The sequence below is a fragment of the Stenotrophomonas sp. Steno-Z4 genome (assembly GCF_056393145.1).
Genome location: NZ_JBWJPC010000006.1, coordinates 110,725 through 165,851, shown reverse-complemented (window position 1 = coordinate 165,851; position 55,127 = coordinate 110,725). Strand labels below are relative to the sequence as shown.

Here is a 55,127-nt window from a genome sequence, read left to right as displayed (position 1 = left end):
GCACAGAACACCACGCCACCGCGCGGCTCGCCCTGCACTTGTTCGGGGCCGACGATCTCGGCCAGCATCAGGCCCGGGGTGTGCCCGTCGCTGAAGCTGAAACGCACGCTTGCGCCCAGCGTGCGCGAATACGGTCCCTGCACGATCTCCAGCCGCCCGCTGTCGCGCAGCAGCTGCGGCAGTTCGGGAATGAAGCTGGCGCGGTCGCGCGGGTGCGGATCCAGCGCGCGTTCCCAGTGCTCGGCGCCGACCAGGAAGGTCGCGTTGGGGAACAGCAGCTCCGGCGCGCGGCCTTCGCTCCACGGCGCCAGCAGGCCACCGGCGTGGTCGAAATGCAGGTGGCTGAGGACCACCACGTCGATGTCCTCATGCTCGAAGCCGGCTTCGCGCAACGATTCGATCAGCACGTGGCTGGGTTCCTGCACGCCGTAACGGTCGCGCAGCTTCGGCTCGAAGAACGCGCCGATACCGGTTTCGAACAGCACGGTCCTGCCGGCCAACGGGCTGGCCAGCAGCGCACGGCAGGCCAGTTCGATCCGGTTGAGATCGTCCGGTGCCGCCCATTTTTCCCAGACCGCACGCGGCGCATTGCCGAACATCGCGCCGCCATCGAGCTTCTGTGAGTTACCGCGGATGGACCATAGTTTCATCGGTAAATTATCCGGCGGACTGCGTTAATAATTCGCTATCCGCCGGCATGAAAAACCCCGCCGTGGCGGGGTTTCTGGTTTACCGTGCCGCCGCAGGAGCGACCGCTCCCGAACCGACCGGGTTGCGCGGGTCGCTGCCCACGCTGAGCTGGTTGCTGCGGCGGTTCCACTCCACCGTCTGCAGGTTGCCCCACACATGGCTGGAGCCGCGCCCGCCTTCGGCGCTGTCGCCGGGCAGGTCGATCTTGTGGCCCATCGCCTGCAGCTGCTGGATGGTGCCCGCATCGAACGCACCGCTTTCAGCCTCGATCACGTCCGGCAGCCACTGGTGGTGGAAGCGCGGCAGTGCCGCAACCTGCTGGGCGTCGAGGCCATCGTCGTAGCCCAGCACGCCCAGCAGCACCATGGTGATGATGCGGCTGCCGCCCGGGGTGCCGAGCACCACGACCTTGTCGGCCGATTCCATGAAGGTCGGGGTCATCGAGCTGAGCATGCGCTTGCCCGGCTTGGGCGCGTTGGCCGCATAGCCCATCACGCCGAACGCGTTGGGCGTGCCCGGCTTGAGCGCGAAGTCGTCCATCTCGTTGTTGAGCAGCACGCCGGTGCCCGACGGAATCAGGCCCGAGCCGTACAGCAGGTTCACGGTCTGGGTGGCGCCCACGCGGTTGCCCTGCTGGTCGATGATCGAGAAGTGGGTGGTCTCGTCGTCTTCCAGCGGGGTCGGGTTGCCCGACAGCAGGTCGCTGGGGGTGGCCTTTTCCGGGTGGATGGTGGCGCGCAGGCCCTGGGCGTAGTCGCGGCTGGTCAGCACTTTCTGCGGAATCTGCACGAAGTCCGGATCGCCCAGGAAGAAGGTGCGGTCACGGAACGCGCGGCGCATCGATTCCACCACCAGGTGGGTGCGGTGGGCCGGATCCATCGCCTTCAGGTCCCAGCCTTCCAGGATCTGCAGCATCGAGGCCAGTGCGATGCCACCGGACGACGGCGGCGAGGCGGTGGTGATCTTCCAGTCGCGGTAATTGAACACGATCGGTTCGCGCTGCTTGACCCGGTAGCCGGCCAGCTCGTCGGCCGTCCACTTGCCACCGGCCTGCTTCACCCCGGCCAGCAGGAGCTTGCCGGTCTGGCCCTTGTAGAAGCCATCGAACCCGCCTGCGGCCAGGCGCTCCAGCGTCTGCGCCAGCTCCGGCTGCTTGAACACATCACCTTCGGCGATCGGCTTGCCATTGCGCAGGTACACCTCGCGCGTGCCGGGGTAGCGCTCCATCACTTCACGGCGCGAGGCATAGCCCTTGGCCATGCGCGCATATACCGGGAAACCCTCGCGGGCGATGCGGATCGCCGGGGCCAGCGACGCCTGCAGCGGCAGCTTGCCGTGCTTGGCCGACAGCTCCACCAGCGCCGCCGGCAGGCCGGGGATGCCGGCCGACCACGGGCCGTTCACCGACCGGTCGCGGTCCAGCTCGCCCTTGCTGTCCAGGAATGCTTCGGGGGTCGCGGCGGCCGGCGCGGTCTCGCGCGCATCCAGCATCACGTCCTTGCCGGTCTTCGCGTCGTGCAGCAGGAAGAAGCCACCGCCGCCCAGGCCGGAGCTGATCGGTTCGACCACTGCCAGGGTGGACGACACCGCTACTGCGGCGTCAAACGCGTTGCCGCCCTTGGCCAGGATCTCCATGCCCGCTTCGGTGGCCAGGTGATGCCCACTGGCGATGGCGGCGCCTTCAGGATGCGCGGCCAGCGTGGCCTGCGGCGCAGGCTCGGCGGCCCACAGGGCCGGTGTCCACAGCAGGAGCAGCAGCAACCAGCGACGGGAGGGGGTGTTCATTCGGGCGCAGACTCCACATAGAGTTCGGGATGATCGCGCTGGAGCCCATGCAGCTTGGCCAGCAGCGCTTCCTGGGTTTCGGGAATGTCCGGATCGGGATCGATGCATTCCACCGGGCAGACGACCACGCATTGCGGCTCGTCGAAATGCCCCACGCATTCGGTGCAGCGTGCAGGGTCGATCACGTAGATGGTTTCACCCATCGAGATGGCCTGGTTGGGACAGGCGGGCTCGCATACGTCACAGTTGACGCAGAGCTCATTGATTTTCAGCGACATGGCGTTACTCCACGCCAGTGCCGGCAGAGGAAAACCGGCCTGCGCAGCTGCGCGGGCCGGTCAACGGCGGCGTCCACGAAGGACGCCGCCCGGGCCGCGCACACGTGCGCGGCCGCCATGGCACGGCTTACTTGGCTTCGACGAAGATGTACTCGGCGCCGGTCGGCTGGACGATCGACTGGACGCGGGCGTTGTCGGCCGCCTGGCCGATGAACACCACGCGCACACCCTTCATCGAGTCGGCGGACACGTCCTTGAACACGGCCTGGATCATGTCGGCCATCTTGCCCGAGGCGGACGAACCGAAGGCCAGCATGTTGCCCGGCTGCACGCCACGGGCGACAGCAGCGGTAGCGCTCTCGACCTGGCGGTCGTACTTGGCCTGGAACTCCGGATCCGATTCCGGGGACAGGTAGTACAGGAACGGGCTGTTGGTGATGTTGCCCATGTTCTGCACGGCGACGGACTGCAGGTACTTCTTCCAGCCCGCATCGTCATCCTTGGCCGGGGCGACGAGCGCCTGCTGGGCATCGGCGACCGGTGCGGCTTCTTCCTTCTTGCAGGCGGTGAACGCCAGCGCGAACGACGCGATCAACATGGCACGCATGGTGTTGTTCATGGAGTCTCCCTCTTGGTGATGCTTGGTATGTGTGGGTCTTGGGGTTTACGTGGGGCCGGACTTCGCTTCGCGGACCTTGCGCAGCGCCTCGAGCACCGAGGCCGGCACGAAGCCGGACACGTCGCCGCCAAGACGGGCGATCTCGCGGACCAGCGAGGACGAAATGAAGCTGTGCTGCTCGGCCGGGGTCAGGAACAACGTCTCGACCTCCGGAATCAGGTGGCGGTTCATGCTGGCCATCTGGAATTCGTATTCAAAATCGGAGACCGCGCGCAGGCCGCGCAGCAGCACCCCGCCCTGCTCGGAGCGCACGAAATGTGCGAGCAGGGTGTCGAAACCGCGCACTTCCACGTTGCGGTGGTGGGCCAGCGCATCGCGCGCCAGCGACACCCGCAGCTCCAGCGGCAGCGACGGACCCTTGGACGGGCTCTGCGCCACGCCGACCACCAGCTTCTCGAACAACGGCGCGGCCCGGTTCACCAGGTCGATGTGACCGTTGGTGATCGGATCGAAGGTGCCCGGGTATACGGCGATGCGGCGGTTGGCTGCGGTCATGCGGAAGCTACGCGTTCTGATCTGGTGAAAGTGTAGCAGTGGCGCGCCTGTACAGGGCAAAGCGGACCTCGCGGGTGCCGCCCTCCCGGTGCAGCAGCCAGCCCGGCGGCAGGCGCAGGGTCTGCCCGGCCGGCGACTCCAGGTACAGCCAGGCATCGGCCGCCAGGTGCGGCCCCAGCCCGGCCAGCACGGACTCCCACAGCCCGTCGGCGAACGGCGGGTCGATGAAGGCGATGTCGGCCAGCCCCGATGGCCGCTGGCCCAGCCAGTGCAGCGCATCGCCCTGGACGACCTCGATCTGGCCCTGGGCGCCCAGTCTGGCCACCGATTCGCGCAGCTGGCGGGCCAGCGCGGCATCGCGCTCCACCAGCGTGGCCTGGGCCGCCCCGCGCGACACCGCTTCCAGTCCCAGCGCGCCGCTGCCGGCGAACAGGTCCAGCACCCGGGCCCCGCCCAAGCGCGGCATCAGCCAGTTGAACAGGGTTTCCCGGACCCGGTCGCTGCTGGGCCGCAGGCCCGGCGCGAGCGGCACCGGCAGCTTGGTATTGCGCCATTTGCCGCCAATGATGCGGACCTGGCCTACGGGGTGGGATGCGGGGGAACGTGAATTCATCCGCCAAGAATACCGTGACCCCATTGAAACGCTGCCATCTTGAAATCGGGACAATCCGTCCTTACCCCTTGTGCAGCCGCCGCGCCGGGCGCGGCACCGTCCAAGGAGCACTCCCCGATGACCGAGCAGACCCACAAAGAAACCCTGGGCTTCCAGACCGAAGTGAAGCAGCTGCTGCAGCTGATGATCCACTCGCTGTACTCCAACAAGGAAATCTTCCTTCGCGAGCTCATCTCCAACGCCGCCGATGCCTCGGACAAGCTGCGCTTCGAAGCGCTGACCCAGCCGGGCCTGCTCGAAAGCGATGGTGAACTGCGCATCCAGGTCAGCGTCGACCCGCAGGCGCATACCCTGACCATCGACGACAACGGCATCGGCATGAGCCGCGACGAGGCCATCGCCCACCTGGGCACCATCGCCAAGTCCGGCACCGGCGACTTCCTGCGCCAGCTGTCCGGCGACCAGAAGAAGGACTCGCAGCTGATCGGCCAGTTCGGCGTCGGCTTCTACAGCGCGTTCATCGTGGCCGACCAGGTCGACGTGTACTCGCGCCGCGCCGGCCTGCCGGCCAGCGAAGGCGTGCACTGGTCCTCGCGTGGCGAGGGCGAGTTCGACGTCGAAACCATCGACAAGCCCGAACGCGGCACCCGCATCGTGCTGCATCTGAAGGACGACCAGCAGGACTTCGCCGATGCCTGGCGCCTGCGCGGCATCATCAAGAAGTACTCCGACCACATCGGCCTGCCGATCCAGATGGCCAAGGAACACCACGGCGACGACGCCCCGGCCGAAGTCGAGTGGGAGACCGTCAACCGCGCCAGTGCGCTGTGGACCCGCCCGCGCACCGAGATCAGCGACGCCGAGTACCAGGAGTTCTACAAGCACGCCGCACACGACCACCAGGACCCGCTGGCATGGAGCCACAACAAGGTCGAAGGCAAGCTCGAATACACCTCGCTGCTGTACGTCCCCGGCCACGCGCCGTTCGACCTGTACCACCGCGACGCGCCCAAGGGCTTGAAGCTGTACGTGCAGCGCGTGTTCGTGATGGACCAGGCCGAGCAGTTCCTGCCGCTGTACCTGCGTTTCATCAAGGGCGTGGTCGATTCCAACGACCTGTCGCTCAATGTGTCGCGCGAAATCCTGCAGTCCGGCCCGGTCATCGATTCGATGAAGTCGGCACTGACCAAGCGCTCACTGGACATGCTGGAAAAGCTGGCCGCCGACAAGCCCGAGGTGTATGCCGGGTTCTGGAAACAGTTCGGCCAGGTGCTGAAGGAAGGCCCCGCCGAAGACTTCAACAACCGCGAGAAGATCGCCGGCCTGCTGCGCTTCGCCTCCACCCATGACGCCAGCGGCGAGCAGAACGTGTCGCTCGCCGATTACATCGGCCGCATGATCGAAGGCCAGGACAAGATCTACTTCCTGACCGGCGACAGCCACACCCAGGTCAAGGACAGCCCGCACCTGGAAGTGTTCCGCAAGAAGGGCATCGAAGTGCTGCTGCTCACCGACCGCATCGACGAGTGGCTGATGGGCTACCTGACCGAGTTCGACGGCAAGTCGTTCGTGGATGTGGCGCGTGGCGACCTCGACCTGGGCGCGCTGGAAACGGCCGAAGACAAGCAGGCGCAGGAAGCGGCCGCCAAGGACAAGCAGGGCCTGGTCGAGCGGATCAAGGGCGCGCTGGGCGATGACGTGGCCGATGTGCGCGTGTCGCACCGCCTGACCGATTCGCCGGCCATCCTCGCCATCGGCGAGCAGGACCTGGGCCTGCAGATGCGCCAGATCCTGGAGGCCAGCGGCCAGAAGGTGCCCGACAGCAAGCCGGTGTTCGAGTTCAACCCGGCCCACCCGCTGATCGGCAAGCTGGACCAGGAAGCCGATGCCGCCCGCTTCGGCGACCTGAGCCGGGTGCTGTTCGACCAGGCCGCGCTGGCTGCGGGCGATACGCTGAAGGACCCGGCGGCTTATGTGCGCCGGTTGAACAAGTTGTTGCTGGAATTGTCGGCTTAACGCGGCACGTGGCCGGCACCGCTTGGGCCGGCCAACGGCCGGCGCTACGAATTGCTGCGTGGCCTTTGGGATCGCGTTTAACCAACCCTGGGCTTCGGACGCGTCTGCCTGGGCCGGCCAACGGCCGGCGGTACGAATTGCTACGTTGCCTTTGGGGTCGCGTTTAACCAACCCTGGGCTTCGGTGCGTCTCGGTAGCGCCGGCCGTTGGCCGGCCCAGGCGGTCCGTCACCGCGCGACCCGTCCGCCACTCCACGCGGGCCTTACGGGCCCGGGTGGTAGCATATCCCCCTGATTTCAGCGCCGAATCCCATGCTCAGTTTCTTCCGTCGCAAAAAGCCCCAGGACGCTCCGCAGGACGCGCCCAAGACCCAGCACTACAGCGCTGAGGAACTGGCCGCCGCGTTCCCGTCCGCCGCCACCGAGGCCGAGCCGGTCGTGCCGGCTGCCGCGCCCGCCGTCGAGCCCACGCCCATCGCAGCACCGGTGGCGACGCCCGGCGTAGACGCAGCCGTTCCCGTGAGCGCGCCAGCGGCCCAGGTCGATGCGCCCCGCATCGAAGCCGTGCAGGCGGCACCCACCCCGCTCTATCCGCCCTCGCCGGTCGTGGTCGCCACCGATATCGTGCAGGAAGCGGTGCAGCCGCTGGCCGCCCCGACCGCCTTCGATGAAGCGGCACCCGCCGCGCCCGGCAAGACCGGCTGGCGCGACCGCCTGCGCAACAGCGTCATCGCACGCAGCTTCGGCGGCCTGTTCTCGCGCAACCCCAAGCTCGACGACGACCTGCTCGATGAGCTGGAAACCGCCCTGATCACCGCCGATGTCGGCGTGGGTGCCACCACCGCACTGGTGGAAGGCCTGCGCAAGCGCATGAAGGCGCGCGAATTCACCGACGCCAACGCCTTGTTGAAGGCGCTGCGCGCCGACCTGATCGCGATCCTGCAGCCGGTCTCCCGCCCGTTGGTGGTCGACCGCAGCGCAAAGCCGTTCGTGATCCTCACCGTCGGCGTCAACGGCGTCGGCAAGACCACCACCATCGGCAAGCTGGCCAAGCGCTTCAAGGACGATGGCCACAGCCTGATGCTGGCCGCCGGCGATACCTTCCGCGCCGCCGCCGTGGCGCAGCTGCAGGCCTGGGGCGAGCGCAACGGCGTGGCCGTGGTCGCCCAGGGCCAGAACGCGGATGCCGCCTCGGTGGCATTCGATGCGCTGCAGGCCGGCAAGGCACGCGGCACCGAGGTGCTGATCGCCGATACCGCCGGCCGCCTGCATACCCAGGGCGGGCTGATGAACGAGCTGGGCAAGATCCGCCGCGTGCTGGGCAAGATCGATGAAAGCGCGCCGCACGAGGTGCTGATGGTCATTGATGGCACCACCGGCCAGAACGCGCTCTCGCAGCTGCGCCAGTTCCATGCAGCGGTCAATGTGACCGGCCTGGTGGTGACCAAGCTGGATGGCACCGCCAAGGGCGGCGTGGTGTTCGCGCTGGCGCGCGAATTCGGCATTCCGATCCGCTTCGCCGGCATCGGCGAGCGCCCCGAAGACCTGCGCGTGTTTGATCCGGAAGCGTTCGTGGATGCGTTGCTGCCGGAAGCGCTGGGCGGTTGATGTTGCCCGCCATCGCCGACGCGTTCGTCGACCGGCTGCTGCCGTGGTTCGACGGCCATGGCCGGCATGACCTGCCCTGGCAGCATCCGCGCACGCCGTACCGGGTGTGGTTGTCGGAAATCATGCTGCAGCAGACCCAGGTCGCCACGGTCATTCCGTACTTCCTGAAGTTTCTTGCCGTGTTCCCCACCCTGCCCGACCTCGCCGCCGCCAGCAACGACGCGGTGATGGCGCAGTGGGCCGGCTTGGGCTACTACGCCCGCGCGCGCAACCTGCATGCCGCCGCGCAGCGCTGTGTCGAACTGCACGGCGGCGAGCTGCCGCGCGACGTCGATGCACTGCATGCACTGCCGGGCATCGGCCGCAGCACCGCCGGTGCGATCCTCAGCCAGGCCTGGAACGACCGCTTCGCGATCCTCGATGGCAACGTCAAGCGCGTGCTCACCCGCTACCACGGCATCGAAGGATTCCCCGGCCTGCCGGCGGTGGAAAAGGTGTTGTGGGCGCTGGCAGAGCTGCACATGGAGCATGTCCCTGGCGGACGCTTGGCCGATTACACGCAGGCGCAGATGGACCTGGGCGCCACGGTCTGCACCCGCAGCCGGCCGGCCTGCGTGATCTGCCCGCTGCAGGACGACTGCGTGGCGCGCCGCGAAGGCCGCAGCGACCAGCTGCCCACCCCGAAGCCCAGCAAGGTCCTGCCCGAACGCGAGGCGGTGGCGCTGCTGCTGCGCGATGCACAGGGCCGCGTGCTGCTGCAGAAGCGCCCGGACACCGGCATCTGGGCGCAGCTGTGGACACTGCCGCAGGCCGACAGCGGCACCGCGCTGCAGGACTGGTTCGATGCGCACGTGTTGGGCTCACTGGAAGATGCCGAAGAGCTGCCGGTGCTGCAGCACACCTTCAGCCACTATCGCCTGCACCTGCAGATCCTGTCGCGGCAGGTGGATGGCCTGCGCAATGACATTGCTGGCCTGCGCTGGGTCCCGGCGCAGGAGCTGCCCAGCCTGGGTCTGCCCGCGCCGATCCGCAAACTGCTGGAAAACGGAAGTAGCCGTAAACTACGCGCTGCAACGACTTTGAAGAGGATCGAGTAGCCCATGGCCCGCACCGTTTTCTGCCAGTACGAACAACGCGACACCGAAGGGCTGGATTTCGTGCCCTATCCCGGCGAGCTGGGCCAGCGCATCTTCAATGGCATCGGCAAGACCGCCTGGGCCGCGTGGCTGGCGCACCAGACGATGCTGATCAACGAGAACCGGTTGTCGCCGCGCGATCCGAAGCATCGCGCGTTCCTGGAAGAAGAGCTGGTGAAGTACCTCTTCAGCGGTGGCGCCGAGAAGCCGGCCGGGTTCGTCCCCGAGGCCTGACAGCAGCGAACGACCTATTCCGCCGGCGGCGTTTGCCCCGCTTCGCGCTCCTGCACCTGCGCCTGGCGCATTTCCTGCTCCGAGGAGCGCAGCGCCTTGACGTCCAGCGGGCGGATCGCGCCGATGAAGCACGGGACACTTGGGCCGTGGTTGGGATCGCGGACCAGCACCCGGTCGAAGCGCGATGACACCTGGCCGGTCTGGCTGGTCAGCCCGATCGCGGTAGCGTAACTGAGCCCGTAGCACGGGCCGCGCAGTTCAATGAGATAGGCCTCGCTGGGGCGGGTCCACACCGCCAGCGCGCTGTCGCCCAGTTCGGTCCAGCCATTGAGCGAGCCGAAGTAGCGCATCGACGGTTGCGGCGGGCCGGCGTGCGCGCGGTACAGCTCCAGGCGTTCGGCGCTGCTCAGGCGGCCGGTGGCACAACCGGCCAGCACCAGGCCCATTGCAACGATGGCGACAAGCGTTTTCATGGCACCTCCGCGGTGGGGAACAAGGCGATCATGCACCCGCTGCCGCCGGCCCGCAGGTTCGGGCGGGCGGCTGTTCAGCTGCCAGCTCAGACCTCGGCGTGGGCCAGGGCGTGCAGCCGGCCTTCGCGCAGTTCCAGCACGCGGTCCAGCTTGCGCGCCAGGCTGCGGTCGTGGGTCACCAGCACCAGGCTGGTGTGGTGGGCGCGGTTGAGGTCCAGCATCAGCTCGAACACGGTTGCGGCGGTCTTGTCGTCCAGGTTGCCGGTCGGTTCGTCGCCCAGCACGCAGGCCGGGCGGTTGACCAGCGCACGGGCGACGGCGGCCCGCTGGCGCTCGCCACCGGACAGCTCGCCCGGCTTGTGCTCCAGGCGGTGGCCCAGGCCCACCGATTCCAGCAGTGCCTTTGCGCGTGACCGGGCATCGGCCACCTCTTCACCACCCAGCAGCACCGGCATCATCACGTTTTCCAGCGCGGTGAATTCAGGCAGCAGGTGGTGGAACTGGTACACGAAGCCCAGCGCGCGGTTGCGCAGGCGGCCGCGCTGGCTGTCGGACAGCGACGACATCTGGTTGCCGGCCACGAACACTTCGCCGGCGGTCGGCGTGTCCAGCCCGCCCAGCAGGTGCAACAGCGTGCTCTTGCCGGCGCCGGAGGCACCGATGATGGCGACCGTCTCGCCGGCGGCCACGCTCAGGTCCAGGCCATTGAACACCGGGGTCTGCATGCGGCCTTCGGCGTAGGTCTTGGCCAGCCCCTGCGCACGGATCACTTCGTCGCCGCGGTTGATCGGCTCATTCATAGCGCAGGGCCTCCGCCGGCTGGGTGCGGGCAGCGCGCCACGCGGGGTACAGGGTGGCCAGGAAGCTCATGACCAGCGCAATGACCGTGATGATGACGATGTCCGGGGTCTGCATGTCGGTCGGCAGGCCGGTGATGTAATAAACGTCTTCGGGCAGCAGCTTGACGTTGAACAGGGTCTCGATCGCACCAAGGATGCGCTCCAGGTTCAAGGTCAGGGTGATGCCGCCGACCACGCCGAGCACGGTGCCGAAGATGCCGATCAGCGAGCCCTGCACCATGAAGACCTGCATCACCCCGCCCGGGGTCAGGCCCAGGGTGCGCAGGATCGCGATGTCGGCCTGCTTGTCGGTGACCAGCATCACCTGCGAGGAGACCAGGTTGAACGCGCCCATGGCGATGATCAGCGAGAGCAGGATGCCCATCACCACTTTTTCCATGCGCAGCGAGTGGTACAGGTTGGCGTTCTGCTGGGTCCAGTCGCTGACCCGGTAGCCGCCGCGGAGGTTGTGGGCCAGGTCCACGCCCACGTCCAGCGCCTTGTCCATGTCATGCAGCTTCAGGCGCACGCCGGTGACCCCGTCCATGCGCAGCACGCGCTCGAGGTCGGCCATGTTGGCGTAGGCCACGCCGCGGTCGATTTCGTTGTAGCCGGCCTCGAAGATACCGCTGACGGTGAAGCGCTTCAGCCGGGGCATCGCGCCCATCGGGGTGCCCTGCACTTCTGCCAGGGTCACCAGCACGGTGTCGCCGACATCCACGCCCAGCCAGATCGCCAGTTCCTGGCCGACCAGCAGGTTGTAGCTGCCTTCCTTCAGGCTGTCGAAGCTGCCCTTCTTGAGCTTGGTGTTGATCACCGACACTGCCGGCTCCAGCGCCGGGTCGATGCCCTGCACGATCGCACCCTGCACGCGGGCGCCGCTGAGCATGGCCTGGATCTCGATGTACGGCGCGGCACCGGCCACGCGCGGATCCTTGTGGGCCACTTCCACCGCATGCTGCCAGTCCGCCATGGGCGCGCCGTCGGCGGTGATCGTGGTATGCGCGGTCATCTGCAGCAGGCGGTCGCGGATTTCCTTCTGGAAACCGCTCATTACCGCCAGCGTGGTGATCAGCACGGTCACGCCCAGCGCGATGCCGAGGATCGAGGCCATGGAGATGAAGGAGATGAAGCCGTTGCGGCGCTTGGCCCGCAGGTAACGCAGGCCGATGGCTACTGGTATGGGTTTGAACATGCAGGTACGCCGGACAATTCAGCCTATGGTGCCATCACGGAGGTGAACGCGGAATGGGACGGGCCCGGATCGCCAGTCGCAGTTCACGTCGGCGCGGCGGCGGCAGGGTGTCGGGCCAGAACAGGCAGGCCTGCCGGCGGCCGTGCTGGCGCCAGCTGAGCTGCAGGAGCGGGCCGCGGTCATGCAGGGAGATCCCCTCCACCGGTTCGCCATCGACCTGGGCCGGGCTGTCGCCGGGCGGAATCACGAAGGCACGCGGCCGTCGGCGGGCATGGCGCCAACCCTGCCAGGCGGTCCCCGCCCCGGCCGCCAGGCCCAGCGGCCACTGCGCGGCGGACGGCAGCGCGCTGGCCGTGGCTACCCAAGGCATCAGCAGCGCAAACAGAACGTGCGCGGCAACCTGCCAGCGCGAGGGGCGCCACTCAAGCCGGAAGGGCGCGGATCCGGGCGATGAGGTCGGTGAGCTCGGCATCCGGGCATACCTCGTAACCCATGAACCAGCGCCACAACTTATCGTCTTCGCAGTCGAGAAGCCGCAGGAAAACCTCGCGCTCTTCAGTGGGTGCAGTGGCCCATTGACGGTCGAGATAGCGCTCGAAAAGCTGGTCGAGCTCGCGCATGCCGCGGCGGCAGCGCCAGCGGAGTTTCTTGAGGAGGGTGGCTTCGTCCATTTCGGTGATTCCAGACTGGAGCACGTCATCCGGGTGCGCGGCAGTACACGGGCGCGTGGCGACGCGCTGAAAACAAAGGCGCCCCCTATGTCAAGGGGGCGCGGCTTCGCCGTCATGCCTTGGCAGCCACGCAGGGCGTGGCGCTACGATCAGGCGCGGCGCGCCATCATGAGCTTCTTGATCTCGGCGATCGCCAGCGCCGGGTTCAGGCCCTTCGGGCAGGTCCGGGCGCAGTTCATGATGGTGTGGCAGCGGTACAGCTTGAACGGGTCTTCCAGGTCGTCCAGGCGCGCACCGGTGTCTTCGTCGCGCGAGTCGACGATCCAACGGTAGGCCTGCAGCAGGATCGCCGGGCCCAGGTAACGCTCGCCGTTCCACCAGTAGCTCGGGCAGCTGGTCGAGCAGCACGCGCACAGGATGCACTCGTACAGGCCGTCCAGCTTCTTGCGGTCTTCCGGCGACTGCAGGCGCTCACGGTCCGGCGGCGGCGGGGTCTGGGTGCGGATCCACGGCTTGATCGAGGCGTACTGCGCGTAGAAGTGGGTCAGGTCCGGTACCAGGTCCTTGATCACGCTCATGTGCGGCAGCGGGTAGATCGGCACTTCGGCCTTGCCGCAGTCGGCGATGGCGCGGGTGCAGGCCAGCGTGTTGGTGCCGTCGATGTTCATCGCGCACGAACCGCAGATGCCCTCGCGGCACGAACGGCGGAAGGTCAGGGTCGGGTCGATCTCGTTCTTGATCTTGATCAGCGCGTCCAGGACCATCGGGCCGCAGGCGTCCAGATCGATCTCGTACGTATCGGTCCGCGGGTTGCTGTCGTCGTCGGGACTCCAGCGGTAGATCTTGAAGGTACGGGTGTTCTTCGCACCGCTCTTGGCGGGGAAGTGCTTGCCCTTTCCGATCTTGGAATTCTTTGGGAGGGAAAACTCGGCCATGGCTGTTCTCGTTGGCTCAGGCGGCTCGCGCTGCAATGCAGGCGCGGCTGGCTCGGAAGGTGAGGAAGTCGATCCGCATGGCGCTTAGTAGACGCGCGGCTTGGGCGGGACCACGTCCACGTCCTTGCTCAGCGTGTACATGTGCACCGGGCGGTAATCGAAGCTGCACTTGCCGTTGTCGTCGACATTGACCAGCGTGTGCTTCTGCCAGTTGACGTCGTCGCGGTCCGGGAAGTCCTCGTGCGCGTGTGCGCCACGGCTTTCCTTGCGCTGTTCGGCCGAGTTGATCGTCGCCACCGCGTTGAGCAGCAGGTTGTTCAGCTCGTAGGTTTCGATCAGGTCCGAGTTCCACACCAGCGAACGGTCCGACACCTTGACGTCCTGGAAGGAGTCGAAGATCTCCGACATCTTGGCGCAGCCCTCTTCCAGCGTCTTGCTGGTACGGAACACCGCCGCGTCGTTCTGCATGGTGCGCTGCATGCGGTCGCGGATGACCGAGGTCGGAGTGTCGCCGTTGGCGTAACGCAGCTTGTCCAGCAGGCCCAGCGCCTTGTCGCACGCATCCGACGCCAGCGTCTTGTGCGGCTGGCCCGGCTTGATGGTGTCGGCGCAGCGGTTGGCCACCGCACGACCGAACACGACCAGGTCGAGCAGCGAGTTGGAGCCCAGGCGGTTGGCGCCGTGCACCGACACGCAGGCCGCTTCGCCGATGGCGTACAGGCCCGGCACCACGGCATCGGGGTCGTCGCCGACCTTGCGCACCACTTCACCGTGGTAGTTGGTCGGGATGCCACCCATGTTGTAGTGCACGGTCGGGATGACCGGGATCGGCTGCTTGTGCACGTCCACGCCGGCGAAGATCCGCGCGCTTTCGGCAATGCCGGGCAGCTTGTCGTCGATCACGCCCGGGCCGAGGTGGGTCAGGTCGAGCAGGATGTGGTCCTTGTGCTCGCCGACGCCGCGGCCTTCGCGGATTTCGATGGTCATCGAACGCGACACCACGTCGCGCGAGGCCAGGTCCTTGTAATGCGGTGCGTAGCGCTCCATGAAGCGCTCGCCGTTGCTGTTGCGCAGGATGCCGCCTTCGCCGCGCACGCCTTCGGTGATCAGGCAGCCCGCACCGTAGATGCCGGTGGGGTGGAACTGCACGAACTCCATGTCCTGCATCGGCAGGCCGGCACGCATGACCAGACCGCCGCCGTCGCCGGTGCAGGTGTGGGCCGAGGTGGCGCTGAAGTAGGCACGGCCGTAGCCGCCGGTGGCCAGCACCACGCCGTGGGCGCGGAACAGGTGCAGCGAGCCGTCGGCCATGTCCAGCGCGAGCACGCCGCGGCACACGCCTTCCTCATCGAAGATCAGGTCGAGCGCGAAGTACTCGATCATGAAGCGCGCGTTGTGCGCCAGCGACTGCTGGTACAGCGTGTGCAGCATGGCGTGGCCGGTACGGTCGGCGGCGGCGCAGGTGCGCTGCGCGGACGGGCCTTCGCCGTACTTGGTGGTCATGCCACCGAACGGGCGCTGGTAGATCTTGCCGTCTTCGGTGCGGCTGAACGGCACACCGTAGTGTTCCAGTTCGATGATGGCCGGAATCGCTTCGCGGCACATGTATTCGATCGCGTCCTGGTCGCCCAGCCAATCCGACCCCTTGATGGTGTCGAAGAAGTGGTAACGCCAGTCGTCTTCACCCATGTTGCCCAGCGCGGCGGAAATACCGCCCTGCGCGGCCACGGTGTGCGAACGGGTCGGGAAGACCTTGGTCAGGCAGACCGTCTGCAGGCCCTTGGCGGCCAGGCCGAACGTGGCACGCAGGCCGGCGCCGCCGGCGCCCACCACGACCATGTCGTATTTGTGTTCCGTAATCTTGTAAGCGGACATCTACTCTGGATTCCTGTCTTGGTGCCTGACTCAGGCAACGCCGAGCGCAATGCGGGCGACCGCAAAAACACTGACGATCGCGCCCAGCACGGCAATGAACTTCACCGTGGTCTGCAGCGCCAGGGCCAGCAACGAATTATGGATGTAGTCTTCCAGCACGACCTGCAGGCCCAGCTGGGCGTGCCAGAACATGGCCACCAGGAAGCCCACCAGCAGCACCGCGTTCCACGGCTTGGACACCGCGTCGGCGGCGGTCACGTAATCGGCGTTGACCAGGCTCAGCACGAAGATGAGGAACCAGATGGTCAGCGGGACCAGCGCGGTGGCGGTCAGGCGCTGCAGCACGAAGTGTTCGGTGCCGGTCTTGGCCGCGCCCAGGCCACGCACGTTCTTCAACGGGGTACGGAACTTGTTCATGCGGTCGCTCCCATGAAGACATAGGCCCAGACCAGCGCGGTGATCACCAGGCTGGCGATGACCGACATCCAGCTGCTGCGCACGAAGGCCGGAATGCTGAAGCCGATCGCGAAGTCCTGCACGATATGGCGGATGCCATTGCACAGGTGGTAGGCGAAGGACCAGGTCCAGGCGAACAGGAACAGCTTTCCGTACCAGCTGCCGGCGTGGCCGGTGAAGCAGTTCCAGGATTCAGGACCCATCATCAGGGCGAGCAGGCCGCCAGCGATGATCAGGGCTCCAACAGACAGAAAGATGCCGGTGGCTCGATGCAGGATCGAGGTGGCCATCTGAATCTGCCAGCGATACACCTGAAGGTGCGGGGAAAGGGGACGTTCTCTGGCGGCCATTCGCTGGGCTCGTTGTCTCGGCTGGGCGGCACAATTGCCGCGTTGGCTCAATGCTGATCAGAAATCGATGCAGCGTCCGTTTTTCTCCCAATCGCCATACCGCACCGGATCCAGTCCGCCGCGGCCACCGATCTCCACAGGCGCCACCGGCGTAACGGCGAGCGGCTGCTCCTCCGGTACCAGCGGGGCTTCAGGATCGATATCGGGAGTGGGGGTTGTTTGGCCTATCATGGGTGGTCTCGCAACGCACAAATTTTAGACCCCGTTCACGTGCCTGACAACCTGCCCTTCGATTTCAGTGGTTTTCCGCGCCTTTCCGGTCACGCGCTGCTCAGCCTGCGCGGTGTGGATGCGGCGGCGTTCGCCCATGCCCAGTTCGCCAGCGATGTCACCGCCCTGCCCGTCCGGCACTGGCAGTGGAGCGCCTGGCTGAGCGCCAAGGGCCGCACCCTTGCTGTGTTTCAGCTGTTGAAGCTGGACCAGGAGCACGTACTGCTGGTGCTGGCCGACGGCGACACCGATGCGATTGCGTCGCAGTTACAGCGCTTCGTGTTCCGCCGCAAGGTCAAGATCGAGGTGCGTACCGATCTTGAGGTGGCCGGCAGCTTCACCGCGCCGGAAGCGGCGTCTGGCGCGGCAGTTGCGCTGGAGGGTGACGCGCTGGAGCTGGATGTGGGCAGCGATGCCTTGCCGCGGACACTGAAGATCGCACCCGTGCCGGCGGATGCATCGCCGGCCGATGCCGCGTTTGAACTGGCCTGGCGCCAGTCCGACCTGCGCTACGGCGTGCCGCGCCTGGATGCCGACCAGCGCGAAACCTGGACCCCGCAGCAGCTGGGGCTGGACCGCCTGAACGGCTACAGCGTCAAGAAGGGCTGCTACCCGGGCCAGGAAATCGTGGCCCGCACCCATTTCCTGGGCAAGGCCAAGCGCGCCCTGCAGCTGCTGCGCGTGGCCGATGGCACCGCCAGTGGCGCGAAGGTCGAGCAGAACGGCGCCGCCGTTGGCACGGTGGCGAGCGTGGCCGGAGACCTGGCGCTGGCGGTACTGCCGCTGGAGATGGCCGAGGGGGCATTGAGCGTTGGCGGCGCCGAAGCCCACGGCGTTCCATTGCTGGACGGCCTCGCCCGTTGACGGGCGACACGACCAACGGTCGTGTCCTACCAACTTTCCGTCTCCCGGTAGGTCACGACCGTTGGTCGTGACCGGATCCATCACACGTCGTGGTTCAACCGCTCGCCGGAATCCGCATCGAAGAAATGCAGCCCCTGCGGCTGGATCGCCACGCGGATGGTGCCGCCCACCGCCGGCAATGCCTGCGGTGCCACGCGCATCACCAGCGCCTGGTCGCCATGGGTCATGTTGACGAAGATCTCGTTGCCCACCGGCTCGATGCCGTCGATGGTCGCTTCAAACGCGTTGGCATCGCCCGGCACGGCCGGCTGCAGATGCTCCGGCCGGACCCCGACCGCCAACGTCCGCCCGATCCAGGATGGGTCGATGGTCGCAGCGCCCAGCGGCGCGCGCAGCGTGCCTTCCTGCACTACTACCCCGCCATCCACGCGCTGGAGCGTGCCGCGCAGCACGTTCATCGCAGGGCTGCCGAGGAAGCCGGCCACGAACAGGTTGGCCGGGCGGTCGTACAGCGCCATCGGCGTGTCGATCTGCTGGATCACCCCGTCCTTGAGCACCACGATCCGCTGGCCCAGGGTCATCGCTTCCACCTGGTCGTGGGTCACGTAGATCATCGTGGTGCCCAGCTTGCGGTGCAGCTGCGCGATCTCGGTGCGCACGCTGTGGCGCAGCTTGGCATCCAGGTTCGAGAGCGGCTCATCGAGCAGGAACACCGCCGGTTCGCGCACCAGCGCACGCCCCAGCGCCACGCGCTGGCGTTGGCCGCCGGACATCGCCTTGGGCAGCTTGTCGAGCATCTCGGTCAGGCCCAGCGTCTGCGCAGCGTCGTTCACGCGCTTGGCGATGGTCGCCTTGTCGTGGCCGCGCAGCTTCAGGCCGAAGGCCAGGTTCTCGGCCACGGTCATGTGCGGGTACAGCGCATAGCTCTGGAACACCATGGCGATATCACGGTCCTTCGGCGCCACGTCGTTGACCACGCGGTCGCCGATGCTCAGCGTGCCACCGCTGATTTCCTCAAGGCCGGCGACCATGCGCAGCAGGGTCGACTTGCCACACCCCGACGGCCCCACCAGGACCATCAATTCCCCATCGGCCACTTCAAAGGTCGCGCCCTGGACGGCCACCTGGCCGTTGTCGTACACCTTGCGCACGCCCTGCAACTGCACTTTTGCCATATCACCCATTCCAGTCCGCCCGCTGCCGGGCTGTTGATGCGGAACTGCCTTCGGCCCTCCCGATGGCAGGTCGATGGCGTGGTGCCGCATGACGGCGACCACTGCAATCGAATACAGTCTGCTCATTCTGCCATGTAAACGTTTTCACGTGGCAGTATCCAATGGTCGGTCATGACCGCGTCGCCGTCAGGACGTGACATGCCCCATGATGGGCGGGCCCGCACCTGTTCATGTTGCGATTGCAGCAACCGGACACCGCGGCCAGCTTGACCCCCGAGAACATAGACGAGAAGCGATTGACAACGATGTCACCCGGATCTGAAACTCGAGCGATGCACGATACCCTCTTCCTGTTTGGCGCCACCGGCGACCTCGCCCAGCGCTACCTGTTCCCTTCGTTGCTGCGCCTGCTGGGTGACGGCCTGCTGCCGGAAGACTTCAAGGTCCGCGCACTGGCACTGTCCCCGCACGACACCGACGCGTTCCGCCAGATCCTGCGCCCGCGCCTGCAGCAGGCGATGCCGGCGGCCAGCCTGGATGACATCCAGTCGCTGCTGGACCGCATCGACTACCGTTCGGTGGACCTGCGCGATCCGCAGTCGGTGGCCGACTCGGTCAGCGACCTGGTCGACCGCAAGTGCGTGAGCTACCTGGCCATTCCGCCGGGCCTGTACATCTCCACCTGCGAGGGCCTGGCCCTGGGGGGCGCGCTGGCCGCGCCGGCGCGCCTGATGCTGGAAAAGCCGATCGGCAGCGACAGCGCCAGCGCCGAACAGATCCTGACCACCATCGGCCAGTGGATCGACGAAGACCGCGTGTTCCGCCTGGACCATTACCTGGGCAAGGCGGCGGTGCAGAACCTGATCGCCCTGCGCTTCGGCAACACGCTGCTTGAGGCGGTGTGGAACCGCAACTACATCGAATCGGTGCACATCCTGGTCGCCGAGAGCGAAGGCGTGGATGGCCGCGATGCCTACTACGCGCGTTCGGGCGCGCTGCGCGACATGGTCCAGAGCCACATCCTGCAGCTGTTGTGCCTGGTGGCGATGGAACCACCGGCGTCGCTGGAAGCCGACCGCATCCGCGATGAGAAGGTCAAGGTGCTGCGTGCGCTGCGACCGCTGGATGCCAAGCATGCCGCGCGCGACAGCGTGCGCGGCCGCTACACCGCCGGCACCATCAACGGCCAGCCCGCGCAGGCCTACCAGCCGCCGGAAGGCAGCGATGTGGAAACCTTCGCCGGGGTCACCGCGCATATCGACAACTGGCGCTGGTCCGGGGTGCCGTTCCACCTGGTCACCGGCAAGCGCCTGGCCGAGCGCACCACCCGCGTGGTGGTCAACCTCAAGCCGGTCACGCATTGGCTGTTCGAACGGCCCGACCGGGCAAACGCCACGCCCAATCGCATCACCTTCCAGCTGCAGCCGCAGGAAAACATCGAGCTGGGCCTGATGAGCAGCCTGGCGGGCCCGGAGTGGGGCGCGCTGGAACTGCACCCGCTGGAACTGGAACTGTCCGTGCCGACCGGCCTGCACCGCCGCATCGCCTACGAGCGCCTGTTCCTGGATGCCTTCAACGGCAACCATGCGCTGTTCGTGCGCGACGATGAAGTGCGTGCCGCCTGGGCCTGGATCGACAGCGTCAGCGATGCCTGGAAGGAAGCGCAGCTGCCGCTGCAGCCCTACCCGGCCGGCGAATGGGGTCCGGAACAGGCGTTCGGCTTCCTGCCGGCCGATGTGGATGCCGAGGCCAACCGCAAGGATCGCGCATGACGGTGTCGACCCAACCGGCGCTGGTGGCCGATATCGGGGGCACCAACGCCCGCTTCGCGCTGGCCGACACAAGCCTGGCCGCGCCGCTGCTGAAGGACAGCATCCGCGAATTCGTGGTCGCCGATTTCCCGTCGCTGGGCGATGCCGCACGGCATTACCTGGAGCAGATCGGCGCCGAAGCACGCCGCGGCGTATTCGCCGTGGCCGGCCGCGTCGATGGTGACGAGGCGCGCATCACCAACCACCCGTGGGTGATCTCGCGCATGCGCACCGCGCACATGCTCGGCTTCGATGGCCTGCACCTGATCAACGACTTCGCCGCGCAGGCGATGGCGATCTCGCTGCTGCAGCCGCAGGACGTGGTCCAGGTCGGCGGCGCGGCGTGGGTACCGGGCCAGCCCGGCCAGCCACGCAACTACGCGGTGATCGGCCCGGGCACCGGGCTGGGCGTGGGCGGGCTGATCCTGCGCCACGGCCGCTGCTACCCGCTGGAAACCGAAGGTGGCCACGTCAGCTTCCCGCCCGGCACGCCGGAGGAGATCCGCATCCTGGAGATCCTGTCCGAGCAGTTCGGCCGCGTCTCGAATGAACGCCTGATCTGCGGGCCGGGCCTGGTCAACATCCATCGCGCGGTCTGCGAGATGGCCGATGTCGACCCGGGCCAGCTGCAGCCGGTGGACGTCACCGCGCGCGCCCTGCATGGCGATCCGCAGGCGATGCGCACGGTGGACCTGTTCTGCGCGGTGTTCGGCGCCATTGCCGGCGACCTGGTGCTGATCCAGGGCGCGTGGGACGGCGTGTTCCTGACCGGCGGGCTGGTGCCGAAGATGCTCGATTCCCTTCAGCATTCCGGCTTCCGCCAGCGCTTCGAACACAAGGGCCGGTTCTCGTCGATCATGGCCCGGGTGCCGTCGCTGGCGGTGATGCACCCGCACGCGGGCCTGCTGGGCGCGGCCGCCTACGCAGCCGACCTCGAACGCGACCTGCCAGGAGGCGCCGCATGAACGCACTTGAAGATTCCAACCGCTTCACCCTGATCCGGCACACCGACGCCGATGCGTGGATCGAGACGATCGCAGCCGAAATGGCGCAGATCCTCAACCATGACATCGATGCTGCCGGCCGGGCCCGGATGCTGCTCTCCGGCGGCACCACGCCGGCACCGGTGTACCAGGCGCTGGCCGAACTGGAAGTGCAGTGGGACCGGGTCGAAGTCAGCCTGGTCGACGAGCGCTGGCTGTCGCCGCAGGACCGCGACAGCAATGCCTGGCTGGTTCGCCAGAGCCTGCTCAACCGCGCCGAGGGCGCACACTTCGATCCGCTGGTGCGGGTGGGCAAGCCGTTGCCGGAATGCGTCTACACCGCCAACCTGCAGGCGCAGCACACCGAGGCACCGTCGCTGGCGGTGTTCGGCATGGGCAATGACGGGCATACGGCATCGCTGTTCCCCGGCTCGAAGGACCTGGCCCGCGCGCTGGAAAGCACCCTGCCCTACGCCGCGCTGGATGCCACCGGCTGCCCGGGATCGAACCAGTGGCCGCTGCGCATCACGCTGACACCGCACGGCATGCGCCAGTGCCGCCAGCGGCTGCTGCTGCTGCGCGGCAAGCAGAAGCTGGAAGTGCTCAAGCAGGCGCTGGAAAGTAACAACGCAGCGCTGTATCCCATTCTCAACGCGATCGATCTCGATGGCCGCCCGACGCTGCGCATCCACTGGTGCGACTGATTCGATGCCGCTGTCATTCCGTTCGCCCTCTCATAGCCGGTAGCCAATGAGCCTGCACCCCAAACTCCATGCCATCACCGAGCGCATCGTCCAGCGCAGTGCCGCGTCGCGCGCTGCGTACCTGGCGGGCATCGACGCCGCGCTGCGCGACGGTCCGTTCCGTTCGCGCCTGAGCTGCGGCAACCTGGCCCACGGCTTTGCGGCCTGTGGCCCGACCGACAAGAGCCGCCTGCGCGGCGGGGTCACGCCGAACCTGGGCATCATCACTGCCTACAACGACATGCTGTCGGCGCACCAGCCGTTCGAGCATTACCCTGAAATCCTGCGCGAGACCGCGCGTTCGGTGGGCGCGACGGCGCAGGTCGCCGGCGGCGTGCCGGCGATGTGCGACGGGGTCACGCAGGGCCGTGGCGGCATGGAGCTGTCGCTGTTCTCGCGCGATGTGATCGCGCAGTCCACGGCGATCGGGTTGAGCCATGACATGTTCGACAGCACGGTCTACCTGGGCGTGTGCGACAAGATCGTGCCGGGCCTGCTGATCGGCGCGCTGGCGTTCGGTCACCTGCCGGCGATCTTCCTGCCAGCCGGGCCGATGACGCCGGGCATTCCGAACAAGCAGAAGGCCGAGGTGCGCGAGCGCTACGCGGCGGGCCTGGCCACGCGCGAGGAGCTGCTGGAAGCCGAAGCGGCGTCGTACCACGGGGTGGGCACGTGCACGTTCTACGGCACGGCCAATTCGAACCAGACGCTGCTGGAAGCGATGGGCGTGCAGCTGCCGGGCGCGTCGTTCGTGAATCCGGAAACGCCGCTGCGCGATGCGCTGACGCGGCATGCGGCGGTGCGTGCGCTGGAAATCTGTGCGCTGGGCGATGATTTCCGGCCGCTGGGCCGGTTGATCGATGAGCGCGCGATCGTCAATGCGGTAGTCACGCTGATGGCCACGGGCGGTTCGACCAACCACACGATCCACTGGATCGCGGTGGCGCGGGCGGCGGGCATCGTGCTGACGTGGGACGACATGGACCAGCTGTCGCAGCTGGTGCCGCTGCTGGCGCGGGTGTACCCGAACGGCGAGGCGGACGTGAACCGCTTCGCGGCGGCAGGCGGTACGGCGTTCGTGTTCCGTGAGCTGATGGACGCGGGGCTGATGCACGCGGACCTGGTGACGGTGGCCGAAGGTGGCATGCGCCAGTACACGCAGGATCCGGCGCTGCGCGACGGTGCGCTGACGTGGATCGAGGGCATTGCCGAGAGCGCGGACCGTGAGGTGGTGCGTGGGGTGGCCGAGCCGTTCGAGGCCCAGGGTGGGCTGCGGCTGCTGCGCGGCAACCTGGGCCGTTCGCTGATCAAGCTGTCGGCGGTGAAGCCGCAGTACCGGACGATCGAGGCGCCGGCGGTGGTGGTGGATGCGCCGCAGGTGCTGAACAAGCTGCATGCGGCGGGAATGTTGCCGCAGGATTTCGTGGCGGTGGTGCGTTATCAGGGCCCGCGTGCGAACGGGATGCCGGAGCTGCATTCGCTGGCGCCATTGCTGGGGCTGCTGCAGAACCAGGGCCGGCGTGTTGCGCTGGTGACGGATGGTCGCTTGTCGGGCGCGTCGGGCAAGTTCCCGGCGGCAATCCACATGACGCCGGAAGCCTCGCGCGGTGGTCCGCTGGGGCGGGTGCGCGAGGGCGACATCATCCGGCTGGATGGTGAGGCGGGCACGCTGGAGGTGCTGGTGGACGCGGCCGAATGGGCAGCGCGCGAGCAGGCACCGAACACGGCACCTGCGGCGAACGATCTGGGCCGCAACCTGTTCGCGATGAACCGCCGCCTGGTGGGTCCGGCCGACCAGGGCGCGATTTCGATTTCGTGCGGTCCGGCGGCTGACGACGGCGACATGTGGAATTACGACGCGGAGTATGACCTCGGGAATGACGCTGCTGCTGCGCTTGCGCCGCACGAGTCGAAGGACGCCTGACGGTTCTACTGCGAAGAGCGGCGGTTGAGTCTGCGTGGGTGAGGCAGCGGCGGGGGTCCCCTACGGGACACGCCGTGAACCCATCCATGGGGGCTCGTAGAAAACATCCATGTTTTCTACGGTCCCTACGGGGACCCCCGCCGCTGCCTCACGACACATTGCGGCGCCTTCTTATCCCAGGAATCAAACGGCGCACCGCTCCCTCGGTAGCGCCGACCGTTGGTCGGCCCACGGGGTCTACGACAACACACCGGCAATCGGCAGGCGTTGAATCCTGCCATCCAATGCTTCGAACAACCGAAAGGCTTCCCTATGAACATCGCAGATCATCAGAAACGCGCTGAATCCCTGTTGCTTGCCGCCGGCATCCTGCCGGTCGTTACCGTGCATACCCTCGACCAGGCACGTGCGGTCAGCGCGGCGTTGCTGGAAGGTGGGCTGCCGGCGATCGAGCTGACGCTGCGTACGCCGATCGCGATGGAAGCGCTGGGCATGCTCAAGCGCGAGCTGCCGGATGTGGTGGTGGGTGCGGGCACGGTGCTCACGGTTCAGCAGATGCAGCAGGCCATTGATGCGGGCGCGGATTTCCTGGTGACGCCGGGCACGCCGGCGTTCATGGCCGATGCGCTGGCGGAGGCGCCGTTGCCGGTGGTGCCGGGTGCGGCCTCGCCGACCGAACTGCTGGAGCTGTATCGTCGCGGGTTCCGGGTGTGCAAGCTGTTCCCGGCCTCGGCGGTCGGCGGGCTGGCGATGATCAAGGGCCTCGCCGGTCCGATTCCGGACCTGAAGCTGTGCCCGACCGGCGGCATCACGGAAACCACGGCGGCCGAGTACCTGGAACAGAATAACGTGGTCTGCATCGGCGGTTCGTGGATGGTGCCGGGCCCCTGGATCGAGAACGGCGAGTGGGACAAGGTGCGCGACAGCGCGGCGCAGGCGGCGAAGATCGTCGCCCGGGTCCGCTCGCGCTGAACGAAAAAAGCCCGGGAATTCCCGGGCTTTTTTTTGGAGCGCGAGGCGGGCTTACATCGGCCTTGACGGGTCTACCAAGCCGTATTGGCTGGCCATGCGCGCCAGCGCGATGTTGTCGTGGATGCCCATCTTCTCGAACAGGCGCGCCTTGTGGGTGTTGACGGTCTTGGCGCTCAGGCTCAGGCGCTTGGCGATGTCTTCCTGGCGCAGGCCCTGGGTCAGCAGCAACGCCACTTCCAGTTCGCGCGGGGACAGGCTGTCGAACGGCGACTGGCTGCCTTCGACGTTGGACAGGGCCAGGTTCTGGGCGATGCTGCTGCCGAGGTAACGCCGGCCGAGCGCGGCGTCGCGCACGGCGCGCAGCAGTTCCTGGGCGTCGCAGGCCTTGCCGATGTAGCCGGAGGCACCGGCTTCGAGCAGGCGTTTGGGCATCGGGCCGTCTTCCAGCACGGACACGATCACCACGCGGGTGCCGTGGTCGCCACGCACCACGCGTTCGGTGACTTCCATTCCACTTACCCCGGGCAGGTGCAGGTCGCACAGCACCACGTCGGGGCGCAGCTGGCGGATCGCGGGCAGCGCGTCTTCGCCGGATTCGGCTTCCCCCACCACTTCGATATCCGTCTCGTTGGACAGGATCATCTTCATGCCGGTTCGCACCAGCGCGTGGTCGTCCACCAGATACACTCGAATCGTCATCCCACCCACCTTCGTCCAAACGCTGCAAACCGGGGCCAGCCTAGCGACGGGGTCGGACGATAACAAGGAAGTATTTTCCCCATCAGCGCATTCTGATGCCCGCGTCACATCCGTGCCGGGCTACCCCTGCCCCATGCCTATCACCCCAGGCCATATCGGTTTATTGGACCTATGACGGTCCGCGGAAACCCCTGCCGCATCCGGCCCGCTCCCAGCAGGCCGGTCAGTGCCGGCGGCGCCAGGGATGGCGGCGGCGGAACATCACCAGGAAACACCCTACCACCCAAACCAGTGCGGCACACCATCCGGCCAGGATGTCGGACGGGTAATGCACGCCCAGGTAGATGCGTGACAGGCTGACCGAGCCGGCGAACAGCACGCCGAACACCAGCGCCGGCCAGCGCCAGCGGGTATTCCAGGCCAGCAGCACCAGCACGGCGGCGAGGGTCATCGAGCCCATGGCGTGGCCGCTGGGGAAGCTGTAGGTACTTTCCGGGGCGATCGACTCCCACAGGGTCGGCCGGTCGCGCTGGAAGAACTGCTTGCTGCCGATGTTGAGCAGGGCCGAGCCGGCGAAGCTGAGCGCGGCAAAGCTGGCTTCACGCCAGCGCCGGCGCAGCAGCAGCACGGCCACGATCAGGATGTCGGCCGGGATCACGCCCCACTGGTAGCCGATCCGGGAAATGAACACGAACGCGGCATCCAGGCTGGGCCGGGCCACGTCATGCATTTTCCACAACAGCGGGGCGTCGAAGTAGAACGCCTCCAGCTCGTGCACTTCGTCGGCCAGCGCCACGAACCCGGCCAGCGGCAGCAACACGCCGGCAAACAGCAGCACGAAGCGCCAGGCATTGCGCGCCATCCAGTGGCGGACGCCGGCGGCCGGCTCCGGCGCGGCCAGCACGGCGGGCTTATCCGACGCTTCGGACATACTTGCGTTCGACGTACTCGTCGATCAGCGCCACGAATTCCTGGGCGATGTTGTCACCGCGCAGGGTCACTGTCTTTTCGCCGTCGACGAACACGGGTGCGGCCGGGGTTTCACCGGTGCCGGGCAGCGAGATGCCTATGTTGGCATGGCGCGATTCGCCCGGCCCGTTGACGATGCAGCCCATCACGGCCAGGGTCATGTTTTCCGCGCCGGGATGGCTCACCTTCCATTCGGGCATCTTGCCGCGCACGTGGTTCTGCACGACCTTGGCCAGCTCCTGGAAGAACTCGGAGGTAGTGCGGCCGCAGCCGGGGCAGGCGGTGACCAGCGGGGTGAAGGCGCGCTGGCCGGTGGTCTGCAGCAGTTCCTGGGCGACGATCACTTCCTGCGTGCGCGACTGGCCCGGTTCGGGCGTCAGCGAAATGCGGATGGTGTCGCCGATCCCTTCCTGCAGCAGCACGGCCAGCGCCGCCGAGGAAGCGACGATGCCCTTGCTGCCGATGCCGGCTTCGGTCAGGCCCAGGTGCAGGGCGAAGTCCGAACGCTGGGCAAGGTCGCGGTAAACGGCGATCAGTTCCTGCACGCCGCTGACCTTGGCCGACAGCACGATGCGGTCGCGCGGCAGGCCCAGTTCCACGGCGGTGTGCGCCGAATCCAGCGCTGAACGGATCAGCGCTTCGCGCAGCACCCGGCCGGCGTCCCACGGCTGGGCGCGCTGGCTGTTTTCGTCCATCAGGCGCGCGGCCAGCGACTGGTCCAGCGAACCCCAGTTGGCGCCGATCCGGACCGGCTTGTCGTAGCGGATCGCGAACTCGATGAGCTGCGCGAACTGGGTGTCCTTCTTTTTGCCGAAGCCGACGTTGCCCGGGTTGATCCGGTACTTGGCCAGCGCTTCGGCGCAGGCCGGTTCCTGGGTCAGCAGCTGGTGGCCGTTGTAATGGAAGTCGCCGATCAGCGGGACCTCGATCCCCATCATCCGCAGCTTCTCCACGATGCGCGGAATGGCGGCGGCCGACTCGGGATTGTTCACGGTCAGGCGCACCATTTCCGACCCGGCCCGCCACAGCTCGGCCACCTGCTTGACACTGGAGGCCACGTCGGCGGTGTCGGTGTTGGTCATCGACTGGACCACCACGGGCTGGCCCCCACCCACGACCACGCCGCCGATGCGGACAGGCTGGGTCTGGCGGCGGGCCCACACGGTGGTGTCGGAAGGTTGGGTCGGTTGGCTGACGGCGTCGTGCATTCCCCATTTTAACGCACCCGCGCGCCCCCGATGCGGCCGATTGTCGCAGGCAGCGAACCGCGCAAGCGCATACGATGGCAGCCGATGACCGGTACCGACGCCCCCTTCCTACGCACCCTGTGCAGCCTGCGCTGGCTGGCCGTGGCCGGCCAGGCCGCGACCATCCTGGTGGCCAGCTGGGTCCTGGGGCTGGAACTGCCGCAGCTGCCGCTGTGGTCCGGGGTGCTGGTGCTGATCCTGTTCAACCTTTACGCGCAGCTGCGCGTGCTGGATGCCGATACCGCGCCGCTGACCGCGTTCTGCCACATCCTGGTGGACGTGGCGGTGCTGACCTGGATGGTGGGCTGGAGCGGCGGGGTGGGCAATCCGTTCGGCTCGCTGTTCCTGATCCTGATCGCACTGGCGGCGCTGGCCCTGCCGGTGCGCTGGACGCTGGCCGTGGCCGCCGCCTGCCTGATCGGCTATGCGGTCAGCGGCATCTTCGGCAAGCCGCTGCCGCATGGTTATTTCACGGCCATGGACCTGCACCAGTGGGGCGTGGTGGCCAACTTCCTGCTGTCGGCGGCGGTGGTGCTGGCCTTCGCCACCCGGCTGGCGATGGCACTGCGCCGGCGCGAACACGAACTGGCCCTGCTGCGCGAGCGCTTCGCGCGCAACGAAGGGATCGTGGCGCTGGCCACCCATGCCGCCTCGGTAGCGCATGAACTCAACACCCCGCTGGCGACCATGACCCTGCTCGCCGACGACATCGCCGATCAGACCGACAACCCGGAAGTACGTGACGATGTCGACACGCTGCGCGAGCTGCTGGTGCAGTGCCGCGAACGGGTGCTGGCGCTGGCGCGCCCGGCCGCCGGCCAGGCCCGCGGCAACGCGCCGGTGACCCTGCCGCAGGTGCTGGAGCAATGGCAGCTGGTGCGCCCGACCATCACCCTCCGGCGCAACGAGGATGCCCCGCTGCAGCAGCCGCTGGACCCGGGCATCGGCCACCTGCTGATGGTGCTGCTCAACAACGCCGCCGACGCCGGCGAACAGGCCGAACGGCCGCAGGTGGACCTGACCCTGCGTATCGAAGGCAGCGATCTGATCGGCGAAGTGCGCGATTACGGGCGCGGCTTCGACGCACGCGATGCGGTGCTGCCCGGCACCCTGTTCAACAGCGGCAAGACCCAGGGCATGGGCGTGGGCCTGGCCCTGTCCCATGCCACCATCGAGCGCCTGGACGGCGAGTTGTGGATGCGGCCGGCGCAGGGCGCCGGCACCCGCGTCGGCTTCCGCCTGCCCTTGGCTGCACCGGAGATTTCGCCATGAATACCCCCACCCTGCCCGCCTCCAGCCACGGCCTGCTGGTCGATGATGACGACCTGTACCTGCGCACGCTGCAGCGCAGCCTGGCCCGCAAGGGGCTGGAAACGGTGACCGCCAGCGACATCGCCTCGGCGTTGCTGCTGGCGCGGCAGCAGCCGCCGGCCTATGCCCTGATCGACCTGAAGCTGGGTGCGGAATCCGGCCTGTCGCTGATCCAGCCGCTGCGGGCACTGCGCGAAGACATGCGCATCCTGCTGGTGACCGGCTACGCCAGCATTGCCACCGCGGTGGAGGCGATCAAGCTGGGCGCCGATGACTACCTGCCCAAGCCGGCCACGGTGCCGATGATCCTGCGTGCGCTGGGCGAGGAAGACGACGGCCCGGCCGACGATGGCGAGATGGAGCCACCGGATGCGATGACCCCGATCAGCCGCCTGCAGTGGGAACACATCCAGCAGGCGATGCATGAAACGGGCGGCAATGTGTCGGCGGCGGCGCGCCTGCTGGGCATGCACCGGCGTTCATTGCAGCGCAAATTGGCCAAGCGGCCCAGCCCGGAGCGCGATCCGACGAGGTAATGGCGGGATCGCGGCGCGACGACCAACGGTCGTCGCCTACCGCGCATCACGATCGGCGAACCGGTAGGTATCGACCGTTGGTCGACACGCCGCCGGTAGGTATCGACCGTTGGTCGATACTGCTTGTCAGCGCAAATGCCCCAACAGCTCCAGCGTCACCGGATCGGTGATGCCATGCGCCTCACCCTGCAGCGCCGGCAGCAGCTGGCTGGCCAGCTGCTTGCCAAGCTCCACGCCGAACTGGTCGAAGGCGTTGATGTTCCAGATCAGCGACTGCACGTACACGGCATGTTCGTACATCGCGATCAGCGCACCCAGCGACTGCGGGGTCAACGCGTCCAGCAGGATCAGCGTGCTCGGGCGCCCACCCGGGTACTCGCGGTGCGGATCGTCGCTGCCCTGGCCGTTGGCCAGTGCTTCGGTCTGCGCCAGCAGGTTGGCCATCAGCGCCTGGTGGTTGATTTCATACGGGTCGTCATTGTGGACGCAGCCGATGAAATCGGCCGGAATCACGCTGGTGCCCTGGTGCAGCGCCTGGAAGAAGCTGTGCTGCACGTCGGTGCCCGCCCCGCCCCACCACACCGACACGGTGTCGCTGCCAACCGGGCTGCCGTCCAGCTGCACGCGCTTGCCCAGGCTTTCCATCACCAGCTGCTGCAGGTAGGCCGGCAGCAGCGCCAGGCGCTGGTCGTAGGTCATCACCGCATGCGTGGCGTGGCCAAGCAGGTTGCGGTTCCAGATGTCGGTCAGGGCATGCAGGACCGGCAGGTTCTGCGCCAGCGGCGCACTGAACGCATGCGCGTCCATTTCGGCCGCGCCGGCCAGCAGCTGTTCGAAACGCTCGAAGCCGATTGCCAGCGCGATCGGGAAACCGACCGCCGACCACAGCGAATAGCGTCCCCCCACCCAGTCCCACATCGGCAGCACGCGGCCGGCGGCGATCGAGAACGCCTTGGCGGCACGCTCGGGGTTGGCACTGACGGCGTACAGACGCTCGCTCCCGCCCAGCCAGTCATGCAGGATCTGCCCGTTGAGCAGGGTTTCCTGGGTGCCGAAGGTCTTGGAAATCAGGATGCCGGCGGTGGTGGCCGGGTCCAGCGTGGCCAGCGTGCGCTGCATGGCGGCGCCGTCCACGTTGGAAACGAAATGCACGCGGAAGCGCGCGCCGGTGACCGGACGCAGCGCGTCGGCGACCAGGCGCGGACCGAGGTCGGAACCGCCGATGCCGACGCTGACGATGTCGGTGACAGTGGTCTTTTCCAGCGCGGCGATCAGTTCGCCCATCTGCGCACGCACCTTGGCGGCGGTGGCGAAGGCTTCTGCGGCGACCGGGGCGCCACTGACATCGCCGCGCAGGGCGGTGTGCAGCGCGGCGCGGCCTTCGGTGACGTTGACCGTCTCACCGCGGAACAGGCGCTGGAAGCCGCCGGCGACATCGCGCTCGGCGGCCAGCTGCAGCAGCGCGTCCAACGCCGCGCGGTCGTACTTCTGCCGCGCGAAGTTGGCATACAACGGACCGACCCGCAGCCCCAGCGATTGTGCGCGACCGGGTTCGGCGGCGATCAGTGCGGGGATGCTCGCGCCACGCAGGCGCTGGGCATGGGAGTGAAGCGGGTCGAATCCGTTGGTCTGTGTCATGCGGCCTGGGTCGGGATGCTGTCGTTGGTGTGGGAGATCTGGTTGTTGCCGTCCACATATACCAACTTCGGCCGGAAGCTGTCAGCTTCTTCTTCACTCATGCTGGCGAAGGCGGCAATGATGATGATGTCGCCGACCTGCACGTGGCGCGCGGCGCCGCCGTTGAGCGAGACCACGCCGCTGCCCGCTTCGGCGCGGATGGCATAGGTCGAGAAGCGCGCACCGTTGGTGACGTCCCAGATGTGCACCTGCTCGAACTCGCGGATGCCGGTGGCCAGCAGCAGGTTGTCATCGATGGCGATGGACCCTTCGTAGTTCAGCTCCGAATGGGTCACGGTGGCGCGGTGGATCTTGGTCTTGAGCAGGGAGAGGTGCATGGCACGGGACGACGTAAAGGAAAGGGAAATTCTAGCACCCGGGCACCGGGCGGCAGGGGTTTCCACCCGCCCGCTGCCGGCGGTTCAGGCAGATGAGGGTCGCTGCCGCCAGTGCTGACTTTTTTGCGGCATTCGACGGTTGGCTGATTTGCCGGGCTTCGCCCGGCAGCTGACGATTTATGGCGAACAGCTGGTTGCCAGCAGTTTCCCTGGCTTGGCGGGACGGTGCGGGTTTGCGGGGGACGCCGTGAACCCATCCTTGGGGGCTTGGTCGCGGCATCCAAGCCGCTCACACCCCCACAAACCCGCCCCGACCCGCCTTTTGACAGTGTGTCGTTGCCGCGGGAAAGGCGGAGGACGGCCGTTGGCCGTCAACTGGCCTCGATTTGGGTCATGCGTAACCGAACGTTGATCCGTTCACGGCGGTTGTTTGGGAACCAACCCTACCGGGGTCGCGGCGCCCGACTGGTGCCGACCAACGGTCTGCATTCCGCGTTTCCCGTGGCCTAAAGCCAACTGTCGGAGGGTCGGCCGGGGCGGGTTTGCGGGACCGTAGAAAACATGGATGTTTTCTACGAGCCCCCATGGACGGGTTCACGGCGTGTCCCGCAAACCCGCACCGGTCGGCCCAGCTCAGGCCAAGGCTCAGCTATCGGCTGTTTGCCAGATTGCGTGAAGCAGTCGGCCTCAGGGCCGACTGCCAGGGATCCAGCGCAGTCCCTTGCGGGCGCTCACCCAATCGCTATCAGAACTCGAGGTTGTCGATCAGCCGGGTGTTGCCGATGCGCGCGGCGATCAGGGCGACGCGGTTGCCGTCTTCGCTGTCGGCCGGCTCGGACAGGTCCGGCTTGCGGACCACGGCGTAGTCGACCTGGAAGCCGGCGGCCTGCAGGGCCGCGGCGGCTTCGGCTTCGATCAGGCTGCGGGTCTTGCCGGTAATGAAGCCTTCGCGCATGCCCAGCAGCACCTGGTGGATGGTGGTCGAGACCGGGCGCTGTTCGGCGTTGAGGTACTGGTTGCGCGAGCTCATGGCCAGGCCGTCGGTTTCGCGCACGATGTCGCCGCCCACGATCTGGATCGGGAAGGCCAGGTCTTCCACCATCTGGCGGATCACCGCCAGTTGCTGGTAATCCTTCTTGCCGAAGGCAGCCACGTCCGGCTGGACCTGGTTGAACAGGCGCGAGACCACGGTGCACACGCCGTCGAAGTGGCCCGGGCGGTGGGCGCCTTCGAGCAGGCTGGAAATGCCCGGCACGTTCACGCTGGCCGCCAGCTCCACCCCGAACGGGTACATCGACTCGACCGTGGGCAGCCACAGCACGTCACAGCCGGCCTGCTCCAGTCCGGTGGTGTCGGCTTCCGGGGTGCGCGGGTAGCGGGTGAAGTCTTCGTTCGGGCCGAACTGGGTCGGGTTGACGAACACGCTGGAGACCACGCGGTCGGCGTATTGCTTTGCCAGCGTGACCAGGGAGTAATGGCCGGCGTGCAGGTTGCCCATGGTGGGGACCAGCGCGACGCGCAGGCCCTCGCGCTTCCAGCCGTTGACGACGGCGCGCAGGCGGGACAGTTCGGTGACGGTGTCGATCATGAGGCGTAGGCGTGTTCTGCGTCGGGGAAGGAGCCGTCGCGCACGGCGTCGGCGTAGGCACGGACCGCGCCGGCGACCGACCCGCCTTCGGCAAGGAAATCCTTGACGAACTTGGGACGGCGGTGGCCGCTGTCCAGGCCGAGGAAATCGTGCAGCACCAGCACCTGGCCGTCGCACTGCGGGCCGGCACCGATGCCGATGGTGGGCACCGACACCGCGGCGGTGACCTCTGCAGCCACCGGCGACGGCAGGCATTCGAGCACCATCATGCTGGCACCGGCCTCGACAACGGCCTTGGCATCTTCAACCAGCTGGCGGGCCGCATCGCCGCGGCCCTGCACGCGGTACCCGCCCAGGCGCAGCACCGACTGCGGGGTCAGGCCCAGATGCGAGCAGACCGGGATCTCGCGATCCACCAGGTAACGGATGACGTCCAGCTTGAAGCCGGCGCCTTCGAGCTTGACCATCTCCGCGCCGGCCTGGAGCAGGCGCAGCGAGGCCTCGAACGCACGCTCAGGGGTGGCGTCAGCGCCGAATGGCAGATCAGCGATCAGCAGCGCGCGGGTCAGCACCCGGGCCACGCAGGCGGTGTGGTAGACCATGTCGTCGGTGGTCACCGGCAGGGTCGAATCGTGCCCCTGCACCACCATGCCCAGCGAATCGCCGATCAGGATCAGGTCGACGCCATTGGCGTCGAACGCACGCGCAAAGCCGGCGTCGTAGGCGGTCAGCATGACCAGCTTCTGGCCGTTGCGCTTGGCCTCGGCCAGTGCGGGGACGGTCCAGGGCTTGCTGTCTGCGTGGGTACTCATGAGCTGATAACCGGTGGCGATAAGCCCCGCATTATCCTCCTATTGGCGCGATCCCGCAGGCCTCGATACGCATCGCAGCGTCCCGCACGCGGCCCTGCCCCGGAATCATCGCCCCAGGGGCGATCTCGGCCAGCGGCAGCAACGCGAACGCGCGCTCGTGCAGGTACGGGTGCGGCACCTTCAGCTGCGGCAGGTCGATCACCGCCTCGCCATACAGCAGCAGGTCCAGGTCGAGCGTGCGCGGGCCCCAGTGCACGGCCGCATCGCGGACCCGGCCGAAGTCGCGCTCGATGCCCAGCAGGGCCTCGAGCAGCGCGGTCGGTTCCAGCCCGGTGTCGAGCAGCGCGGCGGCATTGACGAACGCCGGCTGGTGTTCATTGCCCCAGGCCGGCGTGCTGTACAGCTGCGACCGCGCCTGCAGCGTGGTCAGCGGCAGCGCGGCCATGGCAGCGAACGCCGCGCGCAGGGTCTGCGCTGCGTCGCCGAGGTTGGCGCCCAGTCCAATACAGGCCAGGGTCACGGTTTACTCGCCTGCAGCGCCACCGGGACGACGACGACGGCGACGGCGCTTGCGCGGTGCCCCGTTTTCGTCCAGCTCGCCTTCGGCCTGCGCGGCGTCCAGCGTGGAATCCAGCTCGGGCCCGGATTGCAGCTGGGCTTCGCGCCAGAACTCCACATCGGCCTGGTGCTCGCTGGAGGCCACCTGGCGCAGCGCCAGGAAGTCGAACGCGGCACGGAAGCGCGGGTGGGTCAGGGTGCGCACCACGCGCTTGCGCTGGCGCGAGCTGAAACGGCCCTGCAGCAGCCAGATTTCCTGCATCGGCAGCGAGAACCGGCGCGGCAGCGCGATGGTGGTCAGCTGGTGCAGGGTGACCCGGTCGGCGGCACGGCGCTGCGCTTCTTCCAGCTGCACGCCCTGCTTCTGCAGGGTCGCCAGCGCGCGGCAGAACGCCGGCCACAGCAGCAACGCGAACAGGAACGAGGGCGAGACCGGCTCGTCGTTGGCCACGCGCTGGTCGGTGTTGTGCAGGCCTTCGATGACCATGCGGCGCAGCGCGCCACTGCGGTTGCTGCGCAGCGCGGCGGCACTTTCCGGGAACAGCACGTCGAGCAGGCCGTAACGCTCCAGCCCTTCGAAGCTGGCCACGCCGTGGCCGGACAGGAACAGCTTGAGCACTTCTTCGAACAGGCGCGCCGGCGCGGCTTCGCCCAGCAGGCTGGCCAGGCGCGGCAGCGGTTCGGCGCTGGCGTCGTCGATCTGGAAGCCGAGCTTGGCGGCCAGGCGCACCGCGCGCAGCATGCGCACGGGATCTTCCTGGTAACGCTTTTCCGGATCGCCGATGAGTTTCATCAGGCGCGCCTGCACGTCTTCGAAGCCACCGGTGTAATCGCGCACCGAGAAATCCTCGATGGCGTAGTACAGGGCGTTGCAGGTGAAATCGCGGCGCACCGCATCGTCTTCGATGCTGCCGTACACGTTGTCGCGCACCAGCATGCCGTTTTCCATCTCGCGGTCGCCGCTGCCATCGTCGATGTTGGCGCGGAAGGTGGCCACTTCGATGATTTCCCGGCCGAACACCACGTGCGCCAGCCGGAAGCGGCGCCCGATCAGGCGGCAGTTGCGGAACAGCGACTTGACCTGCTCCGGCGTGGCATCGGTGGCCACGTCGAAATCCTTGGGGTTGCCGCCGACCAGCAGGTCGCGCACGGCGCCACCCACCAGGTAGGCGCCAAAGCCCGAGTCGCGCAGCCGGTACAGGACGCGCAACGCGTTGGGGCTGATGTCCTTGCGGGAGATGTTGTGCTGGTCGCGGGGGATCACGCGCAGACTGAACGGTGATGTAGCGGAGGAATTGATGTTGGCGCTTCCGGTTGAAGTTTCGGGATTGCCCAATGGCATCGAGGTCCATATACTAGCGCGCTGCGCAGTTCGCGACAAAGCATGCTCCCTTCGTCTAGAGGTTAGGACGTGGCCCTCTCAAGGCTAAAACAGGGGTTCGAGTCCCCTAGGGAGCACCATTTGCCGCGCCAGCCGACGAAAAACCCCGCCTTGGCGGGGTTTTTGCGTTGTGGGGCCGGCCCTCAACCCTCCATCTGCTCCAGCTCCTTGCCCTTGGTCTCGCGCACGTAGCGCAGCACGAAGAAGATCGAAGCGACCGCCGCCACCGTATAGATGCCGTAGGCGCCGGCCAAGCCGATGCCGGCCAGCAGGATCGGGAAGGTCACGGTAATGGCGAAGTTCGAGGTCCACTGGGCCGCGCCGGCGACCGCCAGGCCCGAACCGCGGATCTGGTTGGGGAACATCTCGCCCAGCATCACCCACATGACCGGGCCCCAGGACATGTTGAAGAACACCACGTAGACATTGGCCGCCACCAGCGCCAGTCGTCCCATGCCGTCGGACAGCTGCAGGTGGCCATCGGCCAGGGTGCCGCTGGCAAAAGCCACCACCATCAGCGCCAGCGCCACCGACATGCCGACCGAGCCGACCCACAGCAGCGGCTTGCGGCCGACCCGGTCGATCAGCACCACGGTCAGCAGGCAGGCGCCGATGCTGAGCGCGCCGGACAGCACATTGATCAGCAGTGCGTCGTTTTCGGAGAAGCCGACCGCCTGCCACAGCACCGCGCCGTAGTAGAACACCACGTTGATGCCAACCAGCTGCTGGAACACGGCCAGGCCGATGCCGACCCAGACGATGCCGCGCAGCTTGCCGGTGCCCTTGTCGACCAGATCCGACAGCCGCGGGCGATGCTGGTCCTGGGCCAGCGAGCCTTCGATCTCGGCAATCTTGGCCTGGGCCTCGGCCGCGCCGTACAGGCGGGTCATCACGGCCAGCGCATCGGCGCGACGCCCCTTCACCACCAGGTAGCGCGGGCTTTCCGGGATCCCCAGCAGCAGCACCAGGAACAGGGCCGACGGAATGGCCTGCATCCAGAACATCCAGCGCCAGGCTTCCTGGCCCAGCCACAGCGGCTCGGTGGAGGCGCCGGCAGCGCGGGCCAGCAGGAAGTTGCTCAGGAACGCGCAGAACAGCCCGCTGATGATGGCGATCTGCTGCACGGTGGCCAGGCGCCCGCGGTACCGGGCCGAAGCCACTTCAGCGATGTACGCCGGCGACATCACGCTGGCGGCGCCGACCGCGAAGCCACCGATCACCCGTGCGATCACGAACGCCAGCGAGCTGTGCGCCGAGCCGGCGCCCAGTGCCGACAGCAGGAACATGACGGCGGCGATGATCAACACCCCGCGCCGGCCGAGGCGGTCGCCCAGGCGGCCGGCGAAGAAGGCGCCGATCGCGCAGCCCAGCAGCATGGAGGCGACCTCGAAGCCGATCCCGGCCTCGCTGGACTGGAAGGTCTGCTTGAGGCCATCGACGGTGCCGTTGATGACGCCGCTGTCGAAGCCGAACAGGAAGCCGCCGATGGTGGCGACGCAGCTGATCAGCACGATGAAGGAGGTGTTCTCGCCGCGGGCGGCGTTGGCTGCAAGTGTGGTGGACATGAAGGGTCCTGGCAGGAGTGGGACAGCAACGGGTCAGCGCAGCGGGGTCTCGTCCGGCAGGTTCTCACACGCCCTGCCTGCCCACAAAGGGCTGCCAGGGCCTGATCTGCCTGCGTCTTGGCCCCCCGGGTGTCTACCGGTAGGCATCGGCATCTAACCGCACCCACCGGCTCCGGCGCATCGTGCACTGCGACAAAGCCGCAACTGTTCTAGAATTGTCCGGCTTACTGTCGGATCCAGATCCAGCCATGCCCTTTGTCGTCACTGAAAACTGCATCAAGTGCAAACACACCGATTGCGTGGAAGTGTGCCCCGTGGATTGCTTCCACGAAGGTCCGAACTTCCTGGTGATCGACCCGGATGAGTGCATCGACTGCACCCTGTGCGAGCCCGAATGCCCGGTCAACGCGATCTTCCCCGAAGACGACGTGCCCGCCGGGCAGGAAAAGTTCGTGGAACTCAACGCCGAGCTGGCCAAGGCCTGGCCGGTACTGACCGTGCGCAAGGACCCGCCCGCCGACGCCGGCGAGTGGGACGGCAAGCCGGACAAGCTCCAGTATCTGGAGCGGTGATGGGCAAAAAGGCGCCGTTGGCGCCTTTTTTGTTTGGATCGGTGGCCATCTGGAACCCACCGGGCCTGTAACGGTTCGGGGCCCATGGTTGATTGATCCGGATCCCAATGGGCCCGTAACAATTCGTAGCCCCGGCCGTTGGCCGGACACCGCGCGCAGCGCGGCCCAAGCGTCCGGAGCCGATGGGTTATCGCTTGCGGCCAACATCCCGGCGTTTAAAGGTTCCGAAACCGCCCGTCAGGCGTTCATGACGCCTGATGCACGGTTTCGTTTTGGTTGCACACCCGGATGTACGGTCGCGACCGACAGCATGTCAGGCTCCGGACCCTTGGGCCGCGCTGCGCGCGGTGTCCGGCCAACGGCCGGGGCTACGAACCGTTACGTAACGCCCGCAAATCGGGATCAATCAACCATGGCTGGGCAACCGTTACGGGCCCATTGGGAACTGGATCAACCCACCATCTGCCCGGGACCCTTACGGATTGCCCCGAACGTTTACCGGCCCATCCGGGCCCACAGGCCCGGCCGGCGGCCGGACCCATGTCAGCATCATTGCGCCAGCTTCGCCTTCAGCTCACCCAGCAGCTTGGTCGGCGCAGCACCGGTAGCCGGCAGGCCGCGCGGGTCCACGGCCGAAATGTAGGCGCCGGCTTCGACTGCGACCACGCGGATCAGGAAATCGCTGCCTTCGAAGGCCACGTCGTAGGAGCCCAGCAGCTGGGCCTTGCTGGCGACCTTCACGCCCTCAACCGACTCCAGCGCCGTGCCGACCTTGCCGAACACCTCGTCCTTGCTGCCCGGGACGGTGAAACCGGCATTGTTGGCGGCCGGCACCTGGGACGGGGCCGGCTTGGCGGCCTGCGAGGCCAGCACCGGCACCTGCGCGGCCGGGCTGGCGCCCGGGGCGTTCAGGTCCGGCGGGATTTCCAGCGGGCGCACTTCCGGCGCCAGTGCGTAGTCGCCCTTGACGCCGCGCTTGCAGCCGGTGACACCTGCCAGGGTGGCGGTGGCCAGAATCGCGAACGACAGCACGCGGATGGCGGAAACGGATTGACGCATGTGAATCTCCTGGGTCAGGCCACTGATGTCAGTGGCTGGAAAGGGCTTCGAGCGCACCGATGTCGGTGGCCAGGTGTTCGGCGGCGGCGTGGTGGGCGGCCGACAACGACAGCAGTGGCAGGCGCAGGCCGTGGCCGATGCCGATCCGGCGCAGCAGGTCTTTGACCGGGATGGGGTTGGGTTCCACCCCGCAGAATTCATGGAACGGCTCCAGCCGGGCATCCCAGGCCTCGGTGGCCTCGCGTTCGCCGGCCGCGGCCAGGTCGCACATGCGCCGGTAGGCACCGGGCAGCGCGTTCGAGCCGACCGAGATCAGCCCGTCCACCCCCGACAGGATCGAACGGGCGGCCGTGCCGTCATCGCCACTGAGGATCGCAAAGGTCGGCGACCGCAGCGCCAGCAGCGCCTGGACCCGGCCCACATCGCCCACCGCTTCCTTGATGCCCACGATGTTCGGGTGCGCGGCCAGCTCGGCCACCGTTTCCGGCAGCATGTCGCAGCCCGTGCGGCCCGGCACGTTGTACAGGATCACCGGCAGGCCACCCTGGTCCGCCACCGCCCGGTAGTGGGCGAGCAGCCCGGCTTGGGTCGGGCGCACGTACGGCGGGGTCACCACCAGCGCGTGGGTCGCGCCGCTGGCCGCCGCCCGGCGGGTCTGCTCGATCGTTTTGGCGGTTCCGGACAGGCCGGTACCCGCCAGCACCGGAACCCGCCCGGCCACGGTTTTGACCGCGCTGCGCAGCAGCTGGTCATATTCGTCATCGGACAGGGTCGCGGCCTCGCCGGTCGACCCGGCCACCACCACCCCGTGAACGCCACCCTCCAGTTGCAGGTGCAGCAGGCGCTGCCAACCGTCGGGATCCAATGCGCCATTGGCCTGGAAAGGCGTGGCCAGCGCGGTGATGAGACCGGAAAGGGACAAGGAAACGATGCTCGGAAGTAAGGGGGACGAACGCCGCTGGAAGCGCGGTCGGACGTACGTTGCATGTTACTTGCGGGTCGAAAGCGCGGGCAAGTATGCTGGACTCCGGCGAACGCGCCGTCGTCGGCGCCGTTCAGACTCATCCCGCATTACCGGAACCACCTTGACCGACACCACGCCGCGGCCTGCGCCGACCGAAAACCATCTCCTGATCAACGCCTACACGACGCATCCGGAGTCCCCCCTGCTGCCCGTCACCCGGCGCATCGCCGACAGCGGCTGCAACCTGGTCGATGCCCGCCTTGCCACCGTGGGCCGCGATGTCTCCGTCACCGCCCTGGCCACCGGCTCCTGGGACTCGGTGGCCAAGCTGGAAGCCATGCTGACCCGGCTCGAGCGCGAGGAAGGCCTGAAGCTGGTGTGGTACCGCACCGGTGCCAAACAGGCACAGTCCAACCTGCTGCCCTACATCGTGGAAGTGATCGCCGCCGACAAGCCCGGCATCCTGTTCCAGCTGGCCGATTTCTTCGACCGCCAGGGCATCACCATCGAAAACCTGCAGAGCACCCGCTACCGGGCCATGCAGACCGGCGCGGAGATGTTCTCGGCGCAGGTCACCATCGGGGTGCCCGCCAACATGCACATCGCCGCCCTGCGCGACGATTTCCTCGAATTCTGCGACCACCTCAACCTGGACGCGATCATGGATCCGATGAAGTTCTGACGGCTTCGCGCGTTCATCACCAACGCGCGGTGTTTCATGCAGTTGTAAGACGCGTCACTCAGGCTCCGCAGCAAGGACCTCATGAACAACGGCGATACCCTGGACAGCACCACCCTCGCCCTCCCGCTGGCCCTGTCCGGCGGCGACCACACCACCCTCGGCGATCTCGCCGGCCAGTGGCTGGTGCTGTACTTCTACCCCAAGGACAGCACCCCGGGCTGCACCACCGAGGGCGTCGACTTCAACGCCCTGCTGCCGGCGTTCAAGCGTGCCGGCGCCCGGGTGTTCGGCGTCTCCCGCGACTCGGTCAAATCCCACGACAACTTCTGCGCCAAGCAGGGCTTTGCCTTCCCGCTGGTCAGCGATGGCGACGAGGCGCTGTGCAACGCGTTTGATGTGATCAAGCTGAAGAACATGTACGGCAAGCAGGTGCGTGGCATCGAACGCAGCACCTTCCTCATTTCGCCCGACAGTCGTATCGTGCAGTCGTGGCGCAAGGTGAAAGTGGCCGGCCACGCCGAATCCGTCCTTGAAGCCCTGAAGGCCGCGAAAACCCAGTGATCCACCTGTACCCCACAATGGCCATCACCCTGCCCCGCAGGTCGTGATGGCTTGTCCCTGTTCTGCCACCAGGAAATGACGATGACCCGAGGCAAGCGCATCTACGTTCTGGATACCAACGTGCTCATGCACGATCCAACCGCGCTGTTCAAGTTCGAGGAGCATGATGTCTACCTGCCGATGCAGGTGATCGAAGAGCTGGACAACGGCAAGAAGGGCACGTCCGAAGCGAGCCGCAACGCCCGCCAGGTGAGCCGCTTCCTCAACGAGCTGGTGCAGGCCTCGGGCCTGGACAACCTGGCCGACGGCATTCCGCTGCAGCGCCCGAACGGGTTGCAGCTGCGCGGCAAGCAGAGCGTGGGCCTGCTGCGCTTCCAGACCAGCCATTTCGATGCCGGCAAGAGCTTCGGCGCGGTCATCCCGGACAATGCCATCCTCGGCGCGATCCTGGCCCTGAAGGAACAGGTTCCCGAGATTCCGGTGGTGTTCGTCTCCAAGGACATCAACCTGCGGATCAAGGCGGCCATCGCCGGGATCGTGTCGGAAGACTACGAGAATGATCGCGCGCTGGACGATTTCAGCCTGCTCTACACCGGCGCCACCGAGCTGCCGGAAGACTTCTGGAAGAAGCACACCGACGACCTGCGCAGCTGGAGCGACAAGGGCCGCACCAGTTACGAAATCCTGGCCAAGGATGACGAAGACTGGCATCCCAACCAGTACGCCTACCTGCCGGGCGACGATGAAGTCGAACTGCGGGTGGCCAAGGTCGATGGCAGCGGCAAGGTGATCCTGTCGCTGGTCAACGATTTCCGGCATGGCAGCCATGCGGTGTGGGGCATCAGCGCACGCAACCGCGAGCAGAATTTCGCGCTCAACGCGCTGATGGACCCGGAGATCGACTTCGTCACCCTGCTCGGCACCGCCGGCACCGGCAAGACCCTCCTCGCATTGGCCGCCGGCCTGGCCCAGACCATGGACCAGCAGCGCTACCGCGAAATCATCATGACCCGCGCCACGGTCAGCGTGGGCGAGGACATCGGCTTCCTGCCCGGCACCGAGGAGGAAAAGATGACCCCGTGGATGGGCGCGCTCACCGACAACCTGGAAGTGCTCACCCACACCCAGGAAGGCGGCGCCTGGGGCCGTGCGGCGACCAACGACCTGATCGCCAGCCGGATCAAGATCCGCTCGTTGAACTTCATGCGCGGGCGCACCTTCCTGTCGCGTTACCTGATCCTGGACGAGGCGCAGAACCTCACCCCGAAGCAGATGAAGACGCTGATCACCCGTGCCGGCCCCGGCACCAAGATCGTCTGCCTGGGCAACGTCGAACAGATCGACACGCCCTACCTGACCGAAACCACCTCGGGCCTGACCTACGCGGTGGACCGCTTCAAGAACTGGCCGCACAGCGCGCACATCACGCTGCGCCGTGGCGAGCGTTCGCGCCTGGCCGATTACGCTTCGGAGGTGCTGTGAACCGTTCCCTGTCCCGTGCGTTGCTGCCACTGGCGCTGGCCGCCTTGGCAGCTGCCTGCACGCCTGCCAACACCCGCCCCGGCGCCACCGTGCCGACGGCGGTCAAGACCGGCCAGTCGTGGGTGGTCACCCGCCCGCTGGTGGTTGCCCAGGTCCTGGATACCTGCTCCCGTCCCAGCCCCGGCCAGACGCCGGGGCGGGTGACCGGCTACTGGGCACCCAGCCGCCAGCAGATCGAACAGCTGGAAAGCCGGTTGCCCGCACTGGAAGCGCAGGTACCCAACGTCACCGATTTCGACCGCCAGTATGTCGGCATCGAAGTGGAAGGACGCAAGCTGATCTACCTCAACGCCTTCCACCTGCCCGACCACGGCGACATGGACCCCGCGCGCGAAGCGATCCGCGTGTGCGATGGTGGCAACCAGTTCTGGGGCGCGCTGTTCGATCCGACCAGTGGCGAGTTCTCCGAGCTGCAGTTCAACGGCGGCTTCGGCGGGTAGCGCCACGCCCTGCGCGGCTGCCGCTACGTCCGGGGCGGCATGGCACAATCGCGAAATGAGCCCTTCCACCCCCGTGTCCGTCCTCACCATCGCCGGTTCCGATTCCGGCGGTGGTGCCGGCATCCAGGCCGACCTGAAAGCCTTCGCCGCGCACCGCGTGCACGGGTTGTCGGCGATTGCCGCGCTCACCGCGCAGAACACCCGCGGCGTGACCGCCGTGCACGTGCCGCCCCTGGATTTCCTGCAGGCACAGATCGATGCCTGCTTCGCCGATTTCGACATCCATGCGGTCAAGCTGGGCATGCTGGCCAACGCCGAGGTGATCGGCCTGGTCGCCGACGCGCTGGAGAAGTACCGCCCCACCCACGTGGTGCTGGATCCGGTGATGGTGGCCACCAGTGGCGCGCGCCTGCTCGAAGACAGCGCCCTGGACGCGCTGCGCACGCGGCTGCTGCCGCTGGCCACGCTGCTTACCCCGAACACCCCGGAAGCCGAACTGCTGCTCGGCCGTCGCATCGTCAGCGCCGATGACGCGGAGGATGCCGCCATCGCGCTGCTCGACCTCGGCGCCGGTGCGGTATTGCTCAAGGGTGGCCACATGGCCGAAGGCGCGCGCGTGATCGATCGCTACTTCGACGGTGTCACCCGCGAGGAGTTCAGCCACGCCCGCCTGCCGGTAGACGCGCACGGCACCGGCTGCACGCTGGCCTCGGCGATCGCCGCGCAGCTGTGCTGCGGGTTGTCGCTGCCCAACGCCTGCGAAGCCGCCATCGACTACGTCGCGCGCGGCCTGCAGGGCGGCTACACGCCCGGCCGCAGCGAAGTGCTGGTGCTGGATCACTTCGGCGCGGCGCGCCCGGCATGACGCGCGCGCTGGCGGTACCGGTCCAGAGCGACGATGGCCATCGCTTCGAACTGATCGGGCGCGTGCCCGCGCAGCCGCGCGCGCAGCTGCTGTGGCTGCCGGCGCTGGGCGTGTCGGCGCGCAATTACCAGGCGTTCGCTGATGCACTGGCGGCATGCGGCATCAGCGTGTTCCTGCACGAGTGGCGCGGCAACGGCAGCAGCAGCCTGCGCCTGTCGCGCACGCAGAATTGGGGCTATCGGGAGATCCTCGAGCAGGACCTGCCAGCCAGCCTGGCGGCGGTGCGCCTGCACGGCAACGCGCCGCTGATCATCGGCGGGCACAGCCTGGGCGGGCAGCTGGCCTGCGTGTTCGCCGGGCAGCACCCGGACCTGTTCGCCCGGTTCTGGCTGGTGGCCACCGGCACCCCGTTCTGGCGAACGTTCCCCGCCCCGCGCCGCTGGGCCCTGCCGCTGGTGTACCGGTTCCTGCCGTGGCTGGCGCAGCGCCAAGGCGTCCTGCACGGGCGCCGGCTCGGCTTCGGGGGCACCGAGGCGCGTGGCCTGATCCGCGACTGGGCACGCGTGGGCCTGAGCAACCACTACGCCGGCACCGGCATCCACGCGGACCTGGAGGGCGGCATGCGGCGACTGCGCGGCCAGGCCAGCGCAGTGGTGATGGCCGACGACTGGTTCGCTCCGCCGGGCTCGATGCAGGGGCTGCTGGCGAAGCTGCCCCAGGTCGTTTCCACGTTGTCGGTCCTGCCCGCAGGCGCACTGGGAACCCGGGCAGATCACTTCGCATGGATGAAGTCGCCGGAGGCCGTGGTGAAGGCACTTTTTCATTCATTTGAATGAAGTCCTTCACAAAAGCGTTGACGGATGCGGCGTCGATCCGCATAATTCCGCTCCTGTTGACGCGCCCGTAGCTCAGTTGGATAGAGTACCTGGCTACGAACCAGGCGGTCGGGAGTTCGAATCTCTCCGGGCGCACCATCAACAGGCTGGCAGTTTTCGCCTCTGCCGGCAGCAACACCACAACGTGATGTAAATGCGCCCGTAGCTCAGTTGGATAGAGTACCTGGCTACGAACCAGGCGGTCGGGAGTTCGAATCTCTCCGGGCGCACCACTACATCGCGGCAACAACCAGACAATGCAAGCGCGCCCGTAGCTCAGTTGGATAGAGTACCTGGCTACGAACCAGGCGGTCGGGAGTTCGAATCTCTCCGGGCGCACCATTGCATCGAAGACGAAAAAAGGCAGCCACGGGCTGCCTTTTTCGTGTGCGCGTTCATGACCGGATCGGGTCGCCGGCACGTACCGCCGACATGGCCATCCGGTCCGCTTCGCGCGGGATCTCCGGCGCCGGGCAGCCGCCACCGGAATGCTCGTCATGCGCCAGCCAGTCATCGACCACGCCGCCGAGCAGGTCCAGCCGAAGTGGCAGGGTGATGTGGTCTTCGCCACGCATCTCGATGTAATGCACGCGCGGGCTGGCGGCGGCCAGCGCACGCCCCTGGTCCACCCGCACGTGTGCGTCATCCTGGCCGTGCAGCAGCAGCACGCAGGCGCGCGTATCGGCCAGCGCACGGGCCACGTCCACCGTGTCCAGATCCAGGTCCAGGCGCTGGCTGGCAGCGGCGATCACCGCGTTGATGTCCTGCCCGCCATAGCGCCAGCGACCGTAGGCGGCCATCGCCTGCGCCTTCCACGCGGTGGGCTGCAGCGACATCAGGTGCGGAATCATGCTGCGGATCGCATGGCCGGCATTGGCGAACGACTCCATCGCCACCACGCCGGTGACCCGATCGCCGAGCTTGTCGGCGGTGAACAGCGCGGTGGCCGCGCCGTAGGACACGCCGAACAGGTACAGCGGCCCGACCACTTCCCCACGGCGCTGCAGCGCGTCGATCACATCGATCACGTCATCGGATTCGAACGTCCCATAGCCCGACGGCCCGGCACCGGAATGGCCATGGTTGCGCAGGTCGATGGTCACCACCCGGTAGCCGGATTCGGCCAACTGCAGCGACCACGGCAGCATCGAATCGCCGTTCATCATCCAGCCGTGCAGCAGCACCACGGTGCCACGCGGCGCCTGCGGCTGGAACGGCTGCGGCAGGGCCAGCTGCAGCCCGGTGTTCAGGGGCTCGCCGTTGTCATGCTGCTGCGCCAGGTAGTGATAGCGCAGCCCGTAGCGGCCCGGATCGAAGGCGCGCCAGAACAGCGGCACGCCGGCGCGGCCGGTCACGAACCCATGGCGGTTGGGGACCGCCTCCACCGCTTCGGCGATGCGCGCGGTATCGAGCAGCGTGGAAACGCCGCCGGGCGCGACCAGGCGGTCGCTGAGCGAGGTGGAGGCAGCGGATGAGGTGAGCGATGAGCACGCGGCCAGCCACAGGCCGGCCCCGGCCAGCGCGAGCAGCAGCAGGCGTTTCATGGGCGCAGGAGTTCACATTGAGCCGCGCAGCGTAGCGACGGCGCGCCGGGCGCTCTACCGCAACCAGATGACCAAATCGTGACACCCCAGCCGGGGTTCAGCCATCGGCGGTCACAGCCATGCCGACATCTGCCCCCACCATCCCTCCATCAACCCCGGCTGGCGCATCCGCTCGCGCCACCAGCGCAGCGCCGCGCCTTCCTCGCCGGTGCGCCAGGCCAGCCAGAAGGTCTCGTCCGGCTTGGGCTCCTCCACCTGCCGCACCACCAGCCGCCCCTGCGCCACCGCTGCCTGCACATAGGGTTCGGGCAGGAAGCCGAAGCCCAGCCCGGCGCACTGCAGGCGGAACTTGCTGACCGTATCGGGCACGGTCACCGTCTCCTGCCCCATCAGCAGCCCGACCGTGCGCGGCAGCAGCCGGCGCGCGGAATCGGCCACGGCAATGGCGCAGTGCGCGGCCAGCTGTTCCCGCCCGAGTGGTTCCGGCAGCGCCGCCAGCGGGTGTCCCGGCGCCACCGCGAACACGAACCGCACCACGCCCAGCGGCTCCACCACGTAGCCACCGCCACTGGGGCCCTCCCCGGCTGCGCCGACCAGTAGATCCGCACGCCGGTCCAGCAGCGCCTCCCACGTACCCGACAGGGCTTCGCTGATCAGGCGGATCCGGGTCTGCTCGGCGACCGTGCTGAAGGCCCGCACATCCTCGGCCAGCAGCGCCGGCTGGAACAGCGAATCCACCGCCACGGTCAGCTCGGCCTCCCACCCGGAAGCCACCCGCCGTACCCGCATCTCAAGCTCGCGGGCGGCGCGCAGCAGGTGCCGGCCCTCGTCCAGCAGCGCGACCCCGGCCTCGGTCAAATGCGCGCGCGGGCCGATCCGGTCGAACAGCTGCACCCCCAGGTCCTGCTCCAGCTTGGAGACGGTGTAGGAGATGGTCGAGGGCACCTTGTGCAGCTCCTTGCCGGCAGACGCGAACGAGCCACGGCGGTCGATGGCATCCAGGATCTGCAGGGCGTCGAGGCTGAGCTTGAGCATTCGAATTTTTCGATGATGGCTTGCAAAACTATCCGTTTTTCAAGCGGCAGGCGCAAGCGGATACTGGCGCCAACAGGAAAGGGGCAGCACACACCGCCCCGGACCGCCATCGAAACCATCGAACACCCGAGGAGAACCACCATGCTGCAGATCCGCAAGAGCGCCACCCGTGGCCAAGCCAACCATGGCTGGCTGAACTCCCAGCACACCTTCTCCTTCGCCGGTTACTACGACGCGCGCTACACCAGCTTCGGCCCGCTGCGCGTGATCAACGAAGACAAGGTGATCGGCGGCCAGGGCTTCGGCACCCACAGCCACAGCAACATGGAGATCATCTCCTACGTGCTGGGCGGCGCGCTGGAGCACAAGGACTCGATGGGCACCGGCTCGGTGCTGCGCTACGGCGACGTGCAGCGCATGAGTGCCGGCAGCGGGGTCAGCCACAGCGAGTTCAACCACTCGGCCGACGAGACCGTGCATTTCCTGCAGATCTGGCTGTTCCCGGATACCGAGAACATCGCCCCGAGCTACCAGGAAACGCATTTCGCCCCGGACGCCAAGCGCGGCCAGTTGCGCCTGATCGCCTCGAAGGATGGCCGTGACGGTTCGCTGCTGATCCACCAGGACGCCAACATCTACGCCACGATCCTGGACGGCGACGACCGCGCCCACCTAGCCCTGGCCCCGCGCCGCGGTGCCTATGTGCAGGTTGCGCGCGGCCAGCTGCAGGTCAACGGCATCACCCTGGACACCGGCGACGCGCTGCAGATCACCGACGAAGCGCAGGTGACCCTGGAAAACGCCAGCGACGCCGAAGTGCTGGTGTTCGACCTGCCGCTGTAACCGCAGCGGCCCTCACCAACGCCCCGAGCTGATCGGGGCGTTGTCGTGACTGGGCTCAGGCCGCGGGCACCGGGGCGTCGTCGGCAATCAGCTTCGCCTGCTTCAACTCCGCCCAGAGCGCGGACGGGATCGCCACCGACATGGACGCCACGTTGGCCTGCACCTGTTCGGGCGTGCGTGCACCCGGAATCACCGCAGACACGACCTCTGGCGCATCCGCGAACTGCAGCGCCACCGTGCGCAGGTCGACGCCGTGGCGGTCGCAGATGGCCTGCACGGCCGCACGCTTCTTCGGCGCCCACTCGGGCACCTTGCCATCGTAGAGGTACCGATCCCGGCCGGCCAGGTAGCCGGCCAGCAGCGGCGCACCCACCACCACCGACGCACCGTGCCGGGCGATGGCCGGGAAGGTGTCGTGCAACGCCTGCTCGTGGTCGAGCAGCGAGTACTGGCAGGCGAGCAGGAAGATGTCCGGATCGGCTTCCTGGATCGCGCGCAGCGCCGGCTCCGGGCGGTTCACGCCAAATCCCCATCCCTTGATCAGACCCTCCTCGCGCATCCGGGTCAGCGCGGGCATCGCGCCCTTGGCCGCCTCGGCGAAGCGCTGCTCCCACGGCATGCCAAGGTCCTTCTCGTTATCCGGCGACAGGTCGTGGATGAAGACCACATCCAGCTGCGCGACCCCCAGCCGGTTGAGGCTGTCTTCCACCGAACGACGAACGCCGTCGGCGGAATAGTCATAGCGGTAGTGGAACGGCGACGGGTCTTTCCACATGGTGTCCTGCAGCTCGCCAGCGGTGGCGGTCAGCAGTCGACCGACCTTGGTCGACAGCGTGTACTCACCCACCGGGTGGTTGTGCAGGTGATGCCCCATCCGCCGTTCGCTCAGGCCCAGGCCATACCAGGGCGACGTGTCGAAGTAGCGCACGCCTGCGGCATAGGCTGCGGCCAGGGTCTGTTCGCTTTGCGCGTCGGTGGCTGGGGCAAAGCCGTTGCCGATGGCCACCCCGCCCAGCCCGAGGCGCGTGCGCGGCCGAAAGCGCCCGCCCTTGCCGGCGGCGTGGGTGGCCAGCGGCTGCGCGGCGCTGCGGCCACGTGTTGGCAGCACGCTGCCGGGCGCGGCGGCGCCGGACTGCGCCAGCAACGGTGAACTGGCCAATGCGGCGGTACCGGCAGCGGCGGCGGAAAGGAAGTGGCGACGTGCGTTCACGGCGACTCCGGGTGCGGGGGAGCTACCACCCTCGCAGAATGCCAGTGCACGGCGTGCGGGCAACACGTCAACGCTGCGGCAACAGCACACAAAGAAAAAGGCCTTCGTACTTGCGTACGAAGGCCTTTTCTACAACTGGCGGAGCGGGAGGGATTCGAACCCTCGATACAGTTTTTGGCCGTATACTCCCTTAGCAGGGGAGCCCCTTCAGCCACTCGGGCACCGCTCCAGTATTCTGGTTCCGCCGCTTCGATGTTTCTTCTCAGCGGGGGCGCGAAGAATAACGTTTTTCACACCCCGAGGTAAAGCCTTAATCGGAAGAATTTTCACTTCCCGATGCATTCGGCTCGTCGCCTCGCTGGATGCGCTGGTAAATCTCTTCGCGGTGCACGGCCACGTCCTTCGGGGCGGTGATGCCAATACGCACCTGATTGCCCTTGACGCCGAGCACGGTGACGCTGACGTCGTTACCGATCATCAGGGTTTCGCCAACACGGCGAGTCAGGATCAACATTTTTGCAAGTCTCCAGGGAACCGGTGGATTTTCCCGACCGGCTCGGCGCCCAGCCAAGGAACGCCACACGACAAAGGGAAAAGATTAGCCATAGTACCGTCAGCCCTCCTGCGCCATCAAGGAGCAGGAGGATTCAGGCGTTCAGATACGAGGGGTGACCCAGTCGACGACGGCAGCCAGTGCAGAAGCAAGGGCGGGCCCGTCCTCGCCACCACCCTGGGCGAGGTCCGGGCGGCCGCCGCCCTTGCCCCCGATCTGACTGGCGATGTGGGACAACAGTTCCCCGGCCTTTACCTTGCCCGTTGCACTGCCGTTCACGCCGGCGACCAGGGCCGCCTTGCCGTCCTGCGTGCCGGCCAGCACGATCACCGCATCGCCCAGCTGCTGCTTGAGGCGGTCGATCGCTTCGCGCAGTGCCTTGGCATCGAAACCTTCCAGGCGCGCGGCCAGCACCTTGACGCCTTTGACCTCAACTGCGCCAGCGCCCAGGTCGGCGGTCGCGCCCGCCGCCTGCTTGGCCTTCATGGCCTCCAGTTCGCGTTCCAGCTTCTTCTGGCGCTCGCCAAGCTGGCGGATCTTGTCGACCACTTCGCCCGCATTGCCGCCGAGCAGCGCGGCCGCTTCGGCCAGCTGGGCTTCTTCGTGCGCCACATGGTCCAGCGCGCCCTGCCCGGTCACCGCTTCGATACGGCGCACGCCCGACGACACGCCGCCTTCGGAGGTGATCTTGAACAGGCCGATGTCGCCGGTGCGCGTCACGTGCGTGCCACCACACAGTTCAGTGGAGTAATCGCCCATCTTCAGCACGCGCACGTTTTCGCCGTACTTCTCGCCGAACAGTGCCATCGCGCCGAAATCGAGCGCTTCCTGCATGCCCATGTTGTGCACTTCGGCCGCATTGTTGGCGCGCACCTGCTCGTTGACCTTGCGCTCGATCACGGCAAGGTCCGCGGCACTGATCGGCTGGAAGTGCGAGAAGTCGAAGCGCAGGCGGTCCGGTGCCACCAGCGAGCCCTTCTGCTGCACGTGGGTGCCCAGCACTTCACGCAGTGCGGCGTGCAGCAGGTGGGTGGCCGAGTGGTTGAGGATGGTGGCGCCGCGGCGCTGGTCGTCCACAACGCCGCCCAGCACATCGCCCACCTTCAGGCTGCCTTGGGTGACGGTGCCGACGTGGCCGTGGAACTGGCCCGCGAACTTCTGCGTATCGGTGATCTGCAGCTGCACGCCGTTGCCGGCCAGGCTGCCGGTGTCGCCCACCTGGCCACCCGATTCGGCATAGAACGGGGTCTGGTCGGTCAGCACGATGACCTCGTCGCCGGCCTGCACCGCGTCCACCGGGCGCCCGTCCTTGAGCAGGGCCACCACGGTCAGGCCGTCGGCCTGCAGGCGGTCGTAACCCAGGAACGTGGTGGGCTTGAGCGTGGCGACCAGCTCGGCCGACAGCGTCACGCCGCCACCGAACTTGCCGCCCTTGCGGCCGTCCTCGCGCTGCTTCTCCATTGCGGCATTGAAACCGTCGATGTCCACGGTCAGGTCGCGCTCGCGCGCGATGTCCTGGGTCAGGTCGAGCGGGAAGCCGTAGGTGTCATAAAGGCGGAAGGCATCCGCGCCCGGAATGACGCCATTGGTCACCTGCGCGGCGACGTCGTCGAAGATCTTCATGCCCGAATCGAGCGTCTGCGCGAAGCGCTCTTCCTCGGCCTGCAGCGCACGCACCACGGTGTCGGCCTGTGCCGGCAGTTCCGCGTAGGCCTCGCCCATCTGCTCGACCAGGGTCGGCACCAGCTTGCTGAAGAACGGCTGGCGCACGCCCAGCATCCAGCCATGGCGCAGCGCGCGGCGGATGATCCGGCGCAACACGTAGCCGCGGCCTTCGTTGGACGGCAGCACGCCGTCGACGATCAGGAACGAACAGGCACGGATGTGATCGGCGATCACGCGCAGCGACTTGTTCTCCAGGTCGGCCATGCCGGTCAGTTCGCTGGCCTTGCGGATCAGCGCCTGGAACAGGTCGATCTCATAGTTGGTGTGCACGTGCTGCAGGATCGCGGCCAGGCGTTCCAGGCCCATGCCGGTGTCCACGCACGGCGCCGGCAGCGGCACCAGGGTGCCGTCCGGCTGGCGGTCGAACTGCATGAACACCAGGTTCCAGATTTCGATGTAGCGGTCGCCGTCTTCATCCGGCGAACCCGGCGGGCCACCGGCGATATGGTCGCCATGGTCGTAGAAGATTTCGGTGCACGGGCCGCACGGACCGGTATCGGCCATCTGCCAGAAGTTATCCGAGGCAAACGGCGCGCCCTTGTTGTCGCCGATGCGCACGATGCGTTCTTCCGGAATGCCGACCATGTCGCGCCACAGCGCGTAGGCCTCGTCATCGGTCTGGTAGACGGTGACCAGCAGGCGGTCGGCCGGCAGCTTCCAGACCTGGGTCAGGAGCTCCCAGGCCCAGGCAATGGCGTCCTTCTTGAAGTAGTCGCCGAACGACCAGTTGCCCAGCATTTCGAAGAACGTGTGGTGGCGCGCGGTGTAGCCGACCTGGTCCAGGTCGTTGTGCTTGCCGCCGGCCCGAAGGCAGCGCTGCACGTCCGCCGCGCGCACATAGCTGCGCTTCTCGGCGCCAAGGAACACGTCCTTGAACTGCACCATGCCGGAGTTGGTGAACAACAGGGTCGGATCATTGCCCGGCACCAGCGGTGCCGACGGCACGATGGTGTGGCCCTTGCCCTTGAAGAACTCAAGGAAATCGCTGCGGATCTGGGAGGTAGTGAATTTGACGGGTGCGTTCATGGGGGCTGGCTTCATGCGGGCCGGCCGGTCCTTCGCACACGGCCCCAATGGCCGGGTGTCGAGAGCAGGACCGCCGAAACCACAAAGGGTATCAGGCCCGGGCCCCCGGGACACGTCCGGGTGACGGGCGCGCTGCGCGCCCTTCAGTCATCCGGGTCGTAGCGGGTGGCACGGCGGATGGTGTCGCCATCGAACCCGCGGCGGGCCAGCAGATCAGCGGCTTTGCGGCGCTGGGGCAGCTCCTGGGGGCCCGCCTCGCCAAAGCGGCGGCAGACCAGGTCCCGGGCGTTCTCTGTCCAGTCGCCTTCGAAGGTGTCCATGGCGGCTGCGACCTGCTCGCTGTCCAGCCCATGGGTGCCCAGTTCGGCGCGGATGTGGAGGGGGCCATAGCCGGTGTTCGCACGGATGCGGACCAGGTTCTCGGCAAAGCGGGTGTCATCCTGCCAGCCGGCCTCGGTGAGCTTGTCCACGGCGGCAGTGGCGGCGTCACTTTCGATCCCGCGGGCAGTGAGCTTGCGGGTCAATTCCTTGCGCGAATGCTCACGGCGTACCAGCAGGCCAAGCGCGCGTTGGACCGGGGTCTGTTCACGGACGCGGCGCTTGCGGCCGGGTGCCGGGGCGTCTGGGTCGTGCATGGGCACCTCGATGAAATGCGCCGTCCGTGGCGCTCCCCCCGTCGGGGGAAGGTTGAACCCCCGGGACAGGGCGAGCGTCACTGACGGCGCTGCCCTGCCCCGCAGGAAACTTACTCGGCGTCGTCGTCACCGTCGCTGTCACCGCTCTCACGGGCAGCCTCGGCCGGCTGGAACTTCTCGCGCAGCTCGGCTTCCAGGCGCTGGGCCACCTGCGGGTTGTCACGCAGGTAACCGCGGGCGTTGTCCTTGCCCTGGCCGATGCGCTCTTCGCCGTAGCTGTACCAGGCGCCGGCCTTCTCGACCAGCTTGGCTTCCACGCCCATGTCGATCAGTTCGCCTTCGCGGCTGATGCCTTCGCCGTACAGGATCTCGGTGATGACCTGCTTGAACGGCGGCGCCAGCTTGTTCTTGACGACCTTGATCTTGGTCTGGTTGCCGATGATCTCGTCGCCCTTCTTGATCGCGCCGATGCGGCGGATGTCCAGGCGCACCGAGGCGTAGAACTTCAATGCGTTGCCGCCGGTGGTCACTTCCGGGCTCTGGCCCGGCATCATCACGCCGATCTTCATGCGCAGCTGGTTGATGAAGACCACCAGCGTGTTGGAGCGCTTGATGTTGCCGGTCAGCTTGCGCAGCGCCTGGCTCATCAGGCGGGCCTGCAGGCCCGGCAGCTGGTCGCCCATTTCGCCTTCGATTTCGGCCTTCGGGGTCAGCGCGGCGACCGAGTCGACCACCACGATGTCCACCGAGCCGGAACGGACCAGCATGTCGGCGATTTCCAGCGCCTGCTCACCGGTATCCGGCTGGGACAGCAGCAGGTCGTCCACGTTCACGCCCAGCTTGGCAGCGTAGATCGGGTCCAGGGCGTGCTCGGCGTCGATGAAGGCAGCGGTGCCGCCTTTCTTCTGGCATTCGGCGATCGCCTGCAGGGTCAGGGTGGTCTTGCCCGAGGACTCCGGACCATAGATTTCCACGACACGGCCCTTCGGCAGGCCGCCGATGCCGAGCGCGATGTCCAGCATCAGCGAACCGGTCGGGATGACCTCGACGGCCTCGATGACACGGTCGCCCATGCGCATGACGGAGCCCTTGCCGAACTGCTTTTCGATCTGGCTCAGGGCGGCGGTCAGGGCACGCTTTTTGTTCTCGTCCATCGGATTGGTCCTTGCAGAGGTCATGTCGTTGGAGGTGTTGTCTTTGGAGGTCTTCTTGGCCACGGGGTCACTTTAAGGTTGGCGTATCGCAC

At 67.2% G+C, this 55,127-nt stretch carries 56 protein-coding genes and 5 tRNA genes (1 of these 61 running past the window's edge); 24 read left to right on the top strand and 37 right to left on the bottom strand.

Translation table 11 applies throughout. The annotated features are described in order from the left end of the window. From AC06E7_RS15055 to rsmD, 6 genes are all read right to left on the bottom strand, one after another. A protein-coding gene (locus AC06E7_RS15055; RefSeq protein ID WP_478065182.1) for an MBL fold metallo-hydrolase crosses the window boundary here: on the bottom strand, nt 1-650 show its 5' portion. The gene continues 238 nt to the left of window position 1, outside the view; 650 of the gene's 888 nt are visible here — the first part of the coding sequence; the start codon lies at nt 648-650; its stop codon lies off the left edge, out of view. Nucleotides 651-729: 79 nt separating this feature from the next. Beyond that, nucleotides 730-2,475 carry a gamma-glutamyltransferase gene (ggt, locus tag AC06E7_RS15050; protein ID WP_478065181.1) on the bottom strand — a complete coding sequence of 582 codons (1,746 nt, stop codon included), beginning with the start codon at nt 2,473-2,475 and terminating at the stop codon, nt 730-732. Then, nucleotides 2,472-2,753, bottom strand: coding sequence for a YfhL family 4Fe-4S dicluster ferredoxin (locus AC06E7_RS15045; protein ID WP_068851051.1), 282 nt, complete (start codon nt 2,751-2,753; stop codon nt 2,472-2,474). Before AC06E7_RS15045 ends, ggt begins: the two co-directional genes overlap by 4 nt. A gap of 127 nt (nt 2,754-2,880) precedes the next feature. Then, nucleotides 2,881-3,372: a hypothetical protein gene (locus AC06E7_RS15040; RefSeq protein ID WP_068851048.1), complete on the bottom strand. Its 492-nt coding sequence runs from the start codon at nt 3,370-3,372 to the stop codon at nt 2,881-2,883. A 45-nt stretch (nt 3,373-3,417) separates the two neighbouring features. Next, the gene (coaD, locus tag AC06E7_RS15035) at nt 3,418-3,927 is read right to left on the bottom strand and encodes a pantetheine-phosphate adenylyltransferase (protein WP_093534179.1); all 510 of its coding nucleotides are present in this window, start codon (nt 3,925-3,927) and stop codon (nt 3,418-3,420) included. Nucleotides 3,928-3,934: 7 nt separating this feature from the next. Then, on the bottom strand, nt 3,935-4,540 hold the full coding sequence (gene rsmD, locus AC06E7_RS15030) for a 16S rRNA (guanine(966)-N(2))-methyltransferase RsmD (protein WP_478065180.1): 606 nt from the start codon (nt 4,538-4,540) through the stop codon (nt 3,935-3,937). Nucleotides 4,541-4,657: 117 nt separating this feature from the next. Here rsmD and htpG point away from each other — a divergent pair, with 117 nt between their 5' ends. From htpG to AC06E7_RS15010, 4 genes are all read left to right on the top strand, one after another. Beyond that, nucleotides 4,658-6,556, top strand: a complete 1,899-nt coding sequence (htpG, locus tag AC06E7_RS15025; RefSeq protein WP_478065179.1) for a molecular chaperone HtpG — start codon at nt 4,658-4,660, stop codon at nt 6,554-6,556. A gap of 311 nt (nt 6,557-6,867) precedes the next feature. After that, complete coding sequence (gene ftsY, locus AC06E7_RS15020) at nt 6,868-8,163, top strand: signal recognition particle-docking protein FtsY (protein ID WP_478065178.1); 1,296 nt, start codon at nt 6,868-6,870, stop codon at nt 8,161-8,163. Next, a complete protein-coding gene (gene mutY, locus AC06E7_RS15015) occupies nt 8,163-9,260 on the top strand; it encodes an A/G-specific adenine glycosylase (RefSeq protein WP_478065177.1) in 1,098 nt (365 codons plus the stop codon). The genes ftsY and mutY overlap by 1 nt, the downstream gene beginning before the upstream one ends. Nucleotides 9,261-9,263: 3 nt before the next feature. Continuing rightward, entirely contained in the window at nt 9,264-9,533 is a 270-nt protein-coding gene (locus AC06E7_RS15010) for an oxidative damage protection protein (protein ID WP_068851029.1), read from the top strand. A 14-nt stretch (nt 9,534-9,547) separates the two neighbouring features. Here the strand turns inward: AC06E7_RS15010 and AC06E7_RS15005 are convergent, their stop codons facing one another. The 10 genes from AC06E7_RS15005 to AC06E7_RS14960 form a co-directional block, all read right to left on the bottom strand. Beyond that, nucleotides 9,548-10,006 (bottom strand): DUF6491 family protein, encoded by a 459-nt coding sequence (locus AC06E7_RS15005; RefSeq protein WP_093534169.1) that lies wholly within the window; start codon nt 10,004-10,006, stop codon nt 9,548-9,550. Between the two features lie 86 nt (nt 10,007-10,092). Beyond that, a complete protein-coding gene (lolD, locus tag AC06E7_RS15000; protein ID WP_068851023.1) occupies nt 10,093-10,806 on the bottom strand; it encodes a lipoprotein-releasing ABC transporter ATP-binding protein LolD in 714 nt (237 codons plus the stop codon). Next, the gene (locus AC06E7_RS14995) at nt 10,799-12,040 is read right to left on the bottom strand and encodes a lipoprotein-releasing ABC transporter permease subunit (protein WP_184124046.1); all 1,242 of its coding nucleotides are present in this window, start codon (nt 12,038-12,040) and stop codon (nt 10,799-10,801) included. The genes lolD and AC06E7_RS14995 overlap by 8 nt, the downstream gene beginning before the upstream one ends. 34 nt (nt 12,041-12,074) lie before the next feature. Continuing rightward, a complete protein-coding gene (locus AC06E7_RS14990; RefSeq protein ID WP_093534167.1) occupies nt 12,075-12,410 on the bottom strand; it encodes a hypothetical protein in 336 nt (111 codons plus the stop codon). A gap of 52 nt (nt 12,411-12,462) precedes the next feature. Then, complete coding sequence (locus AC06E7_RS14985; RefSeq protein ID WP_184124050.1) at nt 12,463-12,711, bottom strand: FAD assembly factor SdhE; 249 nt, start codon at nt 12,709-12,711, stop codon at nt 12,463-12,465. Nucleotides 12,712-12,860: 149 nt separating this feature from the next. After that, entirely contained in the window at nt 12,861-13,646 is a 786-nt protein-coding gene (locus AC06E7_RS14980) for a succinate dehydrogenase iron-sulfur subunit (protein WP_093534163.1), read from the bottom strand. A gap of 84 nt (nt 13,647-13,730) precedes the next feature. Further along, nucleotides 13,731-15,521 carry a succinate dehydrogenase flavoprotein subunit gene (gene sdhA / locus AC06E7_RS14975; protein ID WP_095364170.1) on the bottom strand — a complete coding sequence of 597 codons (1,791 nt, stop codon included), beginning with the start codon at nt 15,519-15,521 and terminating at the stop codon, nt 13,731-13,733. 30 nt (nt 15,522-15,551) lie between these two features. Beyond that, nucleotides 15,552-15,938, bottom strand: a complete 387-nt coding sequence (gene sdhD, locus AC06E7_RS14970) for a succinate dehydrogenase, hydrophobic membrane anchor protein (protein ID WP_068851005.1) — start codon at nt 15,936-15,938, stop codon at nt 15,552-15,554. Further along, nucleotides 15,935-16,327, bottom strand: a complete 393-nt coding sequence (gene sdhC, locus AC06E7_RS14965) for a succinate dehydrogenase, cytochrome b556 subunit (RefSeq protein ID WP_068851002.1) — start codon at nt 16,325-16,327, stop codon at nt 15,935-15,937. The genes sdhD and sdhC overlap by 4 nt, the downstream gene beginning before the upstream one ends. A 57-nt stretch (nt 16,328-16,384) precedes the next feature. Next, nucleotides 16,385-16,558 (bottom strand): DUF1674 domain-containing protein, encoded by a 174-nt coding sequence (locus AC06E7_RS14960; protein WP_083214109.1) that lies wholly within the window; start codon nt 16,556-16,558, stop codon nt 16,385-16,387. 39 nt (nt 16,559-16,597) lie between these two features. Between AC06E7_RS14960 and ygfZ the strand changes: the two genes are divergently transcribed. Continuing rightward, entirely contained in the window at nt 16,598-17,461 is an 864-nt protein-coding gene (gene ygfZ / locus AC06E7_RS14955) for a CAF17-like 4Fe-4S cluster assembly/insertion protein YgfZ (RefSeq protein WP_478065176.1), read from the top strand. 80 nt (nt 17,462-17,541) lie between these two features. Here the strand turns inward: ygfZ and AC06E7_RS14950 are convergent, their stop codons facing one another. After that, complete coding sequence (locus AC06E7_RS14950) at nt 17,542-18,636, bottom strand: ABC transporter ATP-binding protein (protein ID WP_478065175.1); 1,095 nt, start codon at nt 18,634-18,636, stop codon at nt 17,542-17,544. A gap of 332 nt (nt 18,637-18,968) precedes the next feature. Here AC06E7_RS14950 and zwf point away from each other — a divergent pair, with 332 nt between their 5' ends. From zwf to AC06E7_RS14925, 5 genes are all read left to right on the top strand, one after another. Then, on the top strand, nt 18,969-20,408 hold the full coding sequence (zwf, locus tag AC06E7_RS14945) for a glucose-6-phosphate dehydrogenase (RefSeq protein ID WP_068850996.1): 1,440 nt from the start codon (nt 18,969-18,971) through the stop codon (nt 20,406-20,408). Next, nucleotides 20,405-21,412, top strand: a complete 1,008-nt coding sequence (gene glk, locus AC06E7_RS14940) for a glucokinase (RefSeq protein ID WP_068850993.1) — start codon at nt 20,405-20,407, stop codon at nt 21,410-21,412. Before zwf ends, glk begins: the two co-directional genes overlap by 4 nt. Beyond that, nucleotides 21,409-22,134, top strand: a complete 726-nt coding sequence (gene pgl / locus AC06E7_RS14935; protein ID WP_478065174.1) for a 6-phosphogluconolactonase — start codon at nt 21,409-21,411, stop codon at nt 22,132-22,134. The genes glk and pgl overlap by 4 nt, the downstream gene beginning before the upstream one ends. Before the next feature lie 46 nt (nt 22,135-22,180). Further along, nucleotides 22,181-24,097 (top strand): phosphogluconate dehydratase, encoded by a 1,917-nt coding sequence (edd, locus tag AC06E7_RS14930; RefSeq protein WP_478065173.1) that lies wholly within the window; start codon nt 22,181-22,183, stop codon nt 24,095-24,097. Between the two features lie 312 nt (nt 24,098-24,409). After that, nucleotides 24,410-25,069, top strand: coding sequence for a bifunctional 4-hydroxy-2-oxoglutarate aldolase/2-dehydro-3-deoxy-phosphogluconate aldolase (locus AC06E7_RS14925; RefSeq protein ID WP_478065172.1), 660 nt, complete (start codon nt 24,410-24,412; stop codon nt 25,067-25,069). A 51-nt stretch (nt 25,070-25,120) separates the two neighbouring features. Here AC06E7_RS14925 and AC06E7_RS14920 read toward each other — a convergent pair whose 3' ends face one another. From AC06E7_RS14920 to ispG, 3 genes are all read right to left on the bottom strand, one after another. Next, nucleotides 25,121-25,768, bottom strand: coding sequence for a response regulator (locus AC06E7_RS14920; RefSeq protein ID WP_093534153.1), 648 nt, complete (start codon nt 25,766-25,768; stop codon nt 25,121-25,123). A 223-nt stretch (nt 25,769-25,991) separates the two neighbouring features. Next, entirely contained in the window at nt 25,992-26,699 is a 708-nt protein-coding gene (locus AC06E7_RS14915) for a phosphatase PAP2 family protein (protein WP_093534152.1), read from the bottom strand. After that, nucleotides 26,680-27,945 (bottom strand): flavodoxin-dependent (E)-4-hydroxy-3-methylbut-2-enyl-diphosphate synthase, encoded by a 1,266-nt coding sequence (gene ispG, locus AC06E7_RS14910; RefSeq protein WP_093534150.1) that lies wholly within the window; start codon nt 27,943-27,945, stop codon nt 26,680-26,682. The genes AC06E7_RS14915 and ispG overlap by 20 nt, the downstream gene beginning before the upstream one ends. Nucleotides 27,946-28,029: 84 nt before the next feature. Here ispG and AC06E7_RS14905 point away from each other — a divergent pair, with 84 nt between their 5' ends. Together AC06E7_RS14905 and AC06E7_RS14900 are read left to right on the top strand one after the other, a co-directional pair. Next, entirely contained in the window at nt 28,030-29,256 is a 1,227-nt protein-coding gene (locus AC06E7_RS14905) for an ATP-binding protein (RefSeq protein WP_068850973.1), read from the top strand. Further along, nucleotides 29,253-29,831: a response regulator transcription factor gene (locus AC06E7_RS14900; protein WP_478065171.1), complete on the top strand. Its 579-nt coding sequence runs from the start codon at nt 29,253-29,255 to the stop codon at nt 29,829-29,831. The genes AC06E7_RS14905 and AC06E7_RS14900 overlap by 4 nt, the downstream gene beginning before the upstream one ends. Nucleotides 29,832-29,957: 126 nt before the next feature. Here AC06E7_RS14900 and pgi read toward each other — a convergent pair whose 3' ends face one another. From pgi to pcnB, 6 genes are all read right to left on the bottom strand, one after another. After that, nucleotides 29,958-31,469, bottom strand: coding sequence for a glucose-6-phosphate isomerase (gene pgi / locus AC06E7_RS14895; protein WP_478065170.1), 1,512 nt, complete (start codon nt 31,467-31,469; stop codon nt 29,958-29,960). Continuing rightward, entirely contained in the window at nt 31,466-31,846 is a 381-nt protein-coding gene (gene panD, locus AC06E7_RS14890) for an aspartate 1-decarboxylase (RefSeq protein ID WP_068850963.1), read from the bottom strand. Before panD ends, pgi begins: the two co-directional genes overlap by 4 nt. A 745-nt stretch (nt 31,847-32,591) precedes the next feature. Continuing rightward, on the bottom strand, nt 32,592-33,434 hold the full coding sequence (gene panC, locus AC06E7_RS14885) for a pantoate--beta-alanine ligase (RefSeq protein ID WP_068850960.1): 843 nt from the start codon (nt 33,432-33,434) through the stop codon (nt 32,592-32,594). Next, entirely contained in the window at nt 33,431-34,246 is an 816-nt protein-coding gene (gene panB, locus AC06E7_RS14880) for a 3-methyl-2-oxobutanoate hydroxymethyltransferase (RefSeq protein ID WP_478065169.1), read from the bottom strand. The genes panC and panB overlap by 4 nt, the downstream gene beginning before the upstream one ends. Nucleotides 34,247-34,277: 31 nt before the next feature. Continuing rightward, on the bottom strand, nt 34,278-34,766 hold the full coding sequence (gene folK, locus AC06E7_RS14875) for a 2-amino-4-hydroxy-6-hydroxymethyldihydropteridine diphosphokinase (RefSeq protein ID WP_478065168.1): 489 nt from the start codon (nt 34,764-34,766) through the stop codon (nt 34,278-34,280). Nucleotides 34,767-34,769: 3 nt separating this feature from the next. Continuing rightward, nucleotides 34,770-36,140, bottom strand: a complete 1,371-nt coding sequence (gene pcnB, locus AC06E7_RS14870; protein ID WP_068850951.1) for a polynucleotide adenylyltransferase PcnB — start codon at nt 36,138-36,140, stop codon at nt 34,770-34,772. A gap of 50 nt (nt 36,141-36,190) precedes the next feature. Here pcnB and AC06E7_RS14865 point away from each other — a divergent pair. Then, a tRNA-Glu gene (locus AC06E7_RS14865) sits at nt 36,191-36,265 on the top strand. A 63-nt stretch (nt 36,266-36,328) separates the two neighbouring features. Here AC06E7_RS14865 and AC06E7_RS14860 read toward each other — a convergent pair. Further along, complete coding sequence (locus tag AC06E7_RS14860; RefSeq protein ID WP_217535945.1) at nt 36,329-37,750, bottom strand: sugar porter family MFS transporter; 1,422 nt, start codon at nt 37,748-37,750, stop codon at nt 36,329-36,331. Between the two features lie 248 nt (nt 37,751-37,998). Between AC06E7_RS14860 and fdxA the strand changes: the two genes are divergently transcribed. Then, nucleotides 37,999-38,322, top strand: a complete 324-nt coding sequence (gene fdxA / locus AC06E7_RS14855) for a ferredoxin FdxA (RefSeq protein ID WP_184124067.1) — start codon at nt 37,999-38,001, stop codon at nt 38,320-38,322. Between the two features lie 549 nt (nt 38,323-38,871). Here fdxA and AC06E7_RS14850 read toward each other — a convergent pair. Together AC06E7_RS14850 and dapA are read right to left on the bottom strand one after the other, a co-directional pair. Beyond that, nucleotides 38,872-39,381, bottom strand: a complete 510-nt coding sequence (locus AC06E7_RS14850) for a hypothetical protein (protein ID WP_478065167.1) — start codon at nt 39,379-39,381, stop codon at nt 38,872-38,874. Nucleotides 39,382-39,409: 28 nt separating this feature from the next. Further along, nucleotides 39,410-40,303, bottom strand: a complete 894-nt coding sequence (gene dapA / locus AC06E7_RS14845; protein ID WP_354276774.1) for a 4-hydroxy-tetrahydrodipicolinate synthase — start codon at nt 40,301-40,303, stop codon at nt 39,410-39,412. A 163-nt stretch (nt 40,304-40,466) separates the two neighbouring features. Here dapA and AC06E7_RS14840 point away from each other — a divergent pair, with 163 nt between their 5' ends. The 9 genes from AC06E7_RS14840 (at nt 40,467) to AC06E7_RS14800 (ending at nt 45,652) form a co-directional block, all read left to right on the top strand. Further along, nucleotides 40,467-41,027, top strand: coding sequence for a glycine cleavage system transcriptional repressor (locus AC06E7_RS14840; protein ID WP_019183297.1), 561 nt, complete (start codon nt 40,467-40,469; stop codon nt 41,025-41,027). 81 nt (nt 41,028-41,108) lie between these two features. Further along, nucleotides 41,109-41,588, top strand: a complete 480-nt coding sequence (locus AC06E7_RS14835) for a peroxiredoxin (protein WP_478065166.1) — start codon at nt 41,109-41,111, stop codon at nt 41,586-41,588. 81 nt (nt 41,589-41,669) lie between these two features. Further along, nucleotides 41,670-43,070, top strand: a complete 1,401-nt coding sequence (locus tag AC06E7_RS14830) for a PhoH family protein (RefSeq protein ID WP_068850934.1) — start codon at nt 41,670-41,672, stop codon at nt 43,068-43,070. Further along, nucleotides 43,067-43,570, top strand: a complete 504-nt coding sequence (locus tag AC06E7_RS14825; RefSeq protein WP_478065165.1) for a hypothetical protein — start codon at nt 43,067-43,069, stop codon at nt 43,568-43,570. The genes AC06E7_RS14830 and AC06E7_RS14825 overlap by 4 nt, the downstream gene beginning before the upstream one ends. 55 nt (nt 43,571-43,625) lie before the next feature. Further along, complete coding sequence (gene thiD / locus AC06E7_RS14820) at nt 43,626-44,435, top strand: bifunctional hydroxymethylpyrimidine kinase/phosphomethylpyrimidine kinase (protein WP_478065164.1); 810 nt, start codon at nt 43,626-43,628, stop codon at nt 44,433-44,435. Continuing rightward, the gene (locus AC06E7_RS14815) at nt 44,432-45,271 is read left to right on the top strand and encodes an alpha/beta hydrolase family protein (protein ID WP_478065163.1); all 840 of its coding nucleotides are present in this window, start codon (nt 44,432-44,434) and stop codon (nt 45,269-45,271) included. The genes thiD and AC06E7_RS14815 overlap by 4 nt, the downstream gene beginning before the upstream one ends. 61 nt (nt 45,272-45,332) lie before the next feature. Further along, nucleotides 45,333-45,409, top strand: a tRNA-Arg gene (locus tag AC06E7_RS14810). Nucleotides 45,410-45,466: 57 nt separating this feature from the next. Then, a tRNA-Arg gene (locus AC06E7_RS14805) sits at nt 45,467-45,543 on the top strand. Nucleotides 45,544-45,575: 32 nt separating this feature from the next. Continuing rightward, nucleotides 45,576-45,652 (top strand) — tRNA-Arg (locus AC06E7_RS14800). Nucleotides 45,653-45,705: 53 nt separating this feature from the next. On the opposite strand, the gene AC06E7_RS14795 is transcribed toward AC06E7_RS14800, so the two are convergent. Together AC06E7_RS14795 and AC06E7_RS14790 are read right to left on the bottom strand one after the other, a co-directional pair. Continuing rightward, nucleotides 45,706-46,854, bottom strand: a complete 1,149-nt coding sequence (locus AC06E7_RS14795; protein WP_478065162.1) for an alpha/beta fold hydrolase — start codon at nt 46,852-46,854, stop codon at nt 45,706-45,708. A gap of 111 nt (nt 46,855-46,965) precedes the next feature. Then, a complete protein-coding gene (locus AC06E7_RS14790) occupies nt 46,966-47,889 on the bottom strand; it encodes a LysR family transcriptional regulator (protein WP_068850919.1) in 924 nt (307 codons plus the stop codon). A 141-nt stretch (nt 47,890-48,030) separates the two neighbouring features. On the opposite strand from AC06E7_RS14790, the gene AC06E7_RS14785 reads away from it, so the two are divergent. Continuing rightward, nucleotides 48,031-48,732, top strand: coding sequence for a pirin family protein (locus tag AC06E7_RS14785; RefSeq protein ID WP_068850916.1), 702 nt, complete (start codon nt 48,031-48,033; stop codon nt 48,730-48,732). Between the two features lie 55 nt (nt 48,733-48,787). On the opposite strand, the gene AC06E7_RS14780 is transcribed toward AC06E7_RS14785, so the two are convergent. The 6 genes from AC06E7_RS14780 to recA all read right to left on the bottom strand — a co-directional run bounded on the left by AC06E7_RS14780 (nt 48,788) and on the right by recA (nt 55,035). Further along, nucleotides 48,788-49,942, bottom strand: coding sequence for an aldo/keto reductase (locus AC06E7_RS14780; protein WP_478065161.1), 1,155 nt, complete (start codon nt 49,940-49,942; stop codon nt 48,788-48,790). A gap of 136 nt (nt 49,943-50,078) precedes the next feature. Then, nucleotides 50,079-50,171 (bottom strand) — tRNA-Ser (locus AC06E7_RS14775). A gap of 81 nt (nt 50,172-50,252) precedes the next feature. Then, a complete protein-coding gene (csrA, locus tag AC06E7_RS14770; protein ID WP_068850911.1) occupies nt 50,253-50,456 on the bottom strand; it encodes a carbon storage regulator CsrA in 204 nt (67 codons plus the stop codon). A gap of 141 nt (nt 50,457-50,597) precedes the next feature. Further along, nucleotides 50,598-53,246 (bottom strand): alanine--tRNA ligase, encoded by a 2,649-nt coding sequence (alaS, locus tag AC06E7_RS14765; protein WP_478065160.1) that lies wholly within the window; start codon nt 53,244-53,246, stop codon nt 50,598-50,600. 143 nt (nt 53,247-53,389) lie between these two features. Further along, nucleotides 53,390-53,881, bottom strand: coding sequence for a recombination regulator RecX (recX, locus tag AC06E7_RS14760; protein WP_068850905.1), 492 nt, complete (start codon nt 53,879-53,881; stop codon nt 53,390-53,392). A 110-nt stretch (nt 53,882-53,991) separates the two neighbouring features. Continuing rightward, nucleotides 53,992-55,035 carry a recombinase RecA gene (recA, locus tag AC06E7_RS14755; protein ID WP_068850903.1) on the bottom strand — a complete coding sequence of 348 codons (1,044 nt, stop codon included), beginning with the start codon at nt 55,033-55,035 and terminating at the stop codon, nt 53,992-53,994. Nucleotides 55,036-55,127: the final 92 nt, after the last annotated feature.

Bases quoted from the DNA above. Each gene is read 5' to 3' on its own strand.
- htpG (WP_478065179.1), top strand. From the start codon at position 4,658: ATGACCGAGCAGACCCACAAAGAAACCCTGGGCTTCCAGACCGAAGTG.
- AC06E7_RS14795 (WP_478065162.1), bottom strand. From the start codon at position 46,854: ATGAAACGCCTGCTGCTGCTCGCGCTGGCCGGGGCCGGCCTGTGGCTG.
- thiD (WP_478065164.1), top strand. From the start codon at position 43,626: ATGAGCCCTTCCACCCCCGTGTCCGTCCTCACCATCGCCGGTTCCGAT.
- ftsY (WP_478065178.1), top strand. From the start codon at position 6,868: ATGCTCAGTTTCTTCCGTCGCAAAAAGCCCCAGGACGCTCCGCAGGAC.
- glk (WP_068850993.1), top strand. From the start codon at position 20,405: ATGACGGTGTCGACCCAACCGGCGCTGGTGGCCGATATCGGGGGCACC.
- AC06E7_RS14920 (WP_093534153.1), bottom strand. From the start codon at position 25,768: ATGACGATTCGAGTGTATCTGGTGGACGACCACGCGCTGGTGCGAACC.
- fdxA (WP_184124067.1), top strand. From the start codon at position 37,999: ATGCCCTTTGTCGTCACTGAAAACTGCATCAAGTGCAAACACACCGAT.
- AC06E7_RS15010 (WP_068851029.1), top strand. From the start codon at position 9,264: ATGGCCCGCACCGTTTTCTGCCAGTACGAACAACGCGACACCGAAGGG.
- ispG (WP_093534150.1), bottom strand. From the start codon at position 27,945: ATGCACGACGCCGTCAGCCAACCGACCCAACCTTCCGACACCACCGTG.
- sdhA (WP_095364170.1), bottom strand. From the start codon at position 15,521: ATGTCCGCTTACAAGATTACGGAACACAAATACGACATGGTCGTGGTG.
- zwf (WP_068850996.1), top strand. From the start codon at position 18,969: ATGCACGATACCCTCTTCCTGTTTGGCGCCACCGGCGACCTCGCCCAG.
- AC06E7_RS14815 (WP_478065163.1), top strand. From the start codon at position 44,432: ATGACGCGCGCGCTGGCGGTACCGGTCCAGAGCGACGATGGCCATCGC.
- AC06E7_RS14860 (WP_217535945.1), bottom strand. From the start codon at position 37,750: ATGTCCACCACACTTGCAGCCAACGCCGCCCGCGGCGAGAACACCTCC.
- AC06E7_RS15005 (WP_093534169.1), bottom strand. From the start codon at position 10,006: ATGAAAACGCTTGTCGCCATCGTTGCAATGGGCCTGGTGCTGGCCGGT.
- AC06E7_RS14850 (WP_478065167.1), bottom strand. From the start codon at position 39,381: ATGCGTCAATCCGTTTCCGCCATCCGCGTGCTGTCGTTCGCGATTCTG.
- AC06E7_RS14915 (WP_093534152.1), bottom strand. From the start codon at position 26,699: ATGTCCGAAGCGTCGGATAAGCCCGCCGTGCTGGCCGCGCCGGAGCCG.
- sdhC (WP_068851002.1), bottom strand. From the start codon at position 16,327: ATGGCCGCCAGAGAACGTCCCCTTTCCCCGCACCTTCAGGTGTATCGC.
- AC06E7_RS14835 (WP_478065166.1), top strand. From the start codon at position 41,109: ATGAACAACGGCGATACCCTGGACAGCACCACCCTCGCCCTCCCGCTG.
- AC06E7_RS14980 (WP_093534163.1), bottom strand. From the start codon at position 13,646: ATGGCCGAGTTTTCCCTCCCAAAGAATTCCAAGATCGGAAAGGGCAAG.
- lolD (WP_068851023.1), bottom strand. From the start codon at position 10,806: ATGAATGAGCCGATCAACCGCGGCGACGAAGTGATCCGTGCGCAGGGG.
- AC06E7_RS14990 (WP_093534167.1), bottom strand. From the start codon at position 12,410: ATGCCTTGGGTAGCCACGGCCAGCGCGCTGCCGTCCGCCGCGCAGTGG.
- AC06E7_RS14790 (WP_068850919.1), bottom strand. From the start codon at position 47,889: ATGCTCAAGCTCAGCCTCGACGCCCTGCAGATCCTGGATGCCATCGAC.
- sdhD (WP_068851005.1), bottom strand. From the start codon at position 15,938: ATGAACAAGTTCCGTACCCCGTTGAAGAACGTGCGTGGCCTGGGCGCG.
- AC06E7_RS15045 (WP_068851051.1), bottom strand. From the start codon at position 2,753: ATGTCGCTGAAAATCAATGAGCTCTGCGTCAACTGTGACGTATGCGAG.
- AC06E7_RS14995 (WP_184124046.1), bottom strand. From the start codon at position 12,040: ATGTTCAAACCCATACCAGTAGCCATCGGCCTGCGTTACCTGCGGGCC.
- recA (WP_068850903.1), bottom strand. From the start codon at position 55,035: ATGGACGAGAACAAAAAGCGTGCCCTGACCGCCGCCCTGAGCCAGATC.
- edd (WP_478065173.1), top strand. From the start codon at position 22,181: ATGAGCCTGCACCCCAAACTCCATGCCATCACCGAGCGCATCGTCCAG.
- panB (WP_478065169.1), bottom strand. From the start codon at position 34,246: ATGAGTACCCACGCAGACAGCAAGCCCTGGACCGTCCCCGCACTGGCC.
- AC06E7_RS14925 (WP_478065172.1), top strand. From the start codon at position 24,410: ATGAACATCGCAGATCATCAGAAACGCGCTGAATCCCTGTTGCTTGCC.
- pgl (WP_478065174.1), top strand. From the start codon at position 21,409: ATGAACGCACTTGAAGATTCCAACCGCTTCACCCTGATCCGGCACACC.
- mutY (WP_478065177.1), top strand. From the start codon at position 8,163: ATGTTGCCCGCCATCGCCGACGCGTTCGTCGACCGGCTGCTGCCGTGG.
- AC06E7_RS14785 (WP_068850916.1), top strand. From the start codon at position 48,031: ATGCTGCAGATCCGCAAGAGCGCCACCCGTGGCCAAGCCAACCATGGC.
- pgi (WP_478065170.1), bottom strand. From the start codon at position 31,469: ATGACACAGACCAACGGATTCGACCCGCTTCACTCCCATGCCCAGCGC.
- csrA (WP_068850911.1), bottom strand. From the start codon at position 50,456: ATGTTGATCCTGACTCGCCGTGTTGGCGAAACCCTGATGATCGGTAAC.
- AC06E7_RS14950 (WP_478065175.1), bottom strand. From the start codon at position 18,636: ATGGCAAAAGTGCAGTTGCAGGGCGTGCGCAAGGTGTACGACAACGGC.
- panC (WP_068850960.1), bottom strand. From the start codon at position 33,434: ATGATCGACACCGTCACCGAACTGTCCCGCCTGCGCGCCGTCGTCAAC.
- AC06E7_RS14985 (WP_184124050.1), bottom strand. From the start codon at position 12,711: ATGGACGAAGCCACCCTCCTCAAGAAACTCCGCTGGCGCTGCCGCCGC.
- coaD (WP_093534179.1), bottom strand. From the start codon at position 3,927: ATGACCGCAGCCAACCGCCGCATCGCCGTATACCCGGGCACCTTCGAT.
- AC06E7_RS14960 (WP_083214109.1), bottom strand. From the start codon at position 16,558: ATGATAGGCCAAACAACCCCCACTCCCGATATCGATCCTGAAGCCCCG.
- recX (WP_068850905.1), bottom strand. From the start codon at position 53,881: ATGCACGACCCAGACGCCCCGGCACCCGGCCGCAAGCGCCGCGTCCGT.
- AC06E7_RS15040 (WP_068851048.1), bottom strand. From the start codon at position 3,372: ATGAACAACACCATGCGTGCCATGTTGATCGCGTCGTTCGCGCTGGCG.
- AC06E7_RS14905 (WP_068850973.1), top strand. From the start codon at position 28,030: ATGACCGGTACCGACGCCCCCTTCCTACGCACCCTGTGCAGCCTGCGC.
- alaS (WP_478065160.1), bottom strand. From the start codon at position 53,246: ATGAACGCACCCGTCAAATTCACTACCTCCCAGATCCGCAGCGATTTC.
- AC06E7_RS14900 (WP_478065171.1), top strand. From the start codon at position 29,253: ATGAATACCCCCACCCTGCCCGCCTCCAGCCACGGCCTGCTGGTCGAT.
- ggt (WP_478065181.1), bottom strand. From the start codon at position 2,475: ATGAACACCCCCTCCCGTCGCTGGTTGCTGCTGCTCCTGCTGTGGACA.
- rsmD (WP_478065180.1), bottom strand. From the start codon at position 4,540: ATGAATTCACGTTCCCCCGCATCCCACCCCGTAGGCCAGGTCCGCATC.
- panD (WP_068850963.1), bottom strand. From the start codon at position 31,846: ATGCACCTCTCCCTGCTCAAGACCAAGATCCACCGCGCCACCGTGACC.
- AC06E7_RS14830 (WP_068850934.1), top strand. From the start codon at position 41,670: ATGACCCGAGGCAAGCGCATCTACGTTCTGGATACCAACGTGCTCATG.